Annotated in this window: 60 protein-coding genes, 4 tRNA genes, 1 other RNA gene and 2 pseudogenes (1 of these 67 running past the window's edge); 42 read left to right on the forward strand and 25 right to left on the reverse strand. The window is 40.8% G+C overall.

Annotated features, from left to right (window positions below; translation table 11 throughout):
- Window positions 1–196 precede the first annotated feature (196 nt).
- On the forward strand, window positions 197–1,114 hold the full coding sequence (gene epsC, locus MKI79_RS09400) for a serine O-acetyltransferase EpsC (protein ID WP_241572603.1): 918 nt from the start codon (window positions 197–199) through the stop codon (window positions 1,112–1,114).
- A gap of 72 nt (window positions 1,115–1,186) precedes the next feature.
- The gene (locus tag MKI79_RS09405) at window positions 1,187–1,927 is read left to right on the forward strand and encodes a GNAT family N-acetyltransferase (RefSeq protein ID WP_241572607.1); all 741 of its coding nucleotides are present in this window, start codon (window positions 1,187–1,189) and stop codon (window positions 1,925–1,927) included.
- Window positions 1,928–1,929: 2 nt separating this feature from the next.
- Here MKI79_RS09405 and MKI79_RS09410 read toward each other — a convergent pair whose 3' ends face one another.
- Complete coding sequence (locus tag MKI79_RS09410; RefSeq protein ID WP_241572611.1) at window positions 1,930–2,547, reverse strand: L-threonylcarbamoyladenylate synthase; 618 nt, start codon at window positions 2,545–2,547, stop codon at window positions 1,930–1,932.
- A 106-nt stretch (window positions 2,548–2,653) separates the two neighbouring features.
- A complete protein-coding gene (locus tag MKI79_RS09415; RefSeq protein ID WP_274619078.1) occupies window positions 2,654–3,283 on the reverse strand; it encodes an elongation factor P hydroxylase in 630 nt (209 codons plus the stop codon).
- Window positions 3,284–3,382: 99 nt separating this feature from the next.
- Between MKI79_RS09415 and MKI79_RS09420 the strand changes: the two genes are divergently transcribed.
- From MKI79_RS09420 to lysM, 6 genes are all read left to right on the forward strand, one after another.
- On the forward strand, window positions 3,383–3,943 hold the full coding sequence (locus MKI79_RS09420) for a YceD family protein (RefSeq protein ID WP_241572615.1): 561 nt from the start codon (window positions 3,383–3,385) through the stop codon (window positions 3,941–3,943).
- A 61-nt stretch (window positions 3,944–4,004) separates the two neighbouring features.
- Window positions 4,005–4,190, forward strand: a complete 186-nt coding sequence (gene rpmF / locus MKI79_RS09425; RefSeq protein ID WP_241572620.1) for a 50S ribosomal protein L32 — start codon at window positions 4,005–4,007, stop codon at window positions 4,188–4,190.
- A gap of 222 nt (window positions 4,191–4,412) precedes the next feature.
- Window positions 4,413–5,414, forward strand: a complete 1,002-nt coding sequence (gene fabD / locus MKI79_RS09430; RefSeq protein WP_241572623.1) for an ACP S-malonyltransferase — start codon at window positions 4,413–4,415, stop codon at window positions 5,412–5,414.
- Between the two features lie 99 nt (window positions 5,415–5,513).
- Complete coding sequence (gene fabG / locus MKI79_RS09435) at window positions 5,514–6,260, forward strand: 3-oxoacyl-ACP reductase FabG (RefSeq protein WP_241572626.1); 747 nt, start codon at window positions 5,514–5,516, stop codon at window positions 6,258–6,260.
- Window positions 6,261–6,353: 93 nt separating this feature from the next.
- Complete coding sequence (gene acpP, locus MKI79_RS09440) at window positions 6,354–6,590, forward strand: acyl carrier protein (RefSeq protein ID WP_241572629.1); 237 nt, start codon at window positions 6,354–6,356, stop codon at window positions 6,588–6,590.
- A 199-nt stretch (window positions 6,591–6,789) separates the two neighbouring features.
- Window positions 6,790–7,263 (forward strand): peptidoglycan-binding protein LysM, encoded by a 474-nt coding sequence (gene lysM, locus MKI79_RS09445; RefSeq protein WP_241572632.1) that lies wholly within the window; start codon window positions 6,790–6,792, stop codon window positions 7,261–7,263.
- A gap of 67 nt (window positions 7,264–7,330) precedes the next feature.
- On the opposite strand, the gene trhO is transcribed toward lysM, so the two are convergent.
- Entirely contained in the window at window positions 7,331–8,281 is a 951-nt protein-coding gene (trhO, locus tag MKI79_RS09450; protein WP_241572637.1) for an oxygen-dependent tRNA uridine(34) hydroxylase TrhO, read from the reverse strand.
- A gap of 191 nt (window positions 8,282–8,472) precedes the next feature.
- Here trhO and MKI79_RS09455 point away from each other — a divergent pair, with 191 nt between their 5' ends.
- Window positions 8,473–8,967, forward strand: coding sequence for a DUF1289 domain-containing protein (locus tag MKI79_RS09455; RefSeq protein WP_241572641.1), 495 nt, complete (start codon window positions 8,473–8,475; stop codon window positions 8,965–8,967).
- A 173-nt stretch (window positions 8,968–9,140) separates the two neighbouring features.
- On the opposite strand, the gene panD is transcribed toward MKI79_RS09455, so the two are convergent.
- The 10 genes from panD to MKI79_RS09505 form a co-directional block, all read right to left on the reverse strand.
- A complete protein-coding gene (gene panD, locus MKI79_RS09460; RefSeq protein WP_241572643.1) occupies window positions 9,141–9,521 on the reverse strand; it encodes an aspartate 1-decarboxylase in 381 nt (126 codons plus the stop codon).
- Between the two features lie 119 nt (window positions 9,522–9,640).
- Window positions 9,641–10,234 carry an aminoacyl-tRNA hydrolase gene (gene pth / locus MKI79_RS09465; RefSeq protein WP_241572646.1) on the reverse strand — a complete coding sequence of 198 codons (594 nt, stop codon included), beginning with the start codon at window positions 10,232–10,234 and terminating at the stop codon, window positions 9,641–9,643.
- 7 nt (window positions 10,235–10,241) lie between these two features.
- Window positions 10,242–10,931, reverse strand: coding sequence for a 50S ribosomal protein L25/general stress protein Ctc (locus MKI79_RS09470; RefSeq protein ID WP_241572649.1), 690 nt, complete (start codon window positions 10,929–10,931; stop codon window positions 10,242–10,244).
- A 99-nt stretch (window positions 10,932–11,030) separates the two neighbouring features.
- Window positions 11,031–11,984 carry a ribose-phosphate pyrophosphokinase gene (locus MKI79_RS09475; RefSeq protein WP_241572650.1) on the reverse strand — a complete coding sequence of 318 codons (954 nt, stop codon included), beginning with the start codon at window positions 11,982–11,984 and terminating at the stop codon, window positions 11,031–11,033.
- A 44-nt stretch (window positions 11,985–12,028) separates the two neighbouring features.
- Window positions 12,029–12,103 (reverse strand) — tRNA-Gln (locus MKI79_RS09480).
- 127 nt (window positions 12,104–12,230) lie between these two features.
- A tRNA-Gln gene (locus MKI79_RS09485) sits at window positions 12,231–12,305 on the reverse strand.
- An 85-nt stretch (window positions 12,306–12,390) separates the two neighbouring features.
- Window positions 12,391–12,465 (reverse strand) — tRNA-Gln (locus tag MKI79_RS09490).
- A gap of 43 nt (window positions 12,466–12,508) precedes the next feature.
- A complete protein-coding gene (ispE, locus tag MKI79_RS09495; protein ID WP_241572653.1) occupies window positions 12,509–13,414 on the reverse strand; it encodes a 4-(cytidine 5'-diphospho)-2-C-methyl-D-erythritol kinase in 906 nt (301 codons plus the stop codon).
- A gap of 211 nt (window positions 13,415–13,625) precedes the next feature.
- Window positions 13,626–14,201 carry a lipoprotein insertase outer membrane protein LolB gene (gene lolB / locus MKI79_RS09500; RefSeq protein ID WP_241572656.1) on the reverse strand — a complete coding sequence of 192 codons (576 nt, stop codon included), beginning with the start codon at window positions 14,199–14,201 and terminating at the stop codon, window positions 13,626–13,628.
- A gap of 14 nt (window positions 14,202–14,215) precedes the next feature.
- A complete protein-coding gene (locus MKI79_RS09505; RefSeq protein ID WP_241572658.1) occupies window positions 14,216–16,180 on the reverse strand; it encodes a tetratricopeptide repeat protein in 1,965 nt (654 codons plus the stop codon).
- A 78-nt stretch (window positions 16,181–16,258) separates the two neighbouring features.
- On the opposite strand from MKI79_RS09505, the gene hemA reads away from it, so the two are divergent.
- Window positions 16,259–17,554 carry a glutamyl-tRNA reductase gene (hemA, locus tag MKI79_RS09510; protein ID WP_241572668.1) on the forward strand — a complete coding sequence of 432 codons (1,296 nt, stop codon included), beginning with the start codon at window positions 16,259–16,261 and terminating at the stop codon, window positions 17,552–17,554.
- Window positions 17,555–17,890: 336 nt separating this feature from the next.
- Here hemA and MKI79_RS09515 read toward each other — a convergent pair whose 3' ends face one another.
- Together MKI79_RS09515 and MKI79_RS09520 are read right to left on the reverse strand one after the other, a co-directional pair.
- A complete protein-coding gene (locus MKI79_RS09515; RefSeq protein ID WP_241572670.1) occupies window positions 17,891–19,855 on the reverse strand; it encodes a DNA primase in 1,965 nt (654 codons plus the stop codon).
- Window positions 19,856–20,017: 162 nt separating this feature from the next.
- A complete protein-coding gene (locus tag MKI79_RS09520; RefSeq protein WP_241572672.1) occupies window positions 20,018–21,094 on the reverse strand; it encodes an outer membrane protein assembly factor BamD in 1,077 nt (358 codons plus the stop codon).
- Window positions 21,095–21,164: 70 nt separating this feature from the next.
- Here MKI79_RS09520 and rluD point away from each other — a divergent pair, with 70 nt between their 5' ends.
- From rluD to MKI79_RS09535, 3 genes are read left to right on the forward strand one after another with little or no spacing between them, the layout of a single operon-like run.
- A complete protein-coding gene (gene rluD, locus MKI79_RS09525) occupies window positions 21,165–22,277 on the forward strand; it encodes a 23S rRNA pseudouridine(1911/1915/1917) synthase RluD (RefSeq protein WP_241572676.1) in 1,113 nt (370 codons plus the stop codon).
- A gap of 13 nt (window positions 22,278–22,290) precedes the next feature.
- A complete protein-coding gene (gene pgeF, locus MKI79_RS09530) occupies window positions 22,291–23,088 on the forward strand; it encodes a peptidoglycan editing factor PgeF (RefSeq protein ID WP_241572678.1) in 798 nt (265 codons plus the stop codon).
- Window positions 23,089–23,103: 15 nt separating this feature from the next.
- Complete coding sequence (locus MKI79_RS09535; protein WP_241572681.1) at window positions 23,104–23,667, forward strand: flavodoxin family protein; 564 nt, start codon at window positions 23,104–23,106, stop codon at window positions 23,665–23,667.
- Between the two features lie 29 nt (window positions 23,668–23,696).
- Here MKI79_RS09535 and MKI79_RS09540 read toward each other — a convergent pair whose 3' ends face one another.
- Window positions 23,697–24,563 carry an energy transducer TonB gene (locus tag MKI79_RS09540; protein ID WP_407651628.1) on the reverse strand — a complete coding sequence of 289 codons (867 nt, stop codon included), beginning with the start codon at window positions 24,561–24,563 and terminating at the stop codon, window positions 23,697–23,699.
- A gap of 270 nt (window positions 24,564–24,833) precedes the next feature.
- Between MKI79_RS09540 and MKI79_RS09545 the strand changes: the two genes are divergently transcribed.
- Window positions 24,834–25,511, forward strand: coding sequence for a hypothetical protein (locus tag MKI79_RS09545; protein ID WP_241572685.1), 678 nt, complete (start codon window positions 24,834–24,836; stop codon window positions 25,509–25,511).
- A 157-nt stretch (window positions 25,512–25,668) separates the two neighbouring features.
- Entirely contained in the window at window positions 25,669–26,382 is a 714-nt protein-coding gene (locus MKI79_RS09550; RefSeq protein WP_407651625.1) for a DUF3108 domain-containing protein, read from the forward strand.
- A gap of 73 nt (window positions 26,383–26,455) precedes the next feature.
- On the opposite strand, the gene MKI79_RS09555 is transcribed toward MKI79_RS09550, so the two are convergent.
- The gene (locus MKI79_RS09555) at window positions 26,456–27,313 is read right to left on the reverse strand and encodes a YbgF trimerization domain-containing protein (protein ID WP_241572689.1); all 858 of its coding nucleotides are present in this window, start codon (window positions 27,311–27,313) and stop codon (window positions 26,456–26,458) included.
- Window positions 27,314–27,526: 213 nt separating this feature from the next.
- Here MKI79_RS09555 and ffs point away from each other — a divergent pair.
- The 13 genes from ffs to MKI79_RS09620 all read left to right on the forward strand — a co-directional run bounded on the left by ffs (window position 27,527) and on the right by MKI79_RS09620 (window position 37,714).
- An RNA gene (gene ffs / locus MKI79_RS09560) (signal recognition particle sRNA small type) lies at window positions 27,527–27,623 on the forward strand.
- 298 nt (window positions 27,624–27,921) lie between these two features.
- Window positions 27,922–29,283, forward strand: coding sequence for an amino acid permease (locus MKI79_RS09565; protein WP_241572693.1), 1,362 nt, complete (start codon window positions 27,922–27,924; stop codon window positions 29,281–29,283).
- Between the two features lie 83 nt (window positions 29,284–29,366).
- Window positions 29,367–29,442, forward strand: a tRNA-Arg gene (locus MKI79_RS09570).
- A 112-nt stretch (window positions 29,443–29,554) separates the two neighbouring features.
- Window positions 29,555–30,763, forward strand: a complete 1,209-nt coding sequence (locus tag MKI79_RS09575; protein WP_241572696.1) for a tyrosine-type recombinase/integrase — start codon at window positions 29,555–29,557, stop codon at window positions 30,761–30,763.
- A gap of 153 nt (window positions 30,764–30,916) precedes the next feature.
- Window positions 30,917–32,020, forward strand: coding sequence for a hypothetical protein (locus MKI79_RS09580; protein ID WP_241572699.1), 1,104 nt, complete (start codon window positions 30,917–30,919; stop codon window positions 32,018–32,020).
- A 132-nt stretch (window positions 32,021–32,152) separates the two neighbouring features.
- Complete coding sequence (locus MKI79_RS09585; protein WP_241572701.1) at window positions 32,153–32,446, forward strand: helix-turn-helix transcriptional regulator; 294 nt, start codon at window positions 32,153–32,155, stop codon at window positions 32,444–32,446.
- A 2-nt stretch (window positions 32,447–32,448) separates the two neighbouring features.
- Window positions 32,449–32,733 (forward strand): hypothetical protein, encoded by a 285-nt coding sequence (locus tag MKI79_RS09590; RefSeq protein ID WP_241572704.1) that lies wholly within the window; start codon window positions 32,449–32,451, stop codon window positions 32,731–32,733.
- Entirely contained in the window at window positions 32,730–35,171 is a 2,442-nt protein-coding gene (locus tag MKI79_RS09595; RefSeq protein ID WP_241572706.1) for a DUF3987 domain-containing protein, read from the forward strand. Before MKI79_RS09590 ends, MKI79_RS09595 begins: the two co-directional genes overlap by 4 nt.
- A gap of 237 nt (window positions 35,172–35,408) precedes the next feature.
- A complete protein-coding gene (locus MKI79_RS09600) occupies window positions 35,409–35,681 on the forward strand; it encodes a helix-turn-helix domain-containing protein (RefSeq protein WP_241572708.1) in 273 nt (90 codons plus the stop codon).
- A complete protein-coding gene (locus tag MKI79_RS09605) occupies window positions 35,678–35,857 on the forward strand; it encodes a hypothetical protein (protein WP_241572710.1) in 180 nt (59 codons plus the stop codon). Before MKI79_RS09600 ends, MKI79_RS09605 begins: the two co-directional genes overlap by 4 nt.
- A gap of 245 nt (window positions 35,858–36,102) precedes the next feature.
- On the forward strand, window positions 36,103–36,324 hold the full coding sequence (locus MKI79_RS09610) for a ParD-like family protein (protein ID WP_241572713.1): 222 nt from the start codon (window positions 36,103–36,105) through the stop codon (window positions 36,322–36,324).
- A 4-nt stretch (window positions 36,325–36,328) separates the two neighbouring features.
- Window positions 36,329–36,601, forward strand: a complete 273-nt coding sequence (locus MKI79_RS09615) for a type II toxin-antitoxin system RelE/ParE family toxin (RefSeq protein ID WP_241572716.1) — start codon at window positions 36,329–36,331, stop codon at window positions 36,599–36,601.
- Between the two features lie 759 nt (window positions 36,602–37,360).
- Window positions 37,361–37,714 carry a hypothetical protein gene (locus tag MKI79_RS09620; protein WP_241572719.1) on the forward strand — a complete coding sequence of 118 codons (354 nt, stop codon included), beginning with the start codon at window positions 37,361–37,363 and terminating at the stop codon, window positions 37,712–37,714.
- Window positions 37,715–38,112: 398 nt separating this feature from the next.
- Here the strand turns inward: MKI79_RS09620 and MKI79_RS09625 are convergent, their stop codons facing one another.
- Window positions 38,113–38,409, reverse strand: coding sequence for a hypothetical protein (locus MKI79_RS09625; RefSeq protein ID WP_004281865.1), 297 nt, complete (start codon window positions 38,407–38,409; stop codon window positions 38,113–38,115).
- A gap of 148 nt (window positions 38,410–38,557) precedes the next feature.
- Here MKI79_RS09625 and MKI79_RS09630 point away from each other — a divergent pair, with 148 nt between their 5' ends.
- Both MKI79_RS09630 and MKI79_RS09635 read left to right on the forward strand, forming a co-directional pair.
- Window positions 38,558–39,238 carry a heavy metal response regulator transcription factor gene (locus MKI79_RS09630; RefSeq protein WP_004663993.1) on the forward strand — a complete coding sequence of 227 codons (681 nt, stop codon included), beginning with the start codon at window positions 38,558–38,560 and terminating at the stop codon, window positions 39,236–39,238.
- On the forward strand, window positions 39,231–40,631 hold the full coding sequence (locus tag MKI79_RS09635; RefSeq protein ID WP_004763973.1) for a heavy metal sensor histidine kinase: 1,401 nt from the start codon (window positions 39,231–39,233) through the stop codon (window positions 40,629–40,631). The genes MKI79_RS09630 and MKI79_RS09635 overlap by 8 nt, the downstream gene beginning before the upstream one ends.
- A gap of 38 nt (window positions 40,632–40,669) precedes the next feature.
- On the opposite strand, the gene MKI79_RS09640 is transcribed toward MKI79_RS09635, so the two are convergent.
- From MKI79_RS09640 to MKI79_RS09660, 5 genes are read right to left on the reverse strand one after another with little or no spacing between them, the layout of a single operon-like run.
- Window positions 40,670–41,953, reverse strand: coding sequence for an MgtC/SapB family protein (locus MKI79_RS09640; RefSeq protein WP_241572750.1), 1,284 nt, complete (start codon window positions 41,951–41,953; stop codon window positions 40,670–40,672).
- Window positions 41,950–44,325, reverse strand: coding sequence for a heavy metal translocating P-type ATPase (locus MKI79_RS09645; protein WP_241572720.1), 2,376 nt, complete (start codon window positions 44,323–44,325; stop codon window positions 41,950–41,952). The genes MKI79_RS09640 and MKI79_RS09645 overlap by 4 nt, the downstream gene beginning before the upstream one ends.
- Window positions 44,326–44,336: 11 nt before the next feature.
- A complete protein-coding gene (locus MKI79_RS09650) occupies window positions 44,337–44,987 on the reverse strand; it encodes a methyltransferase family protein (protein WP_044111303.1) in 651 nt (216 codons plus the stop codon).
- Window positions 44,988–45,007: 20 nt separating this feature from the next.
- A complete protein-coding gene (locus MKI79_RS09655) occupies window positions 45,008–45,256 on the reverse strand; it encodes a DUF2933 domain-containing protein (RefSeq protein ID WP_241572722.1) in 249 nt (82 codons plus the stop codon).
- Window positions 45,257–45,284: 28 nt separating this feature from the next.
- Window positions 45,285–45,716, reverse strand: a complete 432-nt coding sequence (locus MKI79_RS09660) for a hypothetical protein (RefSeq protein WP_241572725.1) — start codon at window positions 45,714–45,716, stop codon at window positions 45,285–45,287.
- Between the two features lie 363 nt (window positions 45,717–46,079).
- On the opposite strand from MKI79_RS09660, the gene MKI79_RS09665 reads away from it, so the two are divergent.
- The 4 genes and pseudogenes from MKI79_RS09665 to MKI79_RS09680 all read left to right on the forward strand — a co-directional run.
- Complete coding sequence (locus tag MKI79_RS09665) at window positions 46,080–46,460, forward strand: copper resistance CopC family protein (RefSeq protein ID WP_004281877.1); 381 nt, start codon at window positions 46,080–46,082, stop codon at window positions 46,458–46,460.
- Window positions 46,461–46,524: 64 nt separating this feature from the next.
- Window positions 46,525–47,406, forward strand: a complete 882-nt coding sequence (locus MKI79_RS09670) for a copper resistance D family protein (protein WP_241572727.1) — start codon at window positions 46,525–46,527, stop codon at window positions 47,404–47,406.
- Between the two features lie 469 nt (window positions 47,407–47,875).
- Complete coding sequence (locus MKI79_RS09675) at window positions 47,876–48,070, forward strand: heavy-metal-associated domain-containing protein (protein WP_004281879.1); 195 nt, start codon at window positions 47,876–47,878, stop codon at window positions 48,068–48,070.
- A 178-nt stretch (window positions 48,071–48,248) separates the two neighbouring features.
- Window positions 48,249–48,527 (forward strand): annotated as a pseudogene (locus MKI79_RS09680) (cation transporter); the annotation flags it as partial.
- Window positions 48,528–48,580: 53 nt separating this feature from the next.
- On the opposite strand, the gene MKI79_RS09685 reads toward MKI79_RS09680, so the two are convergent.
- Together MKI79_RS09685 and cadR are read right to left on the reverse strand one after the other, a co-directional pair.
- Window positions 48,581–49,285, reverse strand: a complete 705-nt coding sequence (locus MKI79_RS09685) for an IS6-like element IS1006 family transposase (protein WP_241572729.1) — start codon at window positions 49,283–49,285, stop codon at window positions 48,581–48,583.
- A gap of 102 nt (window positions 49,286–49,387) precedes the next feature.
- Window positions 49,388–49,780 (reverse strand): Cd(II)/Pb(II)-responsive transcriptional regulator, encoded by a 393-nt coding sequence (gene cadR / locus MKI79_RS09690; protein ID WP_004281856.1) that lies wholly within the window; start codon window positions 49,778–49,780, stop codon window positions 49,388–49,390.
- Window positions 49,781–49,870: 90 nt separating this feature from the next.
- On the opposite strand from cadR, the gene MKI79_RS09695 reads away from it, so the two are divergent.
- The 8 genes and pseudogenes from MKI79_RS09695 to MKI79_RS09730 form a co-directional block, all read left to right on the forward strand.
- Window positions 49,871–51,151 (forward strand): cation diffusion facilitator family transporter, encoded by a 1,281-nt coding sequence (locus tag MKI79_RS09695; RefSeq protein ID WP_058869461.1) that lies wholly within the window; start codon window positions 49,871–49,873, stop codon window positions 51,149–51,151.
- Between the two features lie 11 nt (window positions 51,152–51,162).
- Window positions 51,163–51,414: a FeoA family protein gene (locus tag MKI79_RS09700; RefSeq protein ID WP_241572730.1), complete on the forward strand. Its 252-nt coding sequence runs from the start codon at window positions 51,163–51,165 to the stop codon at window positions 51,412–51,414.
- A 7-nt stretch (window positions 51,415–51,421) separates the two neighbouring features.
- Complete coding sequence (locus MKI79_RS09705) at window positions 51,422–52,369, forward strand: IS5 family transposase (protein ID WP_241572733.1); 948 nt, start codon at window positions 51,422–51,424, stop codon at window positions 52,367–52,369.
- A 595-nt stretch (window positions 52,370–52,964) separates the two neighbouring features.
- On the forward strand, window positions 52,965–54,776 hold the full coding sequence (locus MKI79_RS09710) for a copper resistance system multicopper oxidase (RefSeq protein WP_034583971.1): 1,812 nt from the start codon (window positions 52,965–52,967) through the stop codon (window positions 54,774–54,776).
- Entirely contained in the window at window positions 54,763–55,101 is a 339-nt protein-coding gene (locus MKI79_RS09715) for a hypothetical protein (RefSeq protein ID WP_004897649.1), read from the forward strand. Before MKI79_RS09710 ends, MKI79_RS09715 begins: the two co-directional genes overlap by 14 nt.
- Complete coding sequence (locus MKI79_RS09720; protein ID WP_241572737.1) at window positions 55,088–56,032, forward strand: copper resistance protein B; 945 nt, start codon at window positions 55,088–55,090, stop codon at window positions 56,030–56,032. Before MKI79_RS09715 ends, MKI79_RS09720 begins: the two co-directional genes overlap by 14 nt.
- 113 nt (window positions 56,033–56,145) lie before the next feature.
- Window positions 56,146–56,760, forward strand: a complete 615-nt coding sequence (locus MKI79_RS09725) for a thiol:disulfide interchange protein DsbA/DsbL (RefSeq protein ID WP_241572740.1) — start codon at window positions 56,146–56,148, stop codon at window positions 56,758–56,760.
- Window positions 56,761–57,180: 420 nt separating this feature from the next.
- Window positions 57,181–57,377 (forward strand): annotated as a pseudogene (locus MKI79_RS09730) (IS1 family transposase) (its annotated part continues 10 nt past the right edge of the window); the annotation flags it as partial.

Consider the following 57,377-nt stretch of genomic DNA (forward strand, 5'->3'; position numbering starts at 1 on the left):
GCTTACAATACTTGTTTAACCCAGTCATAGCGTAACTTTAGCACCTTTTGATTTGTGGTAAAGTTATCTAGACCCTATAAATATGTACAAACAATTTGCATATTCGGCGAGTTGTTGAAGATGTATAATTAATCCAATAGTTGTTTGAGTATTTTACTCAATACAGTTTTGACTGATTTTGCTCAAGGAGATTGCATTGGCACATTGGCAAGTACAACAAGTCGTTGATGGTTTACAACAGGCTCGCCACGATTGGCGAGAATCACAGCATCGTGCCAAAGAGTATGGTGGGCGAGAGTTACCATCAAAAAATGCGTTAAAAGCCATCGTCAATGAGTTGTGCGGTATCTTATTTCCAATGCGTCTTGGCCCTACAGATTTACGACAGGAAAGTGAAGATTTTTATATCGCTTATGCGCTAGATAAAGTACTGAACGCTTTAAAACAACAAGTGATCTTGGCACTGTCATATGACCAACGTCGTCAACAAAAATCTGTAGATTTGGCACAGCAACAAAACTTAGCACATCAGATTGTGCAAGAGTTTGCCGATCAACTGCCACAAATTCGTCGATTATTGGATACTGACGCTTGCGCTGCTTTTGAGGGTGATCCTGCGGCACGAAGCGTCGATGAAGTATTGATAACTTATCCAGGGATGCTTGCGATTATTTATCATCGATTGGCGCATCAGCTCTATGCTGACGTGCCGTTATTAGCACGAATAATTTCTGAACAAGCGCATTCAGCTACAGGGATAGATATTCACCCTGGCGCAACGATTGGACAAGGTTTCTTTATTGATCATGGTACAGGTGTGGTGATTGGTGAAACTTGCATCATTGGCAAAAATGTACGGATTTACCAAGCCGTGACTTTGGGCGCAAAACGCTTTGAAGTTGATGAAGCGGGCAGTTTGAAAAAAGACTATGCACGTCATCCGATCGTGGAAGATGATGTGGTGATCTATGCAGGGGCAACCATACTTGGGCGAGTGACGATTGGTAAAGGCTCAACCATCGGCGGAAATGTATGGCTGACGCAGAGCATTGCGCCATTTAGTCAAGTGTTACAGCAAAACTGTGATCAGGTTAAATCACAACAGCAGATTTAAAAATGAAAAATGGGAACAGTCGAACACAGAGATATTTGACTGTATGCCTCTAACATCAAAAAGTGCTAGAACATGAAAAATTATCAAAAAAACAGCTTGAATGAATATCAACAACCTATCGGTGAACTTGTTGATAAAACACATTTTCAAATGATTGAAGAAAAGGTTTTGAATGGTCAAAGTCAAGTACGACTTATACCTTTTCAAAGATTGGATGATGTGGGAAATCGTATTAATCAACTTTATCAAGTGATTGAGAGCGAGCCTGATGAGCGTTGTTGGACTTATTTACCTTATGAAAAACCAATCAATGCTGAACAACTCTTAGATTGTTTAGAAAAAAATTTTGGCTTTGAAAATTGTATTCATTACTTCATAGAAGTTGATGGTCGATTGCTTGGTTATATTGCCTTAATGAATGCTCGTGTGGCAGTTGGTGCAATAGAAATTGGTAATGTGTATTTTTCACATGAGCTACGCCGTCAAAAAGTATCAACAGAGGTTATCTATCTATTGCTATATACGAGCTTTCAGTCAGGGTTTCGTCGAGTAGAGTGGAAATGTGATGATCTAAATCAGCCATCAAAGAATGCGGCATTACGCTTTGGTTTCACTTATGAAGGTCTATTTCGGCAAGATCGGATTTATAAAGGACGAAACCGTAATACAGCATGGTTTTCAATATTGGATGATGAATGGTTAATCCTTCAAAAAGGATATGAGGCTTGGTTGAATGTGGATAATTTTGATAAAGATGGTTTGCAAAATAACAAGTTAATCGAGTTAATTCATAAGTTTATAGATTTAGCTTAAATTTACTCAAAAGCACTTACATCACCCAATCCTCGACGCACAATCGTGGGGTTTTCTTGAGAAAGATCAATAATACTGGTGGTCGCAAGCATACCTAGTCCACCATCAATAAACACATCAATACGTTTACCCAGTTGCATCTCAATATCAAAAGGATCATCAAGCGGATCAGTTTGATTAGGCAGAATCAGCGTACTGGTAATCAACGGCTCGCCAAGCTCTTTGAGTAAGGCTTGCGCGATGGGATTGCTTGGAATGCGTAGCCCAATGGTTTTTTTCTTTGGGTGCATCAAGCGACGTGGCACTTCACTGGTGGCAGGTAAAATATAGGTGGTGATCGCAGGTGTATTGGCTTTGAGTAAACGATACATCGCATTATCAACTTTGGCATAGGTCGCAATGTCCGATAAATCCTGACAAATGATTGCATATTGATGTTTATCAGACAGCCCACGAATCTGTGAAATTCGATCCATTGCCGATTTATTTCCAATCTGACAGCCAATCGCATAGGCTGCATCAGTTGGATAGACCACCACATCGCCCGCACGAATTCGCTCAACTGCTTGGCTGATTAAGCGTGGCTGAGGATTGTCAGGGTGTATGCGTAGATGCAACATAGTAGTTGTCCAAAAGATGGAATCGTTTAATTATAGCACTTTTTCACAATACCCATTCAGAATACGGCATGGATCAAAAAACTTGTATTGGGCTGTCATAATATTTTTAGTCTAAGTCAGACCGTTGAAACTCGCCAATTTCTAAAAATTTTCCATCTCGAATTTCTACACATAAATGTTGAATGAGTGCAAAACCATCTTTAGGAATACTTTGCGGATCATTTAAAAAAGTCTGTACTTGCGTAAATACATTGTCTTTAAATGCCTTCCCATCACCACCTTCGCCAGTCAGATTATCGAGTGATACTCGAAATGGTCGCCCGCAAGATTTGGCAAATAACCATTCTAAAGCTTGTGGTTTGACCTCAACTTGTTCAAATAAAATCTGCTGTGATTCGCTTCGACCATCAGGTGCATACCAATAGCCGAGATCAGCTTGAGTACGACGCTTTGCGCCTGCGATACACCAATGGCTGATTTCATGCAGTGCACTATTAAAGAAACCGTGCGCAAACTGAATCTTGGCAGGAGAATCTGCTGTTGCGGGAAAATATTCAGGCTCATGCTCACCACGGACTAAAATCACATTGTGGTGGGAAAACCATTGATTAAAGTGTAAAATTAGCCAATCCACTTGCATGGCTTCGCTGTGACACACAGACCATGAGCTAAGTGATTGAATATTTTGAGCCGAAGACGTTGTAGAAGCGATATTTTTCGCTTGCGACGGATTCATAATGACTAATTTCTCTCAAACAATACAAAATTTGGATGCGAAATTGTATCTTAATCTTTGACATTAGTTTGATGAATTTGTAGAATTGCGTCCCTAATTATGTCAGCAAATACCTTTCCGACACAGATTGAGCCATTTAAATGGGCAGAGCAAGGTTATACATGGTCAGGTCAACTACCATTATCTCGCTTTACTCGTATTGCACATGAGGCGATTGGATCAATTGATGATCGATCGGTACAGGTCGAATGTAAGTTATCCTTAGATGCTTATCATCGTATTGCTTGGTTGACTGCACATTTGCAAGCGAGTGTGCCACTTCGATGCCAACGTTGTTTGGATCAAGTCGATGTGCCACTTGAAACAGATGTACATGTTGCCTTAATCGATGATGATCGTGAGTTAGATTTCTTGGATGAGGATGCTGATTTCATTATTTTAGGTGAAGACCTCGGAACGACCAAAGGGGATATGAATGCTCCTGCGACTATCGATCTGATCGCTTTACTTGAAGATGAACTGTTATTGTCGATGCCAAACTCACCTAAGCATGACGCTTGTGAACACAAACATCGACCAACTGTTCAAACTGAAGAAAAAGCAGAACGTGATAATCCGTTCGATGTTTTGGCAGGTTTGAAGGGTAAATTGGGTTCATAATGTGCTATACTTGCGCCCGTTGATTGTTTGATCCATTTTTGTATTTGTAAAGGAGCCACTCATGGCTGTTCAGCAAAACCGTAAAAGCCGCTCTCGCCGTGATATGCGCCGTTCTCATGATGCTTTGACTGCGAGCACTCTAACTGTAGACCAAACGACTGGTGAAACACATCGTCGTCACCACGTAACTAAAGACGGTATCTACCGTGGTCGTCAATTATTCGCTCAGGCAACTGACGCAGAATAATCGGCACACTCACAGTTAGTGCGATGCAAAAGGGGGAGCAAATGCTCCCTTTTTTAATGCTCAAAAGATGCTCCTATAAATTTAATGAAAGATGACAAATCATCTTTTTTGCCAATTAAAAAAACACCTAAAAACAATAAAAAGTCAGTTTTGATGCTAGACAAGTCAGTGGAGCTTGATAAGCTTAAATCATTTTAAAAGTTGATATAACACGGATTCTTTATGTCATCATCATTTCAATCTTTATTATCTGATTCACAGCAACGCGCCACACAAACAGCTTTTGTTTTCCCTGGTCAAGGCTCGCAAAAAGTCGGTATGTTGGCAGAACTTGCTGAAAAATATCCAAGTATTCGCAGCACCTTTCAAGAAGCATCGGATACGCTTGGTTTTGATCTGTGGCAGATAGCCCAGTCAGGTGAGCACCTAGATAAACATTTAGATCAAACCGAATTTACTCAACCTGCATTACTCACGGCAAGTATTGCGCTATGGCGTGTGTGGCTAGAGCAGGGTGGCGTTGTGCCAAAATATATGGCAGGGCATTCACTCGGTGAATATAGTGCGCTGGTCGCAGCAGAAGCAATGACTTTAGCTGATGCAGTAAAATTGGTAAACCGTCGTGGTCAGTTGATGCAACAAGCCGTGCCACATGGTCAAGGTTCGATGGCGGCGATTCTCGGTTTAAGTGATGAGCAAGTGATTGAATTGTGTGAGGCATCTTCACAAGTTGGTGCAGGGCAAGTCGAAGCAGCCAACTTCAATGCCAAAGGTCAGGTGGTGATCGCAGGTGATGCCGAAGCGGTACAAGTTGCCATGACTCATGCGAAGGAATTGAGCGGAAAAGCCATTGTCTTGCCTGTGTCTGTTCCTTCACACTGTCGCCTGATGAAAGGTGCGTCAGAGCAGTTTAGTGATGCGTTGAATGCAGTTGAGCTTCAGTTGCCAAAAATTGCAGTGATCAACAACGTCAATGCAGCGGTAGCGACAGATGTTGATGGCTTGAAACAAGCGTTGATTAATCAGTTGTATCAACCTGTGCAATGGACGAAGACCTTAGATGCGTTTGAGCAAAATGGTATTCACTATTTGGTGGAATGCGGTTCGGGTAATGTCTTGAGCAATTTGGCGAAACGCTTAGCATTTGTGGAAAAGGTTTTCCCAACAGATACCGTTGCTCGTTTTGAAGATGCTTTACAGCAAATCAAAGCAATTGAAGCATAAACTTATTTATTTTTTAGATTGAAACTTATTTTCAGATTGGATAGAAACTGAATTAACGAGATCTTTTTAAATCGAAATGTTGAATAAAAGGAATACTGAATGAGCGACACCAAGAAAGTAGCTCTCGTGACAGGTGCAAGCCGTGGAATTGGTGCGGCGATTGCGGCACAGCTTGCCCAAGATGGATTCTTTGTGGTGGGTACAGCAACGTCACAACAAGGCGCAGATGGTATTAGCCAAAGTCTAACTACTCAAGGCGCAGACTGCGGTGTAGGCAAGGTGCTGAATGTCTGTGATAAAGATGCGATCGAACAAATCGTTAGCGATATTGAAGCAGAGTATGGCAATGTCTTGGTCTTGGTGAATAATGCAGGCATTACCAAAGACAATCTATTACTTCGTTTGAATGAAGATGATTGGGATGAAGTGATCAATACGCATCTTAAAGCCGTTTATCGCTTATCAAAACGAGTGTTAAAAGGCATGACCAAAGCACGGTTCGGACGCATTATTAATATTAGCTCGGTGGTTGCACACTTCGCTAATGGCGGACAAACCAACTATTCTGCGGCTAAAGCAGGCATCGAAGCTTTTGGGCGTAGTCTTGCACAAGAGATGGGTAGCCGTCAGATCACTGTCAATGCGATTGCCCCTGGATTTATTGCCACAGACATGACTGAATCTTTAGCAGAAGATGTCAAAGCAAAAATGATTGCCCAAGTCCCTTTAAATCGTTTGGGTCAACCCCAAGATATTGCGGATGCAGTTAGCTATTTAGCCAGTGATCGTGCCAGTTATATTACAGGTACAGTGTTGCATATCAACGGTGGCATGTATATGTCATGATTCTGTTTAGGCACGTAATTGGCTTTGACATTATCTATTTTTAATCTAAACTAAGGCGAGAACAAAACGCCACAAGCAATGAGGAGAATTCCTGTGAGCGATATCGAACAACGTGTTAAACAAGCAGTCGCTGAACAACTCGGTGTCAATGCTGAAGAAATCAAAAATGAAGCATCTTTTATGGATGATTTAGGTGCTGATTCTTTAGATCTAGTCGAGTTAGTGATGTCATTTGAAAATGACTTTGACATTACCATCCCTGATGAAGACTCAAATGCAATCACAACAGTTCAATCTGCAATTGATTACATTACAGAAAAGCTTGGTTAATTTAAAAAAATCAAGATATTTTAAGGTCGCATATTGCGACCTTTTTTATGGCTAAAATTTTTTTTGCAATATTTTCAAAGTGACGGTATTGACCTTACAAAACATTACACGAATGAGTATTTTCTTCGCTTGAGTAGGTCTTTGAATCAGGCTAAAAATTTAGAACCGATTTTGGTATATTAAGAAAATGGAGATTGATATGGGCTTTTTTGATTTTGTAAAAGGCATCGGCAAAAAGAATAACGCACAGCCAGTAGAACAACCAAATGCACCTGCTGCAAGTGAACCATCTGCACAAGAAACTGCAAATAAACTACTTGGCTTGGTGAAAGGTTTGGATTTGGGCATCACAGGTTTGTCTGTTGGCTATAACAGCACCACAGACCTCGCAACGCTCAAAGGTGAAGCACCATCACAAGCTGCTCGTGAAAAAGCGATTCTCGTTGTGGGTAATGTTGATCATGTAGCACGTGTTGATGATCAAATGACAGTAGCGACGGCTGAACCTGAAAGTAAATTCTACACGGTACAATCAGGCGACAATTTGTCGAAAATCGCCAAAGAAGTGTATGGCGACGCGAATCAATATCCAAAAATCTTTGAAGCAAACAAACCTATGCTCAAAGACCCTGATGAAATCTTTCCAGGTCAAGTATTGCGTATACCTGCTTAAATAAGTTGTCACAAAAAATCGCTCAATTGAGCGATTTTTTTTATTGCAGGGAATTATTGCTTAAGAATTAAAGACGCTTACGCTTAGCCGTCACGATCTGCGACTGACGCATACGGAAGCCATCTTTTTGCTTATCTGTGGTTTTGTCAATGCAGTGCAGACAAGATACGCCGTGTTCATAGCTTGGCAGGGCACGTTCTTCAGGTGTAGTTGACCAACCGCAAGCATGGCATTTTTCATTTTTACCTTCTTCAAGACCGTGCGTCATCGCTGTACGACCATCGAATACAAAACATTCACCTTGCCATAAGCTTTGTTCAGCTGGCATTTCTTCGAGGTATTTTAGAATCCCACCTTTGAGGTGATAAACCTCATCAAAACCTTCTTGCAAAAGGAGTGATGTTGATTTTTCACAGCGAATCCCACCTGTGCAAAACATGGCAATTTTTTTATCTTTATGTTCTGCCAGTTGTTGTTTTACATATTCGGGAAATTCACGGAAGCTTTCAGTTTTTGGATCGATTGCGCCTTTGAAGGTACCTGCTTGGTATTCGTAGTCGTTACGTGTATCAATCAAGATCACATCATCACGGCTGATCATGTCGTTCCACTCTTGCGGATTGAGATAATGTCCAACCAAGTCACGTGGTTTCACATCGACGCCTAAAGTGACAATTTCTTTTTTCAGTTTAATTTTCATCTTGCGAAATGGTTTTTCTTGGCTCAGCGACTCTTTGTATTCCATCGCATTAAAGCCTTCGTTGAGCAAGAATTGGCGGATACGATCAATCGCTTCTCGATCGCCTGCCACAGTACCATTAATCCCTTCAACTGCTACGATCAGCGTACCACAGAGGTTGATGCTTTGAACCAAGTTCAGTAAACGCTCACGTAAGTCAGCAGGGTTTGAAACTTCACGAAATTGGTACAGTGCGGCAACGATCCAAGTGGCAGTGTTTTGTGCTGACGATGTTGCGAGCTCTGCGACAGGTGCAAGCTGTTCTACAGTAGCAGTCATGGGATAGATACTCCGAATATAAATGATGTGAGCAATAAATGTGCTTAGCAAACTGGTTGATCAAACCGAGTGTATAAAAGCAAGTTGATAAAAATATTATGTGCGTTATTCTAACGGAATCTAATTCAGAAAGCGATAATTCCATATAACTGTTATGGATTAATTGAGTGAAGTTTATTGAGCAAAATTGTATGTCCAACCTAATCATCAAAGCCGAAACGCCACTGTTACTGACACCCTGTGCAGGGCGGTGCTCGACGGTATTTGGAGATAGTGTATGTCGCGGTTGCCGGCGATTTAACCATGAAGTGATCAATTGGAATCGTTATAGCAATGCACAGAAGCAAGCGATTTGGCAACGCTTAGATGCACAGCTCGATCAAATCCTCGTGCCATTATTGCCACAATATCAATTAGCAACGGTTGAAGCATTTCTCACCCATAAACGCATTCGACTGATGCCAAATGCAAGTCTTGGGCGTAAGCTCTATCATGCGTTGAAGCTGTGCGAAAAAAATGTCAATTTTGCTGATGAGAGTGGTTTGGGTTTAGAGTCTTCTCAAATTAAAACCACATGGAAATTGTTTGAAGCACGTGTGTTAAATCTTGCCCAAGCAAGCTATGAAGTGGCATGGCTACGTGCCAATTTTATCCAGCAAAATGTCAATGAATTCGATGAAGAATAACTATTCAAAACAAGATATAAACCAGGTTAAAAACTAGTCATAAAACGAAATGCAAAAACCTTGAATCATACAGATTCAAGGTTTTTTATTGCATCGGCATAAACAACTCGAAATAAACAGCTTGGGCTTTGAGTTTAGATGACGATGCTTGATTCAGAATTTTTAAAAATGCGTTATGCGACTTGTACAGGAATACAGTTGGCTGTGTGGCTCACAGTATTGTCTGGGTTTGCATAGACTAAGCGAGGTTTGTGACGATTGGCTTCAGCCTCGTCGAAGTTGCCAAAAGTAGCGATAATCACAATATCGCCGACATCAGCTTGATGTGCTGCGCCACCATTCACTGAAATAATGCCAGAGTTGTCTTCGCCACGGATTGCATAAGTAGCAAAGCGTTTGCCATTGGTGACATTCCAAACATAAATTTCTTCATATTCACGAATACCAGCCAAATCCATCAATGCGCCATCAATTGCACAGGATCCCTCATAATGCAGCTCGGCTTGAGTGACGATTGCACGGTGGATTTTGCATTTTAATAAGCGGGATTGCATGGGAGTGCTCCTCAACAAGATGTCATGATCAAAACAATCATGAGCTCATAACCATTAAGTTGTGCATTTTGCAAGTTTTACAAGGATAATACAAGCCGATTTCACATTTTGATTAAATTTTAAACAACTTTAAAAGCATTAATCGCATTCATGGCTTGCTGAAATTGTCCTTGAATAAGTGATTTAGATTGTGCCAAAGCATGGTCAATCGCTTGATCCATTAGCTTTTGCTCTGAACTTGGTGCTTTGCTCAGCACATGCCCAGAAACACGCTCTTTGCTGCCAGGGTGTCCGATACCAATACGCAATCGTAAGAAATCTGCACCAATGTGCGGGACGATATCTTTTAAACCGTTATGACCACCATGACCGCCACCATTTTTAAGGCGAATCACACCAGGGTTCATATCGAGTTCGTCGTGCACAATGAGAATCTGTTGTGGGATAATTTGATAAAATTTGGCAAAGGGAACAACACTTTGACCAGATCTATTCATATAGGTGAGAGGAAGGAGTAAACGAACATCGTGTCCTTCGATTGTACCACGTCCTGAGATAGCGTGGTATTTGCTGTCATTTTTCAGAGGAATGTTGTATTTGTCTGCAAGACGCTCAACATACCAAAAGCCAGCGTTGTGTCGAGTTTGGGCATATTCCGAACCCGGATTGCCCAAACCGACAATGAGCGATAGCGAATTGTCACGATCACTCATCAGGCGATTACTCGTCTTTTTTCTCTTCAGAATCTGCAGCAGGTTGCTCAGCTTCTTCAGATTGTGCTTCTGCAACTTCCGCCTCAGCCGCTTCAGCTTCAATATCTTCAGCTGCTTTACGCACTTCAGTGATAGATGCTACTGCTTGGTCATGGCCTTCGCCTTGCTCAAGCGCAGGAATCGTTACACCTTTTGGAAGTTTAAGGTCTGACAAGTGAACAACATCACCAATTGCCAAGTTTTGAACGTCTACAGAGATAGATTCTGGAAGGTTGCGAGGTAAAGTTTTCACTTCAACTTCGTTTAAGTTCACCATTAACATACCGCCAGCTTTAACGCCAACAGAAGTTTCTTGGTTTTCGAAGTGTAAAGGTACGTTTACAGTTAACGCTTCGCCAGCTTTCACACGTAGGAAGTCTGCATGCATCGGTGTGTTTTTCGCAGGATGACGTTGCATCGCTTTGATGATCACTTGTTCTTCTTTACCGTCAACGTTGATCGTTACGATAGAAGAGAAGAATGCTTCGCTTTCAATTGCTTTAACAACTTCACGAAGTGCCAAAGTGATTGAAGCAGGCTCTTTGCCAGCACCATAGATGATTGCAGGAACTTTTTCTTCACGACGAAGGCGGCGGCTCGCACCTTTCCCTTCATGTGCAGTGTCACGTGCGTTTGCATTTAATACAAAATTGCTCATTGAGATATCCTCAAAAAGTGAATGACATGTTGAATTTGCGACCAATTCAACGATAAAAAACCCGATGAATCGAGATCCATCGGGCTCGAAAGCGCATTATTATATATAAGTATCGAACATTGCGCTAATAGATTCTTCATTATTGATGCGTCGAATGGTTTCAGCAACCATTGAAGACACCGATACTTGACGAATATTTGGTAGAGCTTGAATCTCTGGAGAAAGTGGAATGGTGTCTGTGACAACCAATTCATCAATTACAGAATTCTTCAAGTTTTCAATGGCTTTGCCTGATAAAACAGGATGCGTTGCATAAGCAACAACACGGCGTGCGCCAAATTGTTTCAGTGCCTCAGCAGCTTTGCACAATGTCCCTGCCGTATCGACCATATCATCGACGATCACACAATCACGGTCTTTGACATCACCGATCAAGTGCATCACTTGAGATTCATTGGCTTTTTGACGACGCTTGTCAATGATGGCAAGGTCAATGTCACCCATTTGCTTAGCAACTGCGCGTGCACGAACGACACCGCCCACGTCAGGAGAAACCACAACAAGGTTGTGATATTGCTGTTGGCGTAAATCTGCCAAAAGTACAGGTGTACCGTAGATGTTGTCTACTGGAATATCAAAGAAACCTTGAATCTGATCGGCATGCAAATCGATCATTACGACACGGTCAATACCAACTGTAGTGAGCATGTCTGCAACCACTTTTGCGGTAATCGGTACACGTGCAGAACGTGGACGACGGTCTTGACGTGCATAGCCAAAGTAAGGAATCACCGCAGTAATACGACCCGCACTAGAGCGGCGCAACGCATCTGCCATGACCAAGATTTCCATTAAGTTGTCATTGGTTGGTGCACAAGTTGGTTGCACGATAAAGACATCTTTACCACGAACATTTTCAGTGATTTCAATAGAAATTTCACCGTCAGAAAAAGTGGCAACTTGGGCAGAACCCAAAGGAATATGGAGGTGGCTAACAACTTTATGGGCGAATTGTGGATGCGCATTTCCACTAAAAACGACAAGATTGGGCATGTGGGACCCTTAATGTGTTTGGCTAGATAAGAAGTATAAAATAATGGCAGGGGCGGCTGGATTCGAACCAACGGATGGCGAGATCAAAACCCGCTGCCTTACCACTTGGCGACGCCCCTAATGCGTGTGCACTTTATAGCGAAATCATCATTTTGTCAATCATGATTGGCTTGTGCGAAAGATGACTTATGCATTTTAAAGATGCTTATAAATGTAGAAAAAATATTTAGAAAACATCATTAAAAATGGCAGGGGCGGCTGGATTCGAACCAACGGATGGCGAGATCAAAACCCGCTGCCTTACCACTTGGCGACGCCCCTATAGCATAAGTATTATCAATCAGAAAAACCGAGTTCTAAAGCTTCAGTATTTCAAAGTGACAGGCTAAATCAAATTGAAAAATAATGGCAGGGGCGGCTGGATTCGAACCAACGGATGGCGAGATCAAAACCCGCTGCCTTACCACTTGGCGACGCCCCTAACTTTTCTGATTTAAAGCGATTAATTTGAAAATCAATACTGCTTAAATCAATGATCTAGAATCACTTAAATCAGCACCAATGTAGTCCAATACTGGCGATGTATTTAAGCTTTTTGCAAGATAAGCCTGAAAAGGCGAACTATCTGCAATCGCTTGTACATCAACACCAATGGTTTGTACATCATGCGCAAACTCAAGAAATACACAAGCTCCTGTACCAGTAAGTTTGGCTTGACCGTATTGATTTAAATACTGAAAAGCTTGATCTACTGGTGGGTACAGCTCCCGAGCGAGTGGCTCAAAATTGTTCCCGAACAGACTTGGATTCTGTTGATAGGCGGCAAATTTAGAGGGCTTTGTATTTCTTGTCAATGATTTTTGAGAAAATAACGCCTGAGTGCTGATAAAACAATCAGGTTTTATAATGACAAATTGCTGAGTTGGTAAGTCGTCAATTGGTGTGATGATTTCACCGATGCCTTCCGCCCAAGCGTTTTTTCCTACGATGAAAATTGGCACGTCTGCACCTAGAGAAGTACCAATTTCTATGAGCTGTTGTTGTGAGAGATGACATTGCCATAATTCATTTAAAATTAATAATGTCGTCGCTGCGTTGGATGAGCCACCGCCTAGACCTGCACCCATCGGTATGCGTTTATCCAATCGAATCTCACAACCTGCATGTGCAAGCTGGGCAAAGGGTTTAATCGCAGTCGCTGCACGGTAGATCAAATTCTTTTCTATTGCCACATCGACGGCATTGGCATCACTAAGTGTAATCGCATCACTTTGATTGACCTGAAAATAAATATCATCATGTAAATCAATCAACTGAAAAATGGTTTGCAACTCATGATAGCCATTGTCACGCTGTCCCGTGATATGTAAAAACAGATTGAGCTTTGCAGGTGAGGGGACGCAAATTGGTGAAAAGAGATTCTCAGACATATGAAGGGCGATGAAGCTTACTAAAGTGAATTGACAAAGTATCTTAATCTACAAAAGCAATAAATATCTATACACATTAAAAAATGAAATTAAGGATACGATTTACACGTTAATTTCATGTTGTCCCACCAGTCGACAAAGGCGAATGTTGGAGCGGGGTAAACTTAGGGGCTTTGCCCCTAAAATTACTTAACCGTTATATTTTTAAAATTTATTCACGGCTTTGAATGGTTAAGGTCACACGGTTTTCTTGTGCATCGTCAATCAAATTGAGCTTGTTTGGATATTTTGCAGACTCATTTTCATAATGCAATGTCGCCGACCAACCCCCTTCTTGAATGGATTCATTGCGCCCTTGTGCATCTTTTTCTACTTTTGCTGATGAAGTCACGGCTTGACCATTCACCCAAGAGATGAGGTGCGTAATCGGCGCTTGCCAACCTGTAGCTTTAAAGAGTAATTCTTCAGGTGTTTCTGCTTTGATCGTACCTGTCTTGCTACTGGTGAGTGTGACATCGCCTGCTTGACCACGAATCGAAGTTTGTCCAATACCAAGCGCACCAGTCAAATCAATGGCAAATTGATCGCCAACTTGTGTCCAACCGTAGAATGCTGAACCATTTTGTTTTGGTGTGCGGACACCGATTTTTCCAGTGATTTTAAATTGTTCTGCACTTGGCACATTGCTATTGGCAGGAATTGATGGTGCAGTTTTAATCGTTTGACAACCAACTAGACCAGTTAAACTTAAACACAAAAGCAGGCTAGAAATACGTAAATTGATCAATGGAAATACTCTTTTTAAGAATGATGTGAATGTGTCTTAAAAGATTTAGACAAATCTGGTGAAATGTTTGGCGCATTAAATTCAAGCAGTTGATCAAGCTCAGTCGCATCAGGGTGTGCTGTTTTTAGATCACGATAGACTTGATTAAAGCGATCAACATCACCTCGAATATACAAAGCTTTGGCATAGCGCATACCAATGCCTAAGCTAGGTGCAAGTTGATATGCTTGAGCCAATGCTTGTACTGCAACATCATAATCGCTTTGCAAGTACGCCACGTAACCAAGTGTATCTAATATGGAGGCTTGTTGTGGTGCGTAGACTAAAGCTTGTTCGGCATAACGACGTGCAAGATCAAGTTTGCGGTTTTGCTGTGCCAAAGTGTAAGCATAAGCGTTTAAAAAAGTTGGGCTATTCGGCTCAATTTCTAACAGTTTATTTAAGGCAAAATCCAAGCGATCACGATCTTTAAATGGATCGAGCAAGAGTACCTGACTATAAATCAACTCGGCATCATTTGGGTTTTGTTGCAAGGCTTCGTCAAGTAACATCAAGGCTTGTGAAGAATTTCCTACACTTTGCAAAATCTGTGCTTGCAGTTGATAGAGAAAACTAGATTGGCTTGGATGGCTGACACGCTCTTGAGTGAGTAGTTGAATCGCTTCGGTGGAACGATTGTGCTTTAAATACAAACTGGTCAAATTTTTTCGAGCGACAGGATAGAGATTGCCATCGACTGCTTTATACAGTTTGATTGCTTGTTCAATCTCCTGATTACGCTCTGCACTGACCGCCAAATAATAATTGGCTTGGTCTTGATACTGCGCAGAGTTTTGTAGCCGTTTTAGATAATTGCCTGCATTCTGATATTGCTTAGCATCAATACTGGTGATCCCTGCAAGAAACAGTAATTGTTCATGGTTAGGATATTTACGTACCATGCGACGCAGTTTGCGGAGTGCTTTATCTGTTTGATTCTTCTTTAATAAATGTTGAACCTGATAAAGATCAACATCAGGAGTGTCCTGAAAAAAGCTTTTCCATGATAGCCAACGCATGGCACGGGATTCTTGATTTGAGGCAAGATACAATTTCGCTTTGAGAATAATAAAACTAGGTACACGAGGACGTTGTTTCAGTGCGAGATTAACTTTGTGGAGTGCAGATTCATATTGCAGATTTTCAGCTTCCAAACCTGCGATCATGACCAATAAGGATGGATTTTGCTTTTTATCCACCGAATTTAACGCATTCAACATTTCTTGACGTGCTTCGGCAGATTCAGGGTAAATCCCTGCCAATATACCTTCGATATTGGCATTCGGGTCGAGCTGTAAGATACGATCAAGGGTCTTTGCCGAAAGTTCATATTGCTTCGCACGTAAAGATAAATGCGCCAAATAAAACAGCGCAGGGGTATCTTCAGGATAGCGGTCTACCCACACTTTGGCGATATACAATGCTCTTGGAATATCATTTGCTTTGAGTGCCAAATCTAAAGCACGCTCATTGATCATCGGTTGATTATATTCATTGACTAAAGCCTGATAAGTAGTCAAAGACTCTTCAACTTGATCTTGGCTGAGCGCAAATTCCGCAACAAAGACAGGCAGAAAAATATTGTCTTCATTCAGGCTGATTTTATTTAACTTATGATTTTCATGTTCAGGGTTTTCAGTGGAAGTATTCGCTTGCCAACGGGCTTTCATTTGCTCAGCAAGTTTTTCTTCTTGCTCAATCTGTTGTTCTGAATTTGACTGATCGTTGACGAGCTGTTGCGGATTAGATTCTTGATTTGTTATTGCAATATTTTTAATTGATTTATTATCAGCCCAAGAATATGACGCATAGGCTATACTTCCTAAAATCAGGAATGTGATAGAATGCTTTTTTGCGAAGCGTAGCCACCTGTTTTGTACAGGCTTTTCTTGCGCTTTGCGTTTTTGCAACGAGTCATTTTGCGCTAGATTATCTGGCATGAAGTCCACATTTTGGGTCATGGTTTATTTCATTTATGTCTATCTTTTTATCACAACTTTGCTGATTGAAGAAGTGCTATGAATTTTGTTGCGATCGGCGTCAATCACCATACAGCTTCCGTGCAGATACGAGAAAAAATCGCATTCAATGCTGAACGCTTGCGTGCGCTCTTTGCTCAAAACCAAAATCACCCCGATCTCAATGATCTAGTCGTGGTATCGACCTGTAACCGCACAGAAGTCTATGCGATGACCGAACAGCCCGACCAAGTGCTGAATTGGTTAGCGCAGTCTAATGGTTTTGAGGTCAAGACGCTGTTACAACATGTATATCGTTATGAAGATGTGCAAGCCATGACGCATCTGATGCGGGTCGCAGGCGGACTAGATTCTCTGATGCTTGGCGAGCCACAAATCTTAGGTCAGGTCAAGTCTGCACTGCAACTCGCCAAAGACAATGGCGTAGTATCTACCAATCTCAACCGCTTATTCGAGTTTGCATTTTACGCTGCGAAGCGTGTGCGCACTGAAACTGCTGTGGGTGAACATGCCATTTCGATGGGCTATGCGGTGGCACAACTTGCGTCGCAAGTGTTTAGCCACGTGTCTGAACTCACTGTCATGATCGTTGCCGCAGGCGAGATGAATAGCTTAGTCGCAAAGCATTTGGCGGAAATGGGTGTGGCAAAAATCATTATTTGCAATCGCACTCGACAACGTGCAGAAAATCTTGCACAAGAGCTCGGTGCACGTGTCGCTGTTGAAGTGGTTGATTTCGATCAATTGGCAATGCAGTTGCACCGTGCGGATGTGGTATCAAGTTGCACAGGCAGTTTACATCAAGTGATTCATTATGATGATGTCAAAAAAGCCTTAAAACAGCGTAAATATCAGCCGATGCTGATGGTTGATTTAGCTGTACCACGAGATATAGATGATAAGGTTAATAAGCTTGATGGTATTTATCTGTATGGTGTTGATGACTTGCAATCGGTTATAGATGAAAATATGGTGCAGCGTCGTCAAGCCGCTTTAGATGCTGAAGTAATGGTATCGCAACTGGCTTCGCAGTTCGTCATCAATGAAAAGATTCATCAAGCAGGGCGTGAAATTCACCATTATCGTGAAGTCGCAGAACAACAACGTCAGGCAGAGCTTGAGTTCGCTCTAGAACAGCTCAAACAAGGTGCTGAACCTGAAGCATTATTGGAAGCAATGTCTTATCGACTAACCAAAAAAATGCTTCACATTCCCTCAAAGCTTTTCCGAGAAGCAGCAAAATCAGAAGATCCAACGCATTTTGAATGGCTCAATCAAACCGTATTGGATATTGAGCAACATGCTCGAACACTGAAAGATTTAAATAAGAAATAAATATTTGAACTTTATGAAAAATTATGCATAAAGTTTTTCATCAAAAGAATCTTTTTAAACAAACCCCACCCAACCTCCCCTTATTAGGGGTAATACCAGTCAGTTAAGCATTTTTAATCCTCCCCAACCCTCCTTTTTCAAAGGAGGGAGTATTTCGACATTTAATACAGTGTTGAATTCAATGGTGCTCCCCTCTTTTTCAAAGATGAGAAACATTGTTTCGCAAGGGGGGAGATTTATAAATCAGCAATAATGAAATTACGCTTAACTGATCAGCATTACTTATTAGGGGAGGAGTTCCCTTCCTTAATTAAGGGAGGGGTAGGGAGGGTATTATTAATACTCCACTCGAATTTCTGAACGACTCAGTTGTTTATACGCATCATTGAGTTGTTGTTTGAGATTGTGCATTTCCTTAATTGATGCAGGTTGTTTTAGTTTTTTGCGTAAAAACTCAACCTGTAAACGATGATATAAATCTTCAGCATGTTTATTAATATCTTCAGGGTGATCCATGCCAAGCTGTGAGAGTTGGATTTTATTGAGTAGCGGTAAAAGCTGTGGGTGAAGATGACTGCATGCGCCAAGCACGAAGGCTCGACAAGCTTCGACATCTTGTGGCAATTGTTCTTCAATACGATCTAAAGTATCTAAAAAATGTTTAATCAAAGACTGTTCAGGGAGTAAAGCTCGCAAGGTTTCAAATGCTTTATACAACTTTGGAAAATGTAATAACAACACCATCAAAAGCTGACTATGATCAATACCGCCAAAGCTTAGATTTAAGTCATTGCTATTGGCTTCTGCGTTACGACGACCAAAGCCAAGCCGATCTTTAAATGATTGAGAGAGTAGATATTTATACGACCCATTGGGTAATTGTTGGCTAAGTTGGCGTAACTCGCCCATCACTTGCCCTTTGCCTTCGGGTGAGGTGATATCAAAACGTTGAGTTAGCTGTGCATAGAGAAAGTCGGATAATAATGGTGATTGCCCGAGTTTTTCTAAAAAGGCTTCTTGTCCAATACTTTGAATCAATGAATCTGGATCATGTTGGTCAGGTAGGATAAAGAAGTGCAATTGACGACCATCTTCAAGCAATGGCAGGGCGATTTCTAAAGTACGCCATGCGGCTTTTTGACCTGCGCTATCCCCATCGAAGGCAAGTGTTAAGCTGTTATTTTGTCGAAACAAAATATTTAAATGCTCTGCATTACTTGCGGTACCCAAAGTCGCAACCGCACCATGAATGCCTGATTGATGCAATGCGATCACGTCCATATAGCCTTCGACCATCAGCCACTGCTCGGCTTTGGCTTTGCGTCCTTCGTATAAACCATATAGCAATTGATTTTTATGGAAGATTTCTGAGTCAGGAGAGTTGATGTATTTCGGTTTGATCTCGTCGTTTAAAGCACGACCACCGAAACCGACCACACGCCCTTTGGCATCTCGAATGGGGAAAATGACCCGATCACGCAGTAAGTTGAATTGACGACCTTGATCACTTTCACGGATTAAGCCAACCAGTTTTAAGCCTTCGATGTCTTGCGGAAAGGCTTGTTCTAAATGTTGCCAGTCTGTCGGCGCATAGCCTAAACGCCAATTGTCTAGGGTGTCTTGGCTGAGTCCTCGATTTTGAAAGTAATTTTGTGCATGTGGTGCTTGTTTCAGCTGTTGTTGGTAATAGTTTGCGACTGCTTCAAGCAGATCATATAGGCTGGCTTCTTGAGGCTGTTCATGAAACCCTTGCTGATGAAAATCGAAGTGTGCATCGTCAGGATAAAAAAATGCGTCGGGTTGATATTGATCATAACCCTGATCTACATAACTTGGCTCTACATGACTCTGCTCTACATAATTCTGCGCTTCAAATGCCTGATTCTCAGGAGGATCATTAGACGGAACGTGCTCATTTGTTTTGTTGTTAGTTTTATCGCTAGAGCTCGGAGCAGGCTTGGCTTGTTTTGGTTGGCGTTTATACGTCGCCGATTTTGCGGCAAAGTTATCTTTAGGTAATTCGATGCCTGCATGTTGCGCCAAGTCTTTCATCACATCAATGAAAGGACGATTATCTATTTCCATCAAAAACTTGATGGCATTACCATTGGCTTGGCAACCAAAGCAGTGATAGTACGCTTTGTCACGGTAGACATGAAACGAGGGTGTTTTTTCTTGATGGAAAGGGCAACAGCCTGAGTAGGTGCGTCCTGTTTTTTTCAGTTTGACCCGTTGGTTAATCAGCTCGACAATATCCGTGCGATCGAGGATTTGATCAATCGTATGCTGTGGAATTGCCATAATTTTTCTTCAAAAAATGAAAGGATAAAATTGAGAGTTGGTTTATTGTGGCGAGCTAATGGGTGAATTGCAAGCGTGATCGTGAGCAGACTTCCCATTCAAAATTAAAAAAATCCCCAAACATGTTGTTTAGGGATTTTTAGTTTAAATCATGTGTTCAAGTTATTCAGCAGTATTGTCTGCGACAGCATCGGTGGCTGTATTTTCTACGGTTGCTTCAACTTCAGGACTTTCAATCTCAGAGCTTTCAGTTGTCGATTGACCATCTTCACCCAATAGACCAAAGCTTAAACGATTCATTAGACTACGCTGACTGCTTTCATCAGATGATTCAGTGTTTGTATTTGATGGCTGGCTCATGTTTGATTCAGTCGCATATGTATTTTTCGCAGAACGACCAACGATACCTAGCGTCAATTTGTTGACAATACTGGCTTCATTACGAGCAGCACTTAAATCAACATCACCATCTTTTTCGAGTAAACCAGGGTAGTTCGCTTGGAGCAATTCTTTGTATTGATTTGCTGTTGCCGTATCGCCAAGTTGGTCATAACCGTAGGCAATCGTTGCGATCGCTTCAGGTGTTTGAGGGACTTGTGGATAGTATTCGAGTACCCAACGACTACGTTGAATCGCAGCAACCCATGCTTTACGTTCGATGTTGTATCGTGCAATATTCATTTCACTTTCAGCAAGTTCTTCACCGATAAACTGCATACGCTGTGCAGCATCCACCGCATATTTACTACTTGGAAAACGGCGAATAAAGTCAGAGAAGTTTTGATAAGCAACTTTTAAATAACTGGTGTCACGATGCGCTTGTTTGAGTGAGGTATAGCGAAGCAATCCATCGTAGTTTTGCTCCATATTCGATACGCCACGTACATAGTAGGCATAGTCTACTTGCGGGTGCTGTGGATTGAGTCGAATAAAACGCTCTGCCAAAGTGATCGCAGCAGGGTAGTCTGATTGCTTAAAGCGTGTATACATCAAATCAAGTTGAGCTTGTTGTGTATAACGTCCAGTTGGAAAATAAGTGTCTAAAGCTTGGAGTTGTTCGCCTGCTTCGGTATATTGCCCACGTTCTAAAGCTTTTTGTGCCTTTTCATAGTAGGCTTGTTCGCTCGATTTTGGTCCTGTGTCCGTGACTTTGCTTGGGTTGCTATTACACCCGACCAAAGCAGCTGAAACGCCCACCGATAGGGATAATACCAAAATATTCAAACGCGACAGCGACATAAAAACTCCTCTAGACTGGGCAATCAGCTACAATAGGCGTATTAAACCATTTTTATTGAAATGTGAGCAAATGACTTCAACGCAATCTGCACAAAATTCTTCGACACAACATCCTGACGATTTCGAAGATGATGTTCAAGAGATATTCGATCCAAACATCAATCCAAATTCCGATCAAACACTTGATCAAACGCAACATTCAGATCAACAGGCATTGGATACGCAAGCTACGCATATTCAGCGGCAATGTCAATTGGAGGATTGTTTTCTTGGACAACGCTTCGATCAGATCGCAGCGCAAGTTTGGGATGACTTCTCACGTGAGAAATTAAAAACGTGGATTGCAGAAGGTGCATTGTTGGTCAATGGACAACAGGTCAAAGGCAAAGCACGTAGCGATGGTACAGAAGTGCTGACTTTAGATGTTGAGCTTGCACCACAGCTGAGTAGTCAACCAGAAGATATTCCATTACAAATTGTCTATGAAGACGACGACATTCTGGTGATTAATAAACCTGTAGGTATGGTAGTGCATCCTGGTGCAGGCAATCACACTGGAACTTTGGTCAATGCCTTGCTTTATCATTATCCAAAATCTCGGGAATTGGCTCGTGCAGGCTTAGTGCATCGTATCGACAAAGATACCAGTGGTCTATTGGTCATCGCCAAAACCTTAGAAGCTCAGCATCACTTAACTCGTCAACTCTCAAAAAAAACGGTCTATCGTGTCTATGATTTGGTTTGCTATGGTCACATCATCGCAGGTGGTACAGTCGATGCACCGATCAAACGTCATCCAGTGGATCGTACTAAGATGGCAGTGGTCAATGGCGGAAAAGATGCAGTCACACATTACAATGTACTTGATCGTTATACGCATTTTAGTTTGATCCAAGCGCAGCTTGAAACAGGGCGTACCCATCAGATTCGTGTGCATTTCAGCCATATCGGTCATCCATTGGTCGGTGATCCGACGTATTCACGATTAAAATTGCCAAAAGGTGTTTCTCAAGAACTCGCCAATTATCTACAAAACTTTAAACGTCAGGCTTTACATGCACGTGCGCTTGGATTGATTCATCCACGTACAGGTGAGGAAATGGAATTTGAAGCCGAGTGGCCAAGTGATTTTGAGCAATTGGTGAGTTTGCTTGAAGATGAAGATCAATTGAAAAATGGCTGAGTTTGAGGACAAAATGACTGATTCAAAGCTTTGGCTCACTGCACAAGGTCTACCTAGCACTATCTATGCAGGGCAGACGGTATCGGTCATTGATCCTTCAACTGACAACGCATCGCCATATTTGCATCCAAGCTATTTACAACAAAACTTGGCATTGCATGTTGGTGATGATGCAAGGCAAGTGCAACGCAATCGTTTTCATTTATTAAAAGCACTACAGCCTTTTGGTGCGACACAATTGCACTGGCTTAGTCAGACGCATAGTACGATCGCTCACCGTATAGATTCGACGGTAAATACACAACTATTAGAGGGTGATGGCTTAGTGACATCCGAGCAAGGTGTCGCTTTGATGATGATGACGGCGGATTGTCTACCGATCGTATTGTGTAACCAAGATGGGACAGAAGTGGCATGTCTGCATGCAGGTTGGCGAGGGCTTGCCAGAGGCATTATCGAAGCGACTGTCAAGCAAATGTGGTCGCAACCTTATTTTGCATGGATGGGTGCGGCGATTAGCCAACAGCATTTCGAAGTGGGAGCAGAAGTTAAAGCGACATTTGTGCAAGAAAATGCGGATTTTGAAAACGATTTTTTAATGCAGAAAAATGGAAAATTTTTAGCAGACTTATACAGCATTGCCCGAAAAAAACTTACTGCGCTTGGTGTGGAAAATGTGTCAGGTGGTGAACATTGCACTTTTGCAGAACCGGATAAATTTTATTCATATCGTCGAAATAGCACGACAGGGCGCATGGCGACTTTTATATTTATTCGAGCAAAAGATGTTAAACTAGATGCAACCATTTAAATTTATTTATTTTTCATGTCTGTGATCGAATCAGCAGTGCTTGGCGCATCAGTCAAGATGTGTATCGTCTACCATAGTGCCTATGGACATACCGAAAAAGTCGCACAACATATTGCAGAAGGTGCTGAGCTTGCAGGTGCCGAGGTCATCGCAATGCCTGTTAGCGCAGTGCAATGGGAAGCACTCGATGTATCAGACATTATTGTTATGGGTTGTCCGACCTATATGGGTAGTCTGACTGCAGAACTAAAACTTTTTATGGAAGCCTCATCCAAGCGTTGGCTCGCTCGGACTTGGCAAGGCAAGATTGCTGCAGGATTTACCAATGGTGGTGGGCTAAGTGGTGACAAGCTTGCGGTGATTCAGCAAATCAATCTGTTTGCCATGCAACACGGTATGTTGTGGGCAGGCTTACCGTTTATGCCGACAGGACGTGGCCCAAGTGATATTAACCGCATGTCGTGCTTTTTAGGCTTAATGACACAATCCGATAATGCCAGTGTTGAAGTGACGCCACCAGAGGGCGATTTGGAAACTGCTGTCCAGTTTGGGAAATATTTAGTCAGTTTAAAGCAATAGAATTTTGAATTTACAATATTAAACTAAAATCACTCTACATCAAAAACTGAATCTTGCGCATCAAATCGCCAAGTACGGACAATACGTAGCTCGCTAATCTCTTTCATTTTTGCGTCGAAACGACCAAACGGCATGGCACGACGTACAGAGGCTTTTGCGGCTTCATCAAGCACTGAACTGCCTGAACTCTGTAATAGGCGAATTGCACGGATACCACCTTGCGAGTTCAAAATCACCATTAACCGCACTTCACCTGATAGCTTTTGTTGTTTCGCAGCTTCAGGATAATAACGATTACCAAACATTTCGACTTTTTGGCGGAAGCGATCGAGATACTCCGCCGAAGCATCTGCTTTGGCTTGAATCCCTGTAATGGTTTTGACTTTTTGCTTTTTGGCGTACATCTGATGACGCTGTGCGTATTGTGCTTCGATACTGGCGATCATCGCTGCACGTGACTCTTGCTGACTTTGTAGCTCATCGACTTTCTTTTTCCGCTCATCTTCTTGGCTTTGTTTTTGCCAACTGAGCGTGGTCATCAGCATCCGTTCTTGGAAATCGAGCTGTTGTTTTTGTGAGAGTTGTTGAAGCATCTCTTGTTGCTCTTTGCCCTCAGAGGCGGCAGGCGTTGCATTGGGAATTGGACTGGTTTGCGCATGAAGCTGTTTGAGCTCACCGTCACCTGTTTGATCATGTTGCGCAACAAAATCACTGTCTTTGACTTTATCTTTATTTAAGTTGACGGCAATTGTGACATCTTTGGTCGCCATCGGTGCGGCATTACCTGCAATAAAAGATGTACTACCAATTGCACCGTGCACAGCAATCGCAATGATAAGCGCGGTAATAAAAAGCGGATCTTGCCACCAATGCGTCAGCTTGGTTTGTGTGTGGATAAACTGGAAGTAATCCCGTTTGCTTTGACTCACCCCTGAATCCTTTTTTATGTCAACAACCTTGTAATATTCGCCATTATTAAATATTCGTTGCTTGCATCGCCATATATTTTGATCATCATTTACAACTATTTTAGAGAAAAAGAGAAATAATGACTGCGACGGCTTGAGTATGCGCAGTATTTTAAGCACAATCTTAAGCATTGCCAATGTATTTCGCATCATAGCCGAATATACTTTGCCCGAAATTGAGTAGTGTAGAACAAATATATGTCTAGTATTGTGTCGAAAATTGCGACGGTCGCCCGAAATCTTTATCAGCAGACTGAGGATTTTATCGAAGAAGAGCGAAGCTTTACCGTGTCGCAAAATCTGCTCAATGCGACATTTCAAAAGTACGTTACGGACAATGTCGGACTGCTCAAAGACTTACATGCAGACCTCTATGATGACTGGTTACGTCTCTATGCAACCGTCAATGTGGCAGGTATCTATGCCTCGTTGTCGGTAGATTTAAAGCTGGTTCAGATGATTTTTAATCAAGATCAGCAATATCTTGTCTTTGAGCAGATTTCAAAAACTCAAGTGATCGAAGCACGTATTCAAGGCAAGCTTAAAAATATGGCGGTGCGTTTTGCGTTGTATTTTTATCAGCAAGTTTTAGATAAAGATCCGCTCGGTCCGATTTTACAGAAATATCGTATCGTCGAAATGAAACATGGTTTGCTGTATTTGAGCTTAAATCGTTGGCTTGGTCGTCTAAAACCAGTCACAAATACTTTGCAAAAAGTGCAAGTCAATCACGGCGTACTACGTGAAACTAAGTTAATCCTCAAAACCAATGTCAATCTCGATGCCGTGCTAAAGCGCAATCAATCGCCAAAAATCTTTGAAGACTGGGAATTGGAAGAGCTTGATGATGATCAGATCACGCCAATTCGTGATTAAATGTGTACAAAATACAAATTACGACACATTTTGAAACATATATCTCATCGTATTGAATCTTTAGAATCAATACATTAAAGCTTAGATCACCTTTTAATCTCAATCGAAGCAATTTGGCTATTAAAAGGTTTAAATCTCCCAAAATGAGAGGTATCACATGACATCGAATAAAATCACATTCAATACCATGAAAAAAATAGTTGCCGTCAGTGCGCTTAGTTTGAGTACGCTAGGATTGGCGACGCTGAGTCATGCGCTATCCCCATTTGAAGCGACGTATCAGTTTAGCTATGGCAACAAAAAAATGGGCGATGCAACACGTAAGCTCAGTAAAGTTGGCAATCAATGGCAGTATCAATTTAGCTCAAAAATCCCAGTGATTGGCAGTGCGACTGAAACCAGTAAATTTGGCTTTCACAATGGTTTAATCACTTCGAATGAATACACACGTCGTACCAAAATCTTGGTGCACAGTGATACGGTGAAGATGAACTTCAACCCGAACCAAAAAAATATCAATACTTCACGAAAAGACAAAAATCGTACTTTGACGTGGAAAAGTGGTGTACTTGATGATCTTAATGCTGAGCTCCAAGTGCGTGAGGATTTGAAAACGGGTGGGTTGAAATCAAGCTACTGGATCGCAGACTATAAAGAAGTCGAAGCACGCCAGTTCGTCAAAGAAGGTACGGAAAAGGTCAAAGCGGCGGATGGTAAAACCTATGACACCGTAAAAGTACGCTTGAAACATAGCCGTGCGACGAAAAATACCATCTTTTGGCTTGCACCAAGCTTAGATTATTTGCCAATCAAAGTGACCCATCAAGATGATGATGAAAGCTATGGATTGTTGTTAAAAGCGAAGAAGTAAGCGCTCAATTTTCTCAACAAAAAAGACGATGAAATTTCATCGTCTTTTTTTATTGAATCACTTACATCATTTTTTATAAATCAATCTCAGTTCTTGCTCGGCGTGCTTCTTCGCTACCATCATAGTTTTGAATCAGTTTGAGATAATACTCACGAGCACGAGGAATGTCTTGATCGACATTTTTGGCGATTTGACTTAAACGAAATAAAGATGCAGGCGCTTTGCTTGAGGTAGGGTAATTTCCTGCGACGATTTCAAAATTATCTTTAGCTTGATTAAAGTTCGGTGGCGTCAATGACAGGTTAAATTCGCCGAGCCAGTAATAGGCATTGCTGACATAGGCACTGGTTGGATGTAGTTGGATAAAGTTTTCCATCTGTGGAATAGCACTCGCTGCACCACCTTTTTGATAAGCATCATAAGCCAAGTTGTATGCTTCTTTATCCGTCAACGGTGCTTTACTTTGCTGTGTCTGTGCTTGCGGTATCTGGGTTTGTTTTTGAGTAGGAAGGTTGTTTTCTACTGGCGTTTTGGGATTTGCTGACGGTGGTGTAGGCACTTTACTTTCAGGGCTATTATTGTTAGGTGAGTTATCGTCTGCTGTACCGTCTAAGTCCTCAAGTTCACTGCCATCATTCGCATCGACTTTTTGATTTAACAATTCAAGGCGTTGATCTAAGTCGGTATAGCGATTCTTGAGCTCATTTTCCATCTGTTCGATTTGATTATTTTGTTCTTCGATCTGACCACGTAGATCACGAATTTGGTTTTGCAATTGCCCAACTGTTTGACGTAGATCCCAAAGTTGTGTGCTTTGCTGTGCAGGAGCAACAGTCGCTGTGGGGGTGGAAAGATTGCGTTGCTCGATCGGTGCTGCATGGCTCAGGGTCTGCGCAAACATTGCACTTGCAAGTAAAGTGATTTTTTTCATAAATTACTCTTATCAAAACGACAGATTTTCAAACATAAGCTTGAGTATAACGAGCAAGCGAGATTTGCTCCATGTAATCATGGCGAAATTGTTAGCAATTTTGTTTATTTTGAGCCGACATTGTGGGGAAAATAAGCAGTAATTGGCTTTGCCGAGTATTTCAGCTTGCATGGGAGTTAAAAATCGATATACTTGGTCGGGCAATGGTAGCCCTGCTGGTGGCTTCGCAATTGTACTCTGCGAACCCCGCCAGGACCGGAAGGTAGCAACGGTAGTGGAAATATGATGTGCCGAGGTATTGCTAGTAGGGTTGCCACCCAAATTTTATAATAAGAAATCATTGTTCTTCTTTTTTATTCGTTTCAATTTATAGCTTCACACGCACGCTATGATTCCACACATGGCGATACTTTGCCTGATGGTGATTTTTGCCTTTCTGATCATATATTCCTAAAAGTTTAAATATTTATTCCGAATTAATTTATTTTAAAATCAATATGTTGATATTTTAGCCAGGTGGTTTTGTCTGGCGAAGTGTTTGCGTGCGCTATGACAAATTGAAACGATCTATTACAATGCTTTGACAGTTTTGTTTAGAGTTTAATATTTTGGATCAACACGCTTCTCATTTACAGCGCGGTTTGAAAAACCGACATATCCAATTGATAGCCATGGGTGGCGCTATTGGAACGGGATTGTTCCTTGGTTCGGCTGATGTGATTCAGTCGGCGGGACCTTCGATTATTTTAGGTTATGCAATCGGTGGTTTGATTGCATTTTTGATCATGCGCCATTTGGGTGAAATGATCGTACATGAGCCAGTTGCAGGGTCATTTAGTTATTTTGCCAATAAGTATTGGGGACGTTTTGGCGGATTCCTTGCAGGGTGGAATTACTGGATTTTATATGTTTTGGTAGCGATGACGGAGCTCACCGCTGTTGCCAAATATATTAATTATTGGTGGCCTCATATTCCTGCGTGGTCTTCAGTACTATTTTTCTTCATTGTGATTAGTTTGATCAACCTGACCAATGTGAAGTTCTACGGTGAATCTGAGTTTTGGCTTGCGATTATCAAAGTCACTGCGGTGATTACGATGATTGTTTTTGGTTTATATTTGCTGTTTTTCCCAACGCCAGATTCGACAGCATCATTTAGCAATCTGTGGGCCCATGGTGGATTCTTCCCGAATGGCTTTGATGGCTTATTCATGATGATGGCATTCTTGATGTTTGCTTTCGGCGGGATTGAGCTGATCGGGATGGCAGCAGCTGAGGCTGAAAATCCTGAAAAGACTATTCCAAAAGCGATCAACCAAGTGGTCTATCGTATCCTGATTTTCTATGTGGGTGCGCTGACTGTATTGCTATCACTTGTACCGTGGAATCAGCTTGATCTTGGTGGTTTGGATAAGAGTCCATTTGTGATGATCTTTAGCCAAATGGGAATTAACTGGGCAGCGAACTTACTCAACTTCATTATCTTGACGGCAGCATTGTCTGTTTATAACAGTGGCATGTTTGCCAATAGTCGTATGTTGTATGGCCTAGCACAGCAGGGGAATGCACCAAAAGTATTCTTAAAATTGAATAAGCAAGGTGTACCGATTCCTGCGGTGTTGATGTCTGCGGTGTTGATCTTCGGCTGTGTATTGCTGAACTACTTTGTTCCTGAGAAAGCATTAAGCCATTTGATTTATATCGTGGTGGGTGCTTTGGTATTGAACTGGGCGATGATTAGCTTGACGCATTTGAAGTTTAAGCAAGCAACCAAGTCGATTAAAACCTCGTTCCCTGCATTGTTTTCACCGCTGAGCAATTACATTGTTTTAGCGTTTATCGCAGTGGTGCTGTACATCATGTGGCAACAAGGCTTTAAGGAGTCTGTGTTGATGATTCCTGTATGGATCGTGCTGATGTGGGGCTTCTTTCAGTTGCTCGTTCGTAAGTCAACAGATCAAGTTGAGTAAGTGAGTAATTAGCTGTTTAATCGCTCATCATCTATTCGTCTAATTGTTTGCAAAAACAAGAATTTCAGTTAAGTTATGGGCACACGCCTATAGCTTAACTGGATAGAGCAGTTGCCTCCTAAGCGACCGACGTGGGTTCGAGTCCCGCTGGGCGTACCAAATATACTCGAAATACTACTACTTAAAACTACTTAAAGGCTTGCCAATCATAGGTTAAGCCTTTTTTGTTGTCTGATGCAACTACATTCATTACAATGGAAATACCCCCATTGTGGGGGTACTTTTGGGGGTATCTCATTACACCCCTAAAATTGATACCCCCAAAATGACGTTAAAGGCTTATAGCATGGGCAAGCTAACAGATATAAGAATCCGCAAGATTAAACCCGCAGAAAAGCAAACCAAACACGCTGATGGAGGTGGTCTATATTTATTAGTTACGTCTACAGGTTGTAGGTACTGGCGGTATAAATACCGTTTTGAGGGTAAGGAAAATATACTTGCTTTGGGTATATATCCAACCGTAACTTTAGCCGATGCTCGCTTAAAACACTTGGAAGCAAGAAAGTTACTTGCAAGCGGTATCGACCCTAGTGCAGATAGAAAGGAAAAAAAGAAAGCTGAGCAAATGCAGATGTCATTTAGTGAAGTGGTGAAAATCTATTTAGAAAAAGAAGCGGTTAAACATAAAGGATTACGCTGGGAAACAAATGCCCTGAATAAATTATTGCGATTGTTTCCCAATTTAGCCAAAAAGCCGATTAATGCTATTGATAAAATGGATATGATTAATTTTCGTAATAGTCGTGAGTTTGAAGTGCAAGGTACGACTGTTAAAAGAGAAATGCAGTTACTTGGCAGTGTGTTTAGCTTTGCAATAGATGAACTTTCATTGATTGAGATAAGCCCACTAAATAGGGTGGCGAAGCCAAAAGAGAACCCACATAGGGAAGTCAGAATCAGTGATGACGAAATCCAAATTTTAATGGACGCTTTCGATTTTAATGATGAAACACCAGTTTTGATGATGAAGCATCAAACGGCTTGGGCGTTCTTATTTGCTTTAGAAACTGCAATGCGAATGAGCGAAATTACAAGCATGACGTGGGGGAATTTATTTGATGATTATCTACTATTGCCAACTACAAAAAATGGTCATTCCCGAAAAGTACCATTGAACCATACGGCACTGGAATTGTTGGAAAGGGTAAAGGGATTGGACACAACAAATGTTTTAACTATTTCAGCAGATAGCTTGTCTACTACCTTTCGGAAGTATAGAGATACCACGCCATTAGGTCATATTCATTTTCACGATACACGCCATGAAGCTACAACTAAGTATGCTCAAGTGATGCCAATTCAGGATTTATCTAAAGTTACAGGACATAAAGATTTAGAAATGTTAATGCGTTATTACAATCCAACAACAACCGAACTGGCTGAGCGAATGAATAGAAAGACGAACAAAAAGCAATAACGCCAATCTATGACACGCTACAACTTTCTACGACTAGCAAACAGGTATAATATTGATTAATATGACAGCGTTAAGTCTAGGTTAGCTCCCGAAAGTGCGTATCCCAAGCGCATGGCTTAACGCTTATTTAGTTGGGTATGCTTGGGGGGGTAAATGAGCAATCACAACGCATCTGTTCAATACAAAAATGGTGGAAATCTTGTCATTGATGACGAGGATAGAACTTTATTTAAAAACCATACTTACCAAACTAAATTCAAATCAATTATATGGTCATACTGGATTGAAAAGCCAAAAGTCAAATGCTACGAAGCTGTGCTTTTAACATTAGGATTAAACCCCGAAAAAATTGATTATCCGAGTAGAGTGTGGGCGACACAATTAAATAGCGATGATCGAAATGCTTTAGATGAACGCATAGATAATTTTAAAATGCTTATCGGCAAAGGAAAGTTATTTGAATCTGATGTTGAAGAAGATTTAGGGGTAGAAGTTAAACTGAAAAAAGTTGCTGAATATCTTAAAAAGCGTAATGCAACAATGCCGACAGAACTTATCCAGTTGGTGAGTAAAAATGAAAATAACACCATTTCACCACCTGACCATATCAGAAGATTATCACTGAGTGACTTCTTTACCGTTGTTCAGGCGGCGTGCCTTATTTCTAATGACGAACCTGGAAGAATACAGGCTTTAATTGATTCTCATGATTTACGATATGACAGTTGGAATTATGGGGAGCATACGCAAGCAGTTGAAACTATAAAAAAGGGAATAAAAGCCAAGAAATTAATACAAGATGCAGATGGAGATATTCCTAGAGCTTCTTTGCAAAAGTTTCTATTCGAAAAAAATCATATTATTGCAGGATTTAACGATAACCCTCCATCACAAGACCAATCAACTTTTGGCATTCCATCTATTCAGCAAAACGAGCCAAATGTTGATAATTTGAATGCCGAAATTGCACAACTAAAAGACCAACTAGCCCAAGCACAGCAACGCATTCAAGAATTAGAAGTAAGCCAAAAGTTTCAACATGCCTCATTAGACCTAAACAACAAAAATCATGCTCCCGAACTATTGTTAGCCATTCAAGCATGGGAAGCACGATACATAAATAATGAATATCCTCACATGGAGCATACTCCAGCAATCAAAGCATATTTGGCTAAAAATGGCTATACAGTTACAAGGTTGAAGGAAAGAATTTCGGCAATCACCAATCCAAAAAATATCAATAAATCAGATAATTAAATAAGGTGTCACCTTTAGGTGTCACCAATATTTTAATAACCGACACTTGTATGACACCTTATTGATTTTGCTTTCATACACCTATCAACCCAATGCTACTACCAGCTAGGGCAATCATAGATAGGTGACATCATGACATTTTCAAATAGCGAACAACTACTACGCATGTCAGTAATGGCAAGTTTTCCAGCACGACCTGAACGTATCTACACGTATAAAAGTGGCAAACTCAAGGGACAGACCAAAAGAATCAAGGCACGCCCTGAAAGCAAAGGGATAATCGGCGTATCTGATAAAACAATATGGCTTTGGGTAAAACAAGGCAAATTTCCAAAACCAATTCGATTAAGCGATGGCGTAACAGTATGGCGCATGTCTGATGTGCAGGCATGGATGCAAGCCAAAGCCGAAGCGCAGGGGGCGTAAACATGACTAAGAAGACAGCTCAACAGCTACATGATGCACTGCTTCACGGTGAAGCGCACGGCGTTCTAGTCCTACATTTAGGCGCAATAGCCGACCTTGACGAAGCCCTACGTGATGGTTGCGGAATGATTGAACGTGCAAGCGTTGCTTCTCATATCTGTATCGACCTTATGCAAATGATTGAGGACGGATATAGCAAACCACAGCTAATGACGACCATAGAGGAAATCATAAGCACGCTGATTGGCGAAAATGGACTAGCAGAATTAAAAGGCGGTGAAGTATGACAGCTCAAGCGCAAATCGAAGTTAAAAACGACACCCAAGAGATGCTTAACTTTTTTGGTATTGGTGAGAACTTTGCATTCAGAACCTTTGCAGACCAAAAGGGGGTAAATGTTAAGTCACTAACTCAATCAATGGCTGGTACTTTTAAGAAATGTTTTAAGGCACTTGAATCGTTGAATAAGCAAGGTGCAGGCATATTTTTCACAGTCAATGCAACAGATGGCAAAGGGCAAAAAGCAGAAAATATACAGCGCATCCGTGCGCTATTTGTTGATTTTGACACGTCACGACAAGAGAGAGTGAAAGACTTACTTTTGTTAGATTTACCGCCCAACTTGATTGTGGAAACATCCAAAGATAAGCATCATGCCTACTGGGTATTAAATCCCGACTTTGGCGAAATTGCTTTAGATCAATTCTCTATTTTGCAAAAAAGATTAATAAATTATTTTGCTGATGATGGTGCAGATAAGTCAATCCACGACCTACCACGCATCATGAGGGTGGCAGGCTTTAAGCATCAAAAAAGCGAGCCGTTCACTTCAAGAATTGTGCATATTCATGAAAAGTATGAGCAATATGCAGTTAATGACGTGCTTAACTTTGTGGAATCCTTGCCACAGGTTGAGGACAAAAAAAAGCCGACTGCTAAGCAATCGACTTTAAACAATGTACTAAGCGCAGAAAACACACAAAGCACAGATAACACAGCAGAAAGCATAACACATAGCATTAATTTCAACCAATCTAAATTGCTAAGTCGTGGGCGGTGGCATGAGATTCTAGCCAAGCTAGGTTATTCAGTGCCGACCAATCCGCAAGCACATGGCGCATGTCCTGCTTGTGGTGGTGAGGATAGGTTTCGATTCGATAATCAGAGCGGTGACGGTACGTTTATTTGTTCTCAAGGTGGTCAAGGTGAAATTGCAGGCGATGGCTATGCACTGCTAGAACATGCAGGAAAAACGCCTAGCGAAGCACTACAGCTTGTTAATGGTGTGCTGAACAGTTGGGGCTTAATTTCATTTTATGACGCTACAGCGCAAAAACAGGCGCACGCATGGGGAGAACCACAACCTTTACACATTGCGAACCGATATGTTGAGGGTGAATATCCTATTCACGCCTTTCCTGATGTTATCGCAAAAGCCATAAAGAAATCCGCCTATTTTCATAATGTGCCGTTAGCAGTAGCAGCACAGACTTATTTAGGTGAGCAAGCATATATAGCGCAAAGACACATTAAAGCACCCAGCGACAAGTCAGAAAAAGGTCAGCCATGCAGCTTATTCATGCTTACTATTTTTCCATCGGGAGAGGGTAAAGACGTTTGCAAGAATGATGCCTCAAAAATCAGTGGGGAAATCGAATCTGAAAATATGCAGCGATTTTATGCAGATCATAAAAGCTGGAGTAAAAAGAAGTCAGATGAGCGTGGTGACGCTCCAGTGAACCCGATGTCTAGATTCAAGAAAACCACAACACAAGGTATTATCAGAGTGATGGCAGGCGGAGCTGGTAATAGTTATATATGGTCAACTGGTGAGGGTGGTTATCTCTTTAGTGGTTACTCATTAAAAAGCGACACTGTGGGCGATTCAATTAGTGCTTTGAATGACTTGGTTGATACTGGCAAGGGGAATGCACTTTTAAGAAGTGCGGAAGATAGCCATTATTTTGAGAATAAACATTTTTCCCTAGATATTGCTGTACAGGATGTTGTTGCAAGACCAGCCCTAAACAACTCCCTACTACGTGAGCAAGGTTTTTTAGCTAGAGTCTTATTTGCAGCACCTACCCCACTCCAGCACCGCCAAGTGACATTAGAGCAGCAGATGATCAAACCATACGATGACGAGGATTTAAAAGCGTACTGGAAGTTTTGCGAGAAGATGCTAACCACTCCGTATTTTGGCAATAAACTTTTTATCGGTGATGATGGCAGAGTGATAATTGAAAAATGCCAAGATGCTGAGATGTTGCACATTCAGTATCAGAACCATATCGGTAAGGAAGCTGGCAAAGGTGGAAAGTATGAAATTATTAGAGCTTATGCTTTACGCACTAATCAGCTTGTTTTGCGAGTAGCTGCAATTTTAGCGTATTGCTCAGAGGTTGATTATATTGACGCTCGTATCATGCAAAACGCTATAGACCTTTGCAAATACTCCCTAGATGAGTGGTTGCGCTACTACGGCAAGATGGAAAAGTCAGATAGCGAGCTGATGCTAGACTGGTTGAAAAAACAAGATTCATCAAAATTATTGAAGTCAGCTATTTCAACCACTGTTTATCCAAAGCACCTACGCAGTAAAAACAGCCGTGACGCTGCACTTAACCACTTAATTGATGCTGAACATATCCATATCGAGCAAATCGGGAAGAAGGAATATGTGGTTTTAAACCCTCTTTTCTCAAAACTAGGCCAAAAAGGCTAAAATGCCTGAAACCCTTATACAGTAACACTTTCACTCTAGCCAACCCAAAGGCTAAGAAAGGCTAAAAGGGCTAAAATGATGCTAAAAGATATTGAATCTTAGCCTTTTTAGCCAACTTTAGCCAAGCCATAGGCAAAAGTGAAAGCTATATGTGGCAAGGCTTACAGCGACTTTAGCCAAAATAGCCCACTTGTACGCATTAAATATATTTTTATGAGAAAAGATTAAAGGGTAAAAATGAGCAATTCAGTCGGCAGACCAACAGGCTACAATGATGAAATTGCAGAAAGGATAATCGACCTTGTGATTGATGGTCAGCCAATCCGATTTATATGTTCTCAGGTTGATATGCCAAGTGTGGCAACTGTGATGCGTTGGCTAGCTGATTATCCCGAGTTTGCAAAACAATATGCTTTAGCTAAAGAAATGTATGCACATTGCATTTTTGACGAAATACAACACATTGCCGACACGTGCGACCCAACCGAAGTACAAAAAGCAAAGCGATGATTGACGCACGAAAATACATAGCAAGCCGACTTGCACCTAAGAAATATGGTGAAGCCAGTTTGATCGATGCACCAACTGAAGAAGAACAAAAATACCGTGAAATCATCATCACAAGGCGCATCGTTGACGCACAGCTTAGCGACCTACTGGATGAGTTAGAGAATGAAGAAATATAACCTTTTCAATATTCCCTACAGGATTGCCACTTGTTAGTGGCTTCAAAACAATCTAGGCATTGAGCTATCAAGTCTTTCATGGTTTTTGGTAGTTTTGCTTTTACTCCCCACCGTATAGAATCGTAAAGAAATATAACCTTGTGTTCTCATAATTCATTATTTAGTCAGGTTGCTTAAGGTTGCAAACAGTTGCATTGGTGAATATAATTTATTCAATCTATTAAACTTATTTTAAAGGCGTAATCATGTCATATACTGCAATAAAAATTGACACCGAGATTGTAGAATCTGCAAAGGTGTATGGTGTAGCAGAAAGCCGAAGCGCAACAAAACAAGTCGAATACTGGGCTAGAGTTGGGAAAATTGCGCAAGATAACCCTGACTTAACTTTTCAAGATATAACTGAACTTTTGCTTAGCATGGCGCAAGTCAAAGCAGGAAATACAACACCGTATAACTTCGGTTAGTTAAATGAACATACAGCAAGCACCATTATTTGAGCGCACAGTTAAGAAGCTCACTAAGCAACAGAAAAAGGACGTGGATAATGCTGTAATTGCAATTAGTGAAAATCCGAATATTGGCGAATCTAAAGTAGGCGACTTAGCAGGAGTGTCGGTATACAAGTTTAAAATGGACAAACAGCTTGTATTGCTCGCTTATTCATTCGAGAGTGAAACAATTACTTTGTACTTGCTCAAGTTGGGTAGCCATGAAAATTTTTATAGAGATTTAAAAAGATAATTCGTACAAATTATTAAATTTAGCCCTTGCTCGATAATTACCTTGATAAGGTGTGATCAAAAATAACATCACTGTCCGCCCAAAGCCTTATATCCCAATAGTTAATGGTATGATCAAAATTGCGCAGTCATCATGGTACATCAAGGTAATTTCACATAGACAGCACACCAATTTAAGACCGTACCGAACCTATTAAACGCCTTACACCGCAATAGATTGATTGCATTTTCAATACAAGTAAATTTCTGCATTTCTGATACCTAGGAATGCAGAAAAATCAATCATAAGTCACTTTTTAGATTTTGACATTTTTACATACCCCTTTTGCACCAGTTTTTTACATTTTTACCTTTTGTCATTTTTGAATCAGTAATCTTTTGATAATCATTAATATAAGTGAATTGGAATGTCAGAAATTGCCGTCATTTTTTTACATTATTCTTTAGTTTGATCGAGCTTGTAATTTTTCATTTTTGACATTTTAAGGAGCTAAAAATTACTGAAATCAATAAATTTGTAATCGTATCTTATGCGCTTGACCCTAACAGAGCTTACCCAAAATTAGCGGTCAATGATAAGTCATCTAAAGTTGTTGAAGTCAAGTTAGTTGATGATGCCAATCTATTTAGCACAAGGGCGCACATGCTACGAAAACAAGGCGTAAAAGGTTTGATTGTCATGTCCGTTGGTACGCTATCGGCAATTGTGAAAGAAGCACAGCACCAAGCCCACATGCAACTTATTGAGGAGGATTGACCAATGGGGGGTAAATCCGATAAGCACGCATTGGCATGGACTGATGAGCGCAGACGACAACAGCGTGAACGTATCCTAGCATCTAAGCCGTGGGAAAAATCTACAGGCGCAAAGACCACAGAGGGCAAGCGGATTACCTCCAAAAATAGAGTGAAACGACTTGCATTATTGACACCTAGACAACTAGACCGTGTTATCTCAATGCAATTTCAATCGAACAAACTAGAGCAAGCATACAGACAAGCTGATACGCCTGAACAACAGGAACGGCTTAAAATAATGATTGAGGAGAGCTATAAGCAAACTAAAGAATATATTCGTAAATGCACTAATGATAAGGTTTTTGGAACTGGCTAAATTGGCTTAAACGAACTAACGAATAATGAAATCTCATTTTAACCAGTGGGATTTTTTTCACGATTAATTTAGATGATCGAGCTAAAGCCGTGCGTCTTAGTTGTCTGCTTAAAATGCGCCTTGCAAAAATTATAGAACGTGGTGAATTCAATACGACAGCACAAGAAATGATTCATCGAGCAGAACAGCCGCTGTAATCGGTATTTTTGTTGTATAGAGCGGCTTTGTTGCATAAATACGTAAGCATCTGATTTAAATAGATTTAATTTTGGGTCAAAAAATAATCAAAACTTTTAAAATCATATAGTTATGAAATCTTTGTGCAACAAAGCCAGATTGAAGTAATAAAGCAAATATTTAGTATAAACTTTAATACTTCTTTCTCGCTATTTATAAAATTATTTATTGCTACTAGGCATATTCATCTTTGAATGATCCATTTTAGAATGGTCCATATTCATCATAGAATGATCCATTTTTGACATGTCAGATGAGTTAGGAGACTGATGTTGACTATGATCTTGCTGAGTCTTGTCATCTTTTTCCATTTTACAAGGTTTTGTACAAGGTTCCTGTGCTTTTACCGTTTTAGTGGCACTTGAGGTTGATACATCTTTTGCCCAAGATTGAGTACCAGCAATTAAAGTTCCAGCACACATTAAAATTGTTAGACTACGACGCACTACAGTTTTCATAAGTTTCTCTAAAAGTTAATTTCTTGCTACTACAATAAAGTGAAGCACTGAACATCTAAGTGACTTGAAAATGACATTTTTGTAATCTATCTCGATCAGATGTTTTATAACGTTATTATAGTTTTAATGAATGACTTAGGATTCGGAAATGAGAATACTATTAGTTGAAGATGAACAAAAAACTGGTGATTATCTCAAGCAAGGTTTATCCGAAGCTGGCTATATTACGGACTGGGTTACAGATGGGTTAACGGGTAAACATCAAGCTCTTTCTGAAGAGTATGACTTAATTATTTTAGACGTGATGTTACCTGGACTAAATGGTTGGAATATTATCAATGATATTCGTAGCAGCGGTAAAACAATGCCCATTCTTTTTCTTACCGCCCGAGATCAAATCGAAGATCGAGTAAAAGGATTAGAGCTAGGCGCTGATGATTATTTAGTTAAGCCTTTTGCTTTTGCAGAGCTTCTAGCTCGAATAAAAACGCTCCTTAGACGAGGGCAACAAAGAGAAGATAATAATATTATTAAGATTGCTGATTTAGAACTTGATTTGAGAAAACGTCGGGTAACACGAGCAGGTCAACGCATTGATTTAACGGCTAAAGAATTTGCTCTTATGGAGCTTTTTATGCGTAGAAGAGGTGAAATTCTACCAAGAGCACTTATTGCATCTCAAATTTGGGATATGAACTTTGATAGTGATACAAATGTAGTTGAAGTCGCTATTAAACGATTAAGAAGTAAAGTTGACAGTAACTTTACTCCCAAATTAATTCAGAATATTCGAGGAATGGGGTATGTATTAGAGGTAGAAGATGAATAATAAATTATTCAAATCTATCAGTTTTCGTATTGGTATTATTTTCTCATTATCGACTATATGCATTCTCATTATGATGGGGTTTTTCATCCATAAATTAGTGATGCATCATTTTGAAACGCAAGATCGTACCCAATTAGAAGGTAAAATCCAGCTTATTCAGAATCTTCTCCAACAGCATCCTAAAAATTCTCCAGAACTTGATCTATATTTGAAAGATGCTTTAGTTGGACACCATGATCTTATGGTCCAAATAGAACGACCGGCAGGTCAGATTTTATTTAGTTCAACACCTTCAATCATTAATACTCAACAGTTAATCAAGTCAGCAAATAACCCTTGGATTAAATGGAAAATTAAGAATAAGACCTATCGTGGCATGATCTACAACACGGATATAAACAAAAATACTGAAATACAATCTGTACGCATTATTGTGGGGATCGATACATCTGAACATCTACATTTTTTAAATGATTTTAAGCGTCAACTTTTTTACATTGGTTTAGCCGGTACGATTTGTTTAATGTTTTTAGGCTGGTTTGCAACCTGGAGAGGTTTAAGACCCGTGCAAAAAATGGCTAAGGTCGCAGAAGGCATTTCTGCCCAACATCTTTCAGAACGTTTAGAAGTTGAGCACACACCAACAGAACTAAAATCATTAGCAATTGCCTTCAATGATATGCTCGACAGACTAGAATCAGCTTTAGAAAGGCTTTCCGATTTTTCATCTGATTTAGCGCATGAAATTAGAACACCGATTAATAACTTAATGACTCAAACTCAAGTATGTCTTGCCCGTAAACGAGATACCAGTACCTATCAAGAAGTACTATTTTCTAATTTAGAAGAATTAGAACGTTTGGCTCGAATGGTATCCGATATGCTTTTCTTGGCAAAAGCAGAACATGGCCTAAAATTACAGAACTTACAGAATATTGACCTGGTTAAAGAAGTTACAGCCTTATTTGATTTCTATGATGCGCTAGCTGCCGAAAAAAATATGACGCTTCAACAAACAGGATCTGGAAATGTCAAAGGTGATCCTGCTATGTTACGTCGAGCACTCAGCAATCTATTATCTAATGCAGTTAAATATGGAAATAAGAATTCTACAATACGCATAAAACTTCAACAGAATTTAGATAACACAATATTTTCAATTGAAAATGAAGGCCCTGAAATCTCTCCTGAACAACTATCCAGGTTATTTGATCGATTTTATCGAACAGATGCATCTAGACAAAGAACAGAAGAAGGAACCGGCTTAGGGCTCGCGATAACAAAATCTATTCTTGATATGCTTGGGGCGACCATCCAGGCTGAATCCCTCAATGGTCGAATCATTTTTACCATTGTTTTTCAAAGTGAATCCATGCAAGGGGAATCATTTTAACTCATTTTTTGAACATCTTCCATTTACCCGAGTTGACCTTACATAAAGCTCAAACTGAGAGCCAGAGCTACGCCAGCACCTATCATGGCAATTGTGTAGCCAAATATGATAGCTCGGCCAAACTGTGCCCCCCCTGTCATCCATGCAATTGTCGCTTTGCTTAACATGTTGCTCAGTGTGGCCAGCCCTAACGCGACAGCAGCCACATTTGTTGTTAAGCCTTCAGTACTATGCAGGCGGGCAAGTGAGACTAAAATAGCATCTACGCCTGCTAGCCCAGAAATAGTCGATAATACGAAGATGCCGCTGGTGCCCAACCATTGTTTTGCTGCCGGGACCAAGACTGCCATGACAGCCAGGAAAGCAGCGAAGCTGAATGCTGTCCCAAGATCAAAAGGAGCCATTGCTTCTATTGTTCGATCGTTGTTTTCAGCGCTGGTAATTTGGCGTTGTCTCCACAATGCCATACCCAGCAGAAGGATTCCCGCAATCATCATTGCACCACCAAAAGTGCTTAGCAATGCTGGCTCAATGACGCCTATCAGCACAACCATACGAAAAAACATGATGCCACAGGCAGCCAATGTTCCAGAAATAGCAGCACTGACCATGACGGGGTGCTGGCGTGTATAGCGTGCCAGTGCAACAGTTGCAGCTGTAGAAGATGCCAAACCACCCAATAGACCTGTCCAGAGTATGCCTCTTTCTGAACCGGTGAGCCGCATGGCAAAATGACCTGCCAGAGAGAGTCCGGCAATCAGGATCACCGCCCACCATAACTGGTAAGGATTTAATGCAGCAAAAGGTCCCATACCCGTATTGGGTAAGTAAGGTAATATAACGACAGAAAGTACCAGTAACTGTAGAGATGCGGTTAATTCACGATGTTCGATCAAGCATAACCAACCATGTAAGGTTGGCTTGAGATCCAAAAATACAGCCACGATGACAGCCGCTGTTAATGCTAAAGTAACATTACCATGGGATGCATATGCACCTAGAACTAATGTCAACAGCATCGCGATCGTCGTGGTAGCGCTTAAATTACCGGAAATTTTTGCGGTACGAGCATAGGACACTGTTAGTAATAAGGAAAGCCCTAATACGGCCGCAACTAGCGGCCAAGCTCCGAAGTTTGGTTGTAAATGACCGAGCACTCCTCCGAGCAATCCTGTCAATGTGAAGGTACGTAGACCTGCTACTCGGCTGCCTTCTGGCAGTTCTCGATCCTGCCATCCTCGTTCTAAACCAATGAGCAGGCCGATGGCGAGTGCTGCAACCAGCCCTGATACATCTGGTGGAAGAAAGGAACTCTCTATCAGAACTTTTTATTTCGCAGGCGAAGGGCATTGGTGATGACTGAAGCTGAACTCAAACTCATAGCCAAGGCGGCAATCATCGGTGACAACAACCAACCGGTAAATGGATATAGTACGCCAGCCGCGATAGGGATACCCAAAGCATTGTAAAGGAAAGCAAACATGAGGTTCTGTTTCATGTTGCCGACAGTAGCTTCCGAAAGTGAACGGGCAACAGCAATCCCTCGTAAATCTCCCTTGACCAGCGTAACTTGGGCACTATTCATTGCAACATCAGTCCCGGTTCCCATAGCGATACCGACATCAGCTTTAGCCAAGGCTGGTGCATCATTGATGCCATCACCAGCCATAGCCACGATGCGACCTTCCTTCTGCAATTTGCTGACCAGTTCGAGTTTATCTGCGGGTTTGACTTCGCCATGTACCTCATCAATGCCTAGACGTGCTGCGACTGAACGGGCAGTGGTGAGACCATCTCCTGTTGCCATCACGATACGTAGACCCGCTTCCTTCAGGGTGGCAAGTGCTTCTGGGGTACTTTTTTTGATGGGATCGGATACTGCAAGCAGGCCGGCCAATTCACCATTGATGGCTAGATGCATCACACTTGCACCTTCTGAACGCAGCTCTTCGGCTTGCGGAATCAGAGATTGTACCGAGATACCTAATTGCTCCATCAGTGCTGTGTTGCCCAAAGCTAACTGACGATCGCCCACTTGACCTCGAACACCAATCCCTGAGCCTGATTCAAAATTATCTGGTGTTTCAAGAGGCAGGCCACGTTCGTGTGCTGCGTTTACAATCGCTTCGGCTAGCGGGTGTTCACTGCCTTGATCAAGACTGGCGGCTAAACGTAATACTTCAGATTCATCGAAACCTGATGCGGCAACCACACGATCGAATACAGGGCGTCCTTCGGTCAACGTACCTGTTTTATCGATGATTAGTGTGTCAATCTTGCGCAGATTCTCAATGGCTGCTGCATCGCGGAACAACACACCATGAGTAGCACCTTGACCCGTTGCAACCATGATAGACATTGGAGTTGCCAAGCCTAGTGCACAAGGACAGGCAATAATGAGTACTGCCACAGCATTGATTAATGCATAAACCCAGCTCGACTCTTCTGGGCCGAACAGTCCCCATCCAAAGAAGGTAAGCAAGGCAATGGCTACTACAGCCATGACAAACCAACCTGCAACCTGATCAGCCATGCGTTGCATTGGGGCTCTTGAGCGTTGAGCTTGCGCCACCATCTGTACGATCTGAGACAACATGGTACTTGAACCAATTTTCTCTGAACGCATGATCAATGAACCATTGGTATTCAGGGTAGCACCAATGACTTTATCACCGATGCGTTTAGTGATCGGTAAAGGTTCACCTGTCAGCATAGATTCATCCAATGAACTGCTTCCATCGGTGACTACACCATCCACAGGAACTTTTTCACCTGGGCGGATGCGGAGTAAATCTCCTACATGGACATGAGTCAGAGGAACATCTTCCTCAGTTCCATCGGGCAGGATTCGGCGAGCTGTTTTAGGAGCAAGTCCGAGGAGTGACTTAATTGCAGCAGAAGTTTGCGAACGTGCTTTTAATTCCAGTATTTGCCCCAGTAGGGTCAAAGAAATGATGACCGCTGAAGCTTCAAAGTAAACAGCGACACGACCCATGGAGATAAATGAGTCTGGAAAGATTTGTGGTGCAATGGTCGCAACCACACTGTAAATAAAAGCAGCCCCTGTACCTAGACCGATCAGGGTCCACATGTTTGGGCTGCGATTCACAACCGATTGCCAACCACGGGAAAAAAATGGCCAACCTGCCCACAGTACAATCGGGAGTGACAACACTAATTCAATCCAGCTCTGAACTGCCATGTCGAACAGGTTCAGTTGATGGCCAAACATCGCCAAAAAAGTCACGATGATGGTCAATGGCAGTGTCCACCAGAAGCGTCGACGGAAATCACGTAACTCAGGATTCTCATCTTCCTCTAACTCGGGAATGAGTGGTTCCAGTGTCATTCCGCATTTAGGACAGTTTCCAGGATGATCCTGTCTAATTTCTGGATGCATTGGGCAAGTATAGATGGTCGTGCCTGTTGTGCTTGCATCATTAACGGATTGAGTAGTCTGATGATGCTGTGTATGTGCATCGGCAGTCGTCGTTGCGGGTTTAGCGATATATTGCACCGGGCTGCTATGAAACTTTGATTGACATTTATCACTGCAAAAAAAGTAAGTTTTCCCCTTGAATTCCTCATGGTATTTCGATTCTTCAGTAACTGTCATACCACAGACTGGGTCTTTCAATACGTCTGTTGTAGCCTGTGTCATATGATCCTGATTATGATTTTTTTGATCTAACATGAATAATTCTCTTATGGCAAAGTAGTTTTATGGCCGAATTTCGGAATAAATCTCGGAGTCTGTTGGGCATAGCTGTCATAGACAGCGCCAAATTGTTTACTCATTTCAGCCTCTTCCTTAATTGCCAAGCGGCTGTACATTAAGAGTAAGATTGGAAACATAATCAGTGTCAGTAAAGTTGGCCATTGCAATAAAAAACCCAGCAAGATCATCACAAAAGCCACGTATTGTGGGTGACGTATACGTGCATAAGGGCCTGTGATCGCTAAAGAATGCTGACGTTGCGCGTTGTACAGCACGTGCCATGACGTTGATAACAGGTAAAATCCATAGCCCAAGAAAACGTAACTGGCGATGTGCAGAATGCCAAAATGTGGATCACCCTTTTCACCCAGTAGCGTTGACCATAAGTGACCTGAGTTATGCGACAGCAAATCAAGTTCAGGGAAGCGAGTTTGAAGCCAACCAGATAACAGGTAAATGGTTAAAGGAAAACCATACATTTCGACAAATAGAGCAATGATAAAAGCCGAAAAGGCCCCAAATGTACGCCAATCGCGCGCAGTGGAAGGTCTAAAAAAACTGAAAGCGAACATGATAAAAACTGCTGAGTTAATGATAACCAGCGTCCATAAACCATAAGCCGATTCCGCATGATTCATGATGGATCTCCTGATAAGAGCTATTTTTTGTTATCAGATATATCGGATTTTTTTTGCTGCGAGTGGTTATGCCCATGACCACCATGCATAAAAATATGCATCAGTGGACACGCTAAAAGGAATAAATAAGGCAAAGCACCGATAACGTGGGCTAAATGTTCCGTTAATAGAAAATAAGCTGCGATACCACCCAGCACGATTAGACCAATGGCATAACGTGTAGACCAGAAGTTAGGTACTGAATTATGTACTTGAGGTTGATGGTTCATGGTGCTTCCCTCTCTAATTCATGGGTAATTATTTAGTTGTGGAGGGAGGCATACAGTCCATCATCATCTGCATCATGGATTGCATCATGTCCATACGTTTTTCCATCATTTGCTGACGGTCAGCCATATTTGCATTCATGCTTTGGCCGCTCATCTGTTTCATCATGCTCATACCTCCTTGCATGAGTTTCATGTGCTCAGCCATAAGTTTTTGACGTTCTTGAGGTTTTTTTGCAGCCATCATCTTTGCATGCATGGCTTGCATTGCTTTCATGTGCTGGTCCATTGCAGCCATTTTGTCTGGATTCATCTTGCCAGTAGTTGTCTTGTTAACAGTGACTGTAGATGAAAGGGTATTTTCTGGGTGATGCGTTTTATGCTCTTCGGGATTTTGAGCTAATGCACCTAAAGAGGCAACGGTTATACAAAGTGTGAGTAAAGTTTGGCGGATATAAATCATGATATTTTCCTTCCATCAGTTGATCAGCCGATACAACCTTTAAATGAATGAAGCAAACAAATAGAGAGAGGTATTTTTCATTTATTTGCTCCACTCATTCTTTTGATGAAGTTGATCGCTGGTTATGCCACCGGTGTTTTACTTAGGTGGTAGCTGGTTATAGTCAATTTTTTATTTCTATTGAATAATTTTATCACATGAGTCAATTGATTTTTAAAAATGACAAAAATGTAATTTTGAAGTCATCACTCTGTTACTGCCTCTCACTAATAATTGAAATATAAGAGGAGATGATGTGGTCTCATTAAATACAGATTTTATAAAGTCATCTCTAATGAACTAACAAATCAAGAGGAAACGTAAATGAAATTATTTCAAAATAAAATGACTGCTCTACGTAATGTTGTAGTAGCTGCAACGATGATTGTGGCTACTACAACTACGTTCGCTCATGTGAGTTTAGTGAGTGCGATTCCTGCGGAAAATGCATCTATCCTTAGTCAACCAAAGAACTTGACCCTTAACTTTGGTGCAGAGGTTATGTTGATGAATATTAAGTTACTGGATGCTCAGCGAAGAGATGTTCCTTTAAAATATGAAGTTACTCATGACTTAAAGAAATCCTTTGATGTCGCTCTTCCGAAACTGAAAAAAGGTAAATATACCGTTGTCTGGACAACAATGGGGAAAGATGGTCACAACATGAATGGTGAATATAGTTTCACTATCAAATCAACTAAATAAGAATTGATTACCTTTCAACATGTCAGTGAGGTGCTGGCATGTTGTTCTAGAATGGACAAAAATAATGATTTCTGAATATTGGATGTGGGCCACTTGGTTAACTAAGGTTATTTTATATTTAAGTGTAGCTTTTGTCGTTGGTGGAGCCTTTTGCTATTTTTTACTTAGACAATATCTTGAACTAAAAGAATCGATTCTTAAATATATTACAATTGGCGCTGGATTAGGCCTAATTTCCAGTACCTTGGGATTTTTTATTCTGATTGGTAGTTTTGCCAATACTGGTATTACAGGGATGGTGGACCCCACGTATATTAATATATTGGTTAATACTCCGACGGGGTATATATACGTTCTTCGTTCTATTAGTTTTGCTCTTTTACTTCTTCTCATGGTGGTTAAACTTAACAGGAACAAAGGTCAGTTTTCTATAATTGAAAGTTCAATATTTTGTATTTTACTTATCCCGATTATTTTTAGTTTTTCCCAGCTCGGACATGTCGCTAATTTAACCTTACTTGCTCAAATTTTATTATCAATCCATATTCTAGTTATGTCGTTATGGATGGGGTCTTTATATCCGTTATGGAAAACCAGCCGGGAAATAAGTGGTTTACCTATAAAAGATCGCATGCATGTATTTGGACGTATTGCTGCTTTCATTGTTGGGATATTAATCGCCTGTGGCGCTAGTGTAGCTCTTCTTTTAATTAAAGATTTTAATACCTTAATCAATACTGCATATGGCTATGGTTTCATGGTTAAAATGTTTTTTGTTATAGGTATTCTACTTTTAGCTGCCTTCAACAAATGGTATTTCACCCCGCGTCTTCAACATCCTAAATTCGCTAAACACCTTAGTCATGCCATTTTATTTGAGATGTTATTAGGTCTATCAATTCTATTAACAACAGGCTATATAACCACTGTCGTGGGTATTGAATAAGAGAATTTCAAAATAAGGGAATTGAGGAAATTTAACATTACTGCATTTATCTTTTGTAGCTGAGCAATAAAGTTTCTACTGGACTGCCAACTTACGACAATCAGAACAGTAAAATCGCATCATGAGGCATTATACATAAAGGTAGTCACCGGTTTTTAGCTTATCTTCAACCCATAACGGTCTCATCTATTCAGTTCACTACCATTGATTGAAATAACTAATCTTATAAATTTCAGAGTGATCGTAGATTACAAAAATGTCATTTTAAAGTCACATTAATGTTGGTTAAGTACTTTTACTGTAGTCATTAGAACACTCTTCTTTGGAATACTCTGAAGAAAACTGTAAGGTTGTAAACAGACCAAGTTACAGCGAGTAACTGATTCAGAAAAAGGCTGGTTGTATGGTGAAAGTTTAGAGTTACTGTTCTAATGTTTTAAACAAATGTTTTGTTAAAAAGGAGCAACATATGAAATTTCACATCGCTAATATGACTTGTGGTGGTTGTGCACGCGGCATTACTACCGCAATTAAAGAGCTCGACTCGAATGCCTCACTCGATATTGATTTACAAAACCGTATTGTTGAAATCAACACAACGGTGAGTCAGGATCAAGTCATTGCCACTCTCAGTGAGCGTGGATTTACAGCTGATCCTGCTTAATCTCTGTTAGAGTAACAGTGGGAATTCCTTACCACTTTTACTCTCTCTTATTTTCCTCATCGTACAGATAAAACCTGTACTTGCTTGAAATAAAAGTAATCCCTGAATTCCCCCTAATCTTGGTTCGAGCTGATCTTCGCATATAGAACTCAGCATATCTAAATGATAGAGATCGTATATGAGTACCGAAATGACTGATACGCCACACTACAGTGAAACATTAGAGATTGAGGGGATGACATGTGCTTCTTGTGTAGGCCGTGTGGAAAAAGCTTTAAAATCTGTTGAGGGTGTTGAATCGGCTCATGTAAATCTGGCTACCGAAAAAGCAGTCATTTATGCGCATCAACCACTTGATCGCGCTACTTTAATTAAAGCCGTAGAAAAAGCAGGCTACGAAGTGGAAGCGCTGCAACCAATAGAGCTTACGATTGAGGGTATGTCATGTGCTTCTTGTGGGCACTGTTGCAAATAGAGATTTGAGTCGATGATGTTCCCTTTAAAAAGTACTTAGAGACCGAAAACCCTGTTGATTAGACACACTTCACCCTGAGGCTGACCATAATAAAATGACGATGCTTGTCCTTTACGTAGTGCACGCATGACTTCAATACCTTTAATTGTGGCATAAGCCGTCTTCATAGATTTGAATCCTAATGTGGCCCTGATGATCCGCTTTAGCTTGCCATGATCACATTCAATCACGTTATTTTTATACTTAATCTGCCTGTGCTTAAGGTCTGGTGGACATTTACCTTCCCGTTTTAACCGTGATAAAGCACGTCCATATGTGGGTGCTTTATCCGTGTTGATCACTTGTGGAATTTGCCACTTCTTCACATTATTTAAAATTTTTCCAAGAAAACAATATGCTGATTTGGTATTACGTCTAGAAGAAAGATAAAAATCAATGGTATCGCCACGTTGATCGACTGCACGATACAAATAAGACCATCGTCCATTCACTTTTATATAGGTTTCATCAATATGCCACGAGCTCAGATCTGTAGGATTACGCCAATACCACCGTAAACGTTTTTCTATTTCAGGAGCATAACGTTGAACCCAACGGTAAATAGTCGTGTGATCAACATTCACACCCCGTTCGGCCAGCATTTCCTGCAGTTCACGATAGCTAATGCCATATTTACAATACCAGCGCACAGCCCAAAGAATGATTTCGCCCTGAAAATGCCGACCATGGAAAGGATTCATATGCTGCACCTTTAGCTAAAACAGTCTTCAGCTTACCATTCGTGGTTATTTGCAACAGTGCCAGATATACAGAGTTTTTGAAAAAAGCATAGGTCTAGATAATCAAGCTAGATTTTTTAGAACTCCACATTGGTCAATTGTACATAAACCATCACAAGTACCTCTTAAATCAGATAATTGTTCAATAAGCTTTTGTTGCTTGATTATATTTTCTCTGATAGCACTGACATGTAAGTCAATTAATTCATTCACATCTGAACAATTTTTCTTGGGATTATCTTTATAGGTGAGTAATTGACGAATTTCATTCAAACTCATATTTAAAGTTCGGCAATTCAAAATAAACTTAATTCGCTCAACATAGCCTATATCGTAAAGGCGGTAATTTCCTTCCGTTCTTTCCGGTTCCGGAATTAAACCTTCCTTTTCATAAAACCTAATTGTTAATACTGAACATGAGGTTTTTTTAGAGAGTTCACCAATTTTTAAATGCATTGAGTTGGTATTTCCAAAAAATCTTGACTCTATAGTAACTATAGGGATTACAATATTCAAAGTTTATAAATTTTTTTAATGGGTATAATTATGAGTGGTTGTGGATGTAGTAAAGAAACACCATGCGAAGATAAGAAATCTCAACAAGAAAATCATCCATCAATTGCAGAAGCAAACAATTCAAAGAATTGTGATAATACGCTTAGCTGTTGTGGTGAAGAGGAAGAAAAAAAATCTTCATCTCCTTGCTGTAACACTTCAAACAGTTGTGAAGATACCGCTCAATCCTGTTGTGGTTCTGATCCCAAAGAAAATTTAAGCACTGAAGACGTTTTAAAAAATTCGCACTACATGAGTGAATACTTAGTTCCCAAAATGGATTGTTCTGCGGAAGAACAGATGGTTCGTATGGCGCTATCTTCAATTGATGGTGTTCAAAAACTCATCTTTGATTTACCTAACCGGTCTTTAAAGGTTCTACATAATCAAAAAGATGAAAATATAACTACCAAACTTGAAGCTTTGGGTTTTGGTGCAAAGCTTGTGAAGACTGAAACTTATATAAGCAATCAACAGGCTAAGCAAACAAGTACCTATACCATTCCTAAAATGGATTGCTCTGCTGAAGAGCAAATGGTCCGTATGGCTCTTGCAGATATTGAAGCAGTTAAAGGTCTTACTTTTGATCTTCCCAATCGAAAACTGAAAGTCTTCCATAATGAAGGGAGTCAGCAAATTACGGCCAAACTTGAAGGACTGGGTTTTGGGGCGAAACTTGATGAAACACAGCTTTCTTCAGGCGATATACCTAATGAACCTGATCCTGTGAGACAAGCTAAAGTACTTAAACTGTTATTAGGCATTAATGCTCTACTTTTCTTTATAGAATTCATCAGCGGAATTATTGCTGCGTCTACAGGATTGATTGCTGATTCTCTAGATATGTTTGCCGATGCAGCCGTTTATGGTATTGCGCTATATGCCGTCGGAAAAGCTGCGAAATATCAAGTGAAAGCAGCCCATTTCGCAGGTTGGATTCAGTTATTACTTGCTGTCATCGTGATTATTGATGTCATTAGACGATTCATGTTTGGAAGCGAGCCAGAATCAACGCTCATGATTGTTATTGGCCTGCTCGCACTTATAGCTAACGTGACATGCTTATATCTTATTTCTGGTCATCGAGAAGATGGCGCACATATGAAAGCCAGTTGGATTTTCTCGGCGAATGACGTTGTCGTAAATATGGGCGTTATATTTGCCGGTGTACTCGTGGCGTGGACGGGATCAGCTTACCCAGACTTAATCATTGGCATCCTGGTTTCTTTATTCGTGCTTAATGGTGCTCGAAAGATTTTGGCTTTGAAGTAAGAGTATCGAAAATGAATCTATTTCAAGTTAAACAAAATCAGATCGTCAAAATTAGAGATCTCAAAAAAGGTAATCAATACAGTCATACCACTGATCCCGTATTGGAACGGCTCCAACTATTAGGTTTTAGAGAGGGTGAAACTCTACAAGTACTCGCTAAAGGTGTTTTTAGCGGAGATCCTGTTTTAGTTCAAATTGAAACTTCAAGATTCGCATGGCTTTGTTGCACAAACCTATCTGTAAAGGGTTTTTCAGCGATATAATTTTCAAATGAAGAAGCCTACACACAAAATCTACCGCACAACCAATTGGCCCGCATATAACCGAGCACTCATGAGTAGCGGAAATATTGCCATTTGGTTTGATCCTGCTACGCAATGGTATGCGCCATCAAAAGGCAAACAAGGGCGAAATCAAACCTACTCCGACGCAGCCATCCAATGCTGCTTAATGATTAAATCCTTATTCCGTCTGTCTTTACGTATGGTCACTGGCTTTGTGCAAAGTCTGATTAAACTTTGCGGATTAAATTGGATAGCTCCAGATTACACCACGCTTTGTAGAAGACAAAAGCATATTGATATTGTAATCAGCTACCAAAAAAGTAGCGATGGGCTGCATCTACTCATGGACTCTACAGGCATGAAGTTTCTAGGTGAGGGCGAATGGAAACGCAAGAAACATGGACCTGAATATCGTCGCCAATGGCGTAAACTTCATATTGGTATAGATGCTAAAACCCTACAAATACGAGCAGTTCAGCTTACAACCAATAATGTCAGTGATTCACAGGTGCTTGGTGATTTACTTAATCAGATTCCACAAGATGAGCAGATTGACTCTGTTTATACCGATGGAGCTTATGACACCAAGCAATGCCGTCAGGTCATTGCAGATCGGCAAGGGCATGCGGTGATTCCACCAAGAAAAAATGCGAAACAATGGAAAGATACAAAGAGTAGCTCGCTAGAGCGAAATGAATTACTTCGAACAGTTAATCTTGCGAAGCAGTGCTTCTCAGGCAGGACACTATGGAAAAAATGGTCAGGCTATCATCGTCGAAGTTTGGTTGAAACTAAGATGCATTGCATCAAATTATTAGGAGATAAACTCAGTGCAAGGAGTTTTGATAGCCAAGTGAATGAAATCCATGCACGTGTAGCAGTCCTTAACAGATTTACGGAATTAGGTCGACCACTTACCCAAGTTACGCCTTAAATTTAGCTCAATTAGGGGCGCTTTGCATTTCAAATCTTTGTGCAACAAAGCCACTAAATTATATTGAGTTGTAAATATTTGAAAATTCCGTTAAGATATTTTGGATTAAATTCTATTCCTAGATAGCATTCGTGTTGACTCATCTCTCCAAAAAACTTTGGTTTTGTTTTCTTATGGTTTTTGCCATAGGATGGAGTAGTGTGTCTGTTGCATCAGTAAAGATAATGCATATCAATATGCAAACTGAAATGAGCCAAGATCATTGTTTAGATCAAGCACAGCAAGTCACTCAACATGGTATTAATCACGAAGTACAGACGAATACCGATTGCCATAATCATTTAGCTCTTAATCAGAATATAGATCACAAAAAGTGTCAGGAATGTTCTAGCTTATCCTGCCAGACACAGATCTCATGTCTTCATTCTTTGCAAAGCTCGCTAGATCCCCTAGATACCTTCTATTCTATAGATCAGCCTAATTTTTATTACCCCAACCAATATCTAAATGGGTATTGGCAAGAAATTTTACGTCCCCCTAAAGCTTAACCAATTTTTTTAAAATTTATTTATTTTTCAAAAATTAAGGTTAAGTTATGTCTCATAAAATTAGTTCGTACCTATTAGCAGGTATTTGTTTTGCATCGTCGCCTTTGGTTTTTGCCGAAGTGCGTGAATATCAGCTTGTTATTGACGAAGCAGTGGTCAGCCCAACTGGAAAGCCTGTAAAGCGCATTACCGTAAATGGTCAATTTCCTGCGCCTTTGCTTGAGTTTGAAGAGGGTGATGAAGCCATCATTCGCGTGAAAAATAATTTAAAAAACCAAGATTCTTCTATTCATTGGCACGGACTGTTGTTGCCGGGCATTATGGATGGTGTACCGGGATTTAATGGTTTTAACGGTATTAAGCCTCAAAGCGAGTATGTTTATAAATTCAAGATTCGCCAAAGCGGGACTTATTGGTATCACGCTCATTCTAAAGGACAGGAACAGGACGGCTTATATGGTTCTTTTGTGATTTATCCAAAAGGTAAAACACCATTGGCAGCACATGAAAAAGCTGAACGTGACTATGTGGTGATGTTGTCAGATTTTCATGAAAAAACCAGTGATCAAATTCAGAAAGATCTTAAAATTTCAGCTGAATATTATCAAGATCAGCGTGAAACCTTGGGTGATGTTTGGAAGCAGGTTAAACGTGATGGCATAAAAGCGACATGGTCTGACCGCAAAATGTGGAATCAGATGCGTATGCTAAAAACCGACATGTCGGATGTTACAGGTTATACCTTCCTCATTAATGGCAAAACACCTGAACAAAATTGGACAGGAATGTTTAAACCGAATGAAAAAATTCGCCTACGTTTTGTGAATGCATCTGCGATGTCTTTCTACGATGTCCGTATTCCTAACTTGAAAATGACTGTGGTCAGTGCTGATGGTCAGCCTGTAAAACCTGTTGCTGTGGATGAGTTTCGTATTGGCACAGCTGAAACTTATGATGTGATTGTGGAGCCAAAAGGCGGACATTATCAAATTGAAGCTGAGTCAATTGATCGTGCAGGCTATGCGATTGGTACACTGCACAATGAATTAAATCCTATGACACATGGCATTCATATGCCTGCACCACGTCCACGCTCACTTTTGACCATGGAAGATATGGGACATGGTGGCGGTGATCATGCAGGAATGGATCATTCAAAAATGAACCACGGCAATATGCAAGGCATGGATCACTCGAAAATGGATCATTCAAAAATGAACCATGGCGATATGCAAGGCATGGATCACTCGAAAATGGATCATTCACAGCATGGCACAGCAAAACCACAAGAAAATGATCAAGTGGTTTATGGTTGGGCAAATGCATCTACACCTGCGGGCAATAAAGCCTTGCAATATAGTGATTTAAAATCTTTAGAACCGCAAAAAGATACTCGTGAAGCTAGCAGTGAATTAGTAGTGCGTTTGGGCGGTACTATGGAGCGTTATATTTGGACGATTAACGGTAAAAAATTCAGCGATGCTGAGCCATTAAAAGTGAAGTATGGCGAGCGTATCCGTATCAAATTTATTAATGACAGTATGATGGCGCACCCCATGCATTTACATGGCATGTTTATGCAGTTAGAGAATGGTCAAGAGTCGGTAGATATGCCGAATAAACACACATTGATTGTACCACCGGGTAAAACAGTGACTGCTTTATTAACTGCGGATGAGTTGGGCGAATGGGCAATCCATTGTCATTTGTTGTATCACATGAGTGCAGGAATGATGAACAAGTTGATCGTGGCAAATGTTAGCGATGAACAAGTGTCTACAACGCCAATTCAAGGTACAAATTCGACTCAAACTCACCAAGTAACTGAGCAAAAAGGAGCTGGACATGCACATCACTAATTTTGTATTTAAAGCGTTTTTTTCTGTTGCGGTATTGAGTTTAACAAGCTTAAGTTTGGCGCACGAAGGGCATCATTCAACTGCTCAGACTGATGGAAAAAATGTACCATCAATGAATCATCAAGCGATGTCTGAGATGGATCATTCACAGCATTCTCCACAAGAGCATGCACAACACATGCAGATGATGGGGAAAATGAATCATGCTGCACATTCAGCACCGATGAACCATCAACATGCAGGTCATCAGCCAATGCATCACAAATCAACAGAGAAACAGCAAGATCAAAAAGTACAGAAAGGAGATCAACATGCGCACCATTAATCTTTTTTCTAAAACTGTTTTAGCAAGCTCTTTGTTGATGGTCAGTGCAGTGAGTTTGGCACATAATGGTGAAGATCATAGTGCGCCTGAAAAAATGACAGTTGCTACATCTTCTAGTCAAAATCAGCCGATGCAAATGGATCGCTCTCAAATGAACCATAGCCAAATGAATCAGGCACAACATCAGGCAACATCTACGGTTAATCATTTACATCATGCACCAGATGCGAATGCTCAGCAGAGTTCGCATTATGATCATCGCTCAGAACACGGTGCGCAAATTTATGCGATTACGACAGTGGACAATAAGTGGCTTGTCAATGAAGATGGCACAGGTGATTTAAAGTCAGAGTTTGAAACCCGTATTGGCACAGATGAAAATAAGGTTTTTATTAAAATTCATGCCGATAAAGAAGAATCGCATGATGCACATTATGATGCCAAACTTTTATATAGCCGTATGATTTCAGACTTTTGGGATGCACAGATTGGTGCACGTTATCGTAGTGAAAAAGTTGAACTCAATGATCATCGCAAAGACACCGAAGAAAATGTTGATGCGGTGATTGGCTTACATGGTATGGCGCCATATTTCTTTGAAACTGATGCTTATCTCTATGCGGGAAAAGACAATTATGCGGGCTTTAGCCTAGAAACGGAACGTGATTTTCTGATTACGCAAAAGTTGATTATTCAACCTTATTTAGAGTTGGATGCTATCTTTAGTGATGACTCTAAATATGCGAAAAAAACTGGTTTAAGCAGTGCAACCGCAGGGTTTGAAACTCGCTATGAAATCAGTAAAAAGATCATGCCGTATATCGACATTGCCTATGAGTATTCAAAAGGTAATGATGAAACGTCGTGGCAAATAGAATCAAACTCTGAGAAAGGTTGGTTATATGGAGCTGGTGTTAGATTTAGATTTTAATTAATTTAATGATTACTAAATAGCTTTATTTAAATAAAACTCTAGCTTAATGTGGCCGGAAGCAAAATGTTAACTTATTTTGCTTCCTTATGATTTAAAGGACGATAATCCCAATGAAAAAATTACTTTTAGGAGCTGTTGCCGCATCTGTTTTGGCCTTTTCAGGTAGTGCTATGGCCAATTTTGTGGCAGGTCAGGACTATCAGGTGGTTGCAAAACCAGTCAAAGTCGAAAAACCGGGCAAAATTGAGGTACGTGAATTCTTCTGGTATGGCTGTGGTCACTGTTTCGCGCTTGAACCACATATGCAGGGCTGGTTGAAAAAATTACCCAAAGATATCCGTTTTGTACGTACGCCGGCTGCAATGAATCCACTCTGGGAGCAGGCAGCGCGTGCTTATTATGTGTCTGAAGCATTGGGTGTGCGTCAAAAAGCACATTTACAATTATTCCATGATATTCATGATAAGCAGCGTCCAATTTTAGAACAGGCGCAATTGGCCAAGTTCTATACCCGCTATGGTATTCCTGAAGCGAAATTTAACAGCACTTATAAATCTTTCCCGATCACTTCGAAAATTGCCCAAGCCAAAAATCTGGCTGCTCAGTATCAGTTAAGTGGTGTTCCGGCAGTGACCGTGAATGGTAAATATATTGTGCAGGGTAATGATGCCAAAGTCATTCAGGTGGTGAATTACCTGATCGAGAAAGAGCGTAAAGCCAAATAAGACGCGATTGATTATCTCTAAAAAAAAACCTGCATCGAATCTGCAGGTTTTTTTATTTAAACTGGAGAAATGGTTATTTACGTCCTGACTGCCGGATCTGGTGTTTCTATCGGCGGGCGATACCAGTGTAAAATTCCTCGGAATAAGAGCTGCATCTGCAACACGCTTTGCGCTTTAAAGTCATGGGATTGAATATGAATCGTGGATTGTATCTTTACCAGTTCATACCTGATATCTTCATTCAGAAAATGAATTTTCCTTTCTATTTCAACACGCAGAATTGCCGAGGCGCCCCGACGCTCTAAAACAAACAAAGGTGGTGTTTCAAAAAGTATGCTGAAAAAAACAATATGGCTTTTGATAAAATAGAGGTATGAAAATAACGCTACAAATCAAATGTCCTACCTGTCTAAGTAACAATATTGGGATAGTTTTATCACAGCATTTCAATGTTGCAAGCAAGTGATCGGTAAGTTTTTTACCGTCGGTATTGAAGGTAACAATTGTAGAATTCGTCATCGAATCAGGCGTGGATTTAGGAGAAGTTGCAACTTTTCTAAAAAGCTCGAAAATCATTTTAAAGCCTTTGATTTGACTTTCTTTTACCTTAATAACGG

Origin of the sequence: Acinetobacter sedimenti (assembly GCF_022601685.1) — a bacterium.
Taxonomy (GTDB): Bacteria; Pseudomonadota; Gammaproteobacteria; order Pseudomonadales; family Moraxellaceae; genus Acinetobacter; species Acinetobacter sedimenti.

Coding starts and splice junctions, on each gene's coding strand:
- MKI79_RS09405 (WP_241572607.1), top strand. CDS start 1,187: ATGAAAAATTATCAAAAAAACAGCTTGAATGAATATCAACAACCTATC.
- MKI79_RS09410 (WP_241572611.1), bottom strand. CDS start 2,547: ATGTTGCATCTACGCATACACCCTGACAATCCTCAGCCACGCTTAATC.
- MKI79_RS09415 (WP_274619078.1), bottom strand. CDS start 3,283: ATGAATCCGTCGCAAGCGAAAAATATCGCTTCTACAACGTCTTCGGCT.
- MKI79_RS09420 (WP_241572615.1), top strand. CDS start 3,383: ATGTCAGCAAATACCTTTCCGACACAGATTGAGCCATTTAAATGGGCA.
- rpmF (WP_241572620.1), top strand. CDS start 4,005: ATGGCTGTTCAGCAAAACCGTAAAAGCCGCTCTCGCCGTGATATGCGC.
- fabD (WP_241572623.1), top strand. CDS start 4,413: ATGTCATCATCATTTCAATCTTTATTATCTGATTCACAGCAACGCGCC.
- fabG (WP_241572626.1), top strand. CDS start 5,514: ATGAGCGACACCAAGAAAGTAGCTCTCGTGACAGGTGCAAGCCGTGGA.
- lysM (WP_241572632.1), top strand. CDS start 6,790: ATGGGCTTTTTTGATTTTGTAAAAGGCATCGGCAAAAAGAATAACGCA.
- trhO (WP_241572637.1), bottom strand. CDS start 8,281: ATGACTGCTACTGTAGAACAGCTTGCACCTGTCGCAGAGCTCGCAACA.
- MKI79_RS09455 (WP_241572641.1), top strand. CDS start 8,473: ATGTCCAACCTAATCATCAAAGCCGAAACGCCACTGTTACTGACACCC.
- panD (WP_241572643.1), bottom strand. CDS start 9,521: ATGCAATCCCGCTTATTAAAATGCAAAATCCACCGTGCAATCGTCACT.
- pth (WP_241572646.1), bottom strand. CDS start 10,234: ATGAGTGATCGTGACAATTCGCTATCGCTCATTGTCGGTTTGGGCAAT.
- MKI79_RS09470 (WP_241572649.1), bottom strand. CDS start 10,931: ATGAGCAATTTTGTATTAAATGCAAACGCACGTGACACTGCACATGAA.
- MKI79_RS09475 (WP_241572650.1), bottom strand. CDS start 11,984: ATGCCCAATCTTGTCGTTTTTAGTGGAAATGCGCATCCACAATTCGCC.
- ispE (WP_241572653.1), bottom strand. CDS start 13,414: ATGTCTGAGAATCTCTTTTCACCAATTTGCGTCCCCTCACCTGCAAAG.
- MKI79_RS09505 (WP_241572658.1), bottom strand. CDS start 16,180: ATGCCAGATAATCTAGCGCAAAATGACTCGTTGCAAAAACGCAAAGCG.
- hemA (WP_241572668.1), top strand. CDS start 16,259: ATGAATTTTGTTGCGATCGGCGTCAATCACCATACAGCTTCCGTGCAG.
- MKI79_RS09515 (WP_241572670.1), bottom strand. CDS start 19,855: ATGGCAATTCCACAGCATACGATTGATCAAATCCTCGATCGCACGGAT.
- MKI79_RS09520 (WP_241572672.1), bottom strand. CDS start 21,094: ATGTCGCTGTCGCGTTTGAATATTTTGGTATTATCCCTATCGGTGGGC.
- rluD (WP_241572676.1), top strand. CDS start 21,165: ATGACTTCAACGCAATCTGCACAAAATTCTTCGACACAACATCCTGAC.
- pgeF (WP_241572678.1), top strand. CDS start 22,291: ATGACTGATTCAAAGCTTTGGCTCACTGCACAAGGTCTACCTAGCACT.
- MKI79_RS09535 (WP_241572681.1), top strand. CDS start 23,104: ATGTCTGTGATCGAATCAGCAGTGCTTGGCGCATCAGTCAAGATGTGT.
- MKI79_RS09545 (WP_241572685.1), top strand. CDS start 24,834: ATGTCTAGTATTGTGTCGAAAATTGCGACGGTCGCCCGAAATCTTTAT.
- MKI79_RS09550 (WP_407651625.1), top strand. CDS start 25,669: ATGACATCGAATAAAATCACATTCAATACCATGAAAAAAATAGTTGCC.
- MKI79_RS09555 (WP_241572689.1), bottom strand. CDS start 27,313: ATGAAAAAAATCACTTTACTTGCAAGTGCAATGTTTGCGCAGACCCTG.
- MKI79_RS09580 (WP_241572699.1), top strand. CDS start 30,917: ATGAGCAATCACAACGCATCTGTTCAATACAAAAATGGTGGAAATCTT.
- MKI79_RS09585 (WP_241572701.1), top strand. CDS start 32,153: ATGACATTTTCAAATAGCGAACAACTACTACGCATGTCAGTAATGGCA.
- MKI79_RS09590 (WP_241572704.1), top strand. CDS start 32,449: ATGACTAAGAAGACAGCTCAACAGCTACATGATGCACTGCTTCACGGT.
- MKI79_RS09595 (WP_241572706.1), top strand. CDS start 32,730: ATGACAGCTCAAGCGCAAATCGAAGTTAAAAACGACACCCAAGAGATG.
- MKI79_RS09600 (WP_241572708.1), top strand. CDS start 35,409: ATGAGCAATTCAGTCGGCAGACCAACAGGCTACAATGATGAAATTGCA.
- MKI79_RS09605 (WP_241572710.1), top strand. CDS start 35,678: ATGATTGACGCACGAAAATACATAGCAAGCCGACTTGCACCTAAGAAA.
- MKI79_RS09610 (WP_241572713.1), top strand. CDS start 36,103: ATGTCATATACTGCAATAAAAATTGACACCGAGATTGTAGAATCTGCA.
- MKI79_RS09615 (WP_241572716.1), top strand. CDS start 36,329: ATGAACATACAGCAAGCACCATTATTTGAGCGCACAGTTAAGAAGCTC.
- MKI79_RS09620 (WP_241572719.1), top strand. CDS start 37,361: ATGGGGGGTAAATCCGATAAGCACGCATTGGCATGGACTGATGAGCGC.
- MKI79_RS09625 (WP_004281865.1), bottom strand. CDS start 38,409: ATGAAAACTGTAGTGCGTCGTAGTCTAACAATTTTAATGTGTGCTGGA.
- MKI79_RS09630 (WP_004663993.1), top strand. CDS start 38,558: ATGAGAATACTATTAGTTGAAGATGAACAAAAAACTGGTGATTATCTC.
- MKI79_RS09635 (WP_004763973.1), top strand. CDS start 39,231: ATGAATAATAAATTATTCAAATCTATCAGTTTTCGTATTGGTATTATT.
- MKI79_RS09645 (WP_241572720.1), bottom strand. CDS start 44,325: ATGTTAGATCAAAAAAATCATAATCAGGATCATATGACACAGGCTACA.
- MKI79_RS09650 (WP_044111303.1), bottom strand. CDS start 44,987: ATGAATCATGCGGAATCGGCTTATGGTTTATGGACGCTGGTTATCATT.
- MKI79_RS09655 (WP_241572722.1), bottom strand. CDS start 45,256: ATGAACCATCAACCTCAAGTACATAATTCAGTACCTAACTTCTGGTCT.
- MKI79_RS09660 (WP_241572725.1), bottom strand. CDS start 45,716: ATGATTTATATCCGCCAAACTTTACTCACACTTTGTATAACCGTTGCC.
- MKI79_RS09665 (WP_004281877.1), top strand. CDS start 46,080: ATGAAATTATTTCAAAATAAAATGACTGCTCTACGTAATGTTGTAGTA.
- MKI79_RS09670 (WP_241572727.1), top strand. CDS start 46,525: ATGATTTCTGAATATTGGATGTGGGCCACTTGGTTAACTAAGGTTATT.
- MKI79_RS09675 (WP_004281879.1), top strand. CDS start 47,876: ATGAAATTTCACATCGCTAATATGACTTGTGGTGGTTGTGCACGCGGC.
- MKI79_RS09685 (WP_241572729.1), bottom strand. CDS start 49,285: ATGAATCCTTTCCATGGTCGGCATTTTCAGGGCGAAATCATTCTTTGG.
- cadR (WP_004281856.1), bottom strand. CDS start 49,780: ATGCATTTAAAAATTGGTGAACTCTCTAAAAAAACCTCATGTTCAGTA.
- MKI79_RS09695 (WP_058869461.1), top strand. CDS start 49,871: ATGAGTGGTTGTGGATGTAGTAAAGAAACACCATGCGAAGATAAGAAA.
- MKI79_RS09700 (WP_241572730.1), top strand. CDS start 51,163: ATGAATCTATTTCAAGTTAAACAAAATCAGATCGTCAAAATTAGAGAT.
- MKI79_RS09705 (WP_241572733.1), top strand. CDS start 51,422: ATGAAGAAGCCTACACACAAAATCTACCGCACAACCAATTGGCCCGCA.
- MKI79_RS09710 (WP_034583971.1), top strand. CDS start 52,965: ATGTCTCATAAAATTAGTTCGTACCTATTAGCAGGTATTTGTTTTGCA.
- MKI79_RS09715 (WP_004897649.1), top strand. CDS start 54,763: ATGCACATCACTAATTTTGTATTTAAAGCGTTTTTTTCTGTTGCGGTA.
- MKI79_RS09720 (WP_241572737.1), top strand. CDS start 55,088: ATGCGCACCATTAATCTTTTTTCTAAAACTGTTTTAGCAAGCTCTTTG.
- MKI79_RS09725 (WP_241572740.1), top strand. CDS start 56,146: ATGAAAAAATTACTTTTAGGAGCTGTTGCCGCATCTGTTTTGGCCTTT.